The sequence below is a fragment of the Arthrobacter sp. Y3225116 genome (assembly GCF_059091245.1).
Genome location: NZ_JBNHGL010000008.1, coordinates 1 through 41,545, shown reverse-complemented (window position 1 = coordinate 41,545; position 41,545 = coordinate 1). Strand labels below are relative to the sequence as shown.

General features: G+C 65.2%; 36 protein-coding genes. 13 read left to right on the top strand and 23 right to left on the bottom strand.

Translation table 11 applies throughout. The features are described from left to right. Window positions 1-104 precede the first annotated feature (104 nt). On the top strand, window positions 105-1,388 hold the full coding sequence (locus AC5RV2_RS02100) for a M20 family metallo-hydrolase (RefSeq protein WP_494090955.1): 1,284 nt from the start codon (window positions 105-107) through the stop codon (window positions 1,386-1,388). A gap of 59 nt (window positions 1,389-1,447) precedes the next feature. Here the strand turns inward: AC5RV2_RS02100 and AC5RV2_RS02095 are convergent, their stop codons facing one another. The 4 genes from AC5RV2_RS02095 to AC5RV2_RS02080 form a co-directional block, all read right to left on the bottom strand. After that, on the bottom strand, window positions 1,448-2,359 hold the full coding sequence (locus tag AC5RV2_RS02095) for a cation diffusion facilitator family transporter (protein WP_494090954.1): 912 nt from the start codon (window positions 2,357-2,359) through the stop codon (window positions 1,448-1,450). Beyond that, complete coding sequence (locus AC5RV2_RS02090) at window positions 2,356-2,778, bottom strand: ArsR/SmtB family transcription factor (protein WP_494090953.1); 423 nt, start codon at window positions 2,776-2,778, stop codon at window positions 2,356-2,358. Before AC5RV2_RS02090 ends, AC5RV2_RS02095 begins: the two co-directional genes overlap by 4 nt. Before the next feature lie 161 nt (window positions 2,779-2,939). Further along, window positions 2,940-4,475 (bottom strand): APC family permease, encoded by a 1,536-nt coding sequence (locus AC5RV2_RS02085; protein WP_494090952.1) that lies wholly within the window; start codon window positions 4,473-4,475, stop codon window positions 2,940-2,942. 90 nt (window positions 4,476-4,565) lie between these two features. Then, entirely contained in the window at window positions 4,566-5,678 is a 1,113-nt protein-coding gene (locus AC5RV2_RS02080) for an aminomethyl transferase family protein (protein ID WP_494090951.1), read from the bottom strand. A 333-nt stretch (window positions 5,679-6,011) separates the two neighbouring features. Here AC5RV2_RS02080 and AC5RV2_RS02075 point away from each other — a divergent pair, with 333 nt between their 5' ends. Next, window positions 6,012-7,049 carry a hypothetical protein gene (locus AC5RV2_RS02075; protein ID WP_494090950.1) on the top strand — a complete coding sequence of 346 codons (1,038 nt, stop codon included), beginning with the start codon at window positions 6,012-6,014 and terminating at the stop codon, window positions 7,047-7,049. Between the two features lie 70 nt (window positions 7,050-7,119). Here AC5RV2_RS02075 and AC5RV2_RS02070 read toward each other — a convergent pair whose 3' ends face one another. Next, on the bottom strand, window positions 7,120-7,680 hold the full coding sequence (locus AC5RV2_RS02070; protein WP_494090949.1) for a TetR/AcrR family transcriptional regulator: 561 nt from the start codon (window positions 7,678-7,680) through the stop codon (window positions 7,120-7,122). Window positions 7,681-7,887: 207 nt separating this feature from the next. Here AC5RV2_RS02070 and AC5RV2_RS02065 point away from each other — a divergent pair, with 207 nt between their 5' ends. From AC5RV2_RS02065 to AC5RV2_RS02055, 3 genes are all read left to right on the top strand, one after another. Then, window positions 7,888-8,400 carry a flavin reductase family protein gene (locus AC5RV2_RS02065; protein WP_494090948.1) on the top strand — a complete coding sequence of 171 codons (513 nt, stop codon included), beginning with the start codon at window positions 7,888-7,890 and terminating at the stop codon, window positions 8,398-8,400. Then, a complete protein-coding gene (locus AC5RV2_RS02060) occupies window positions 8,397-9,968 on the top strand; it encodes a 4-hydroxyphenylacetate 3-hydroxylase N-terminal domain-containing protein (protein WP_493978755.1) in 1,572 nt (523 codons plus the stop codon). Before AC5RV2_RS02065 ends, AC5RV2_RS02060 begins: the two co-directional genes overlap by 4 nt. A gap of 130 nt (window positions 9,969-10,098) precedes the next feature. Beyond that, on the top strand, window positions 10,099-11,376 hold the full coding sequence (locus AC5RV2_RS02055) for a multidrug effflux MFS transporter (protein WP_494090957.1): 1,278 nt from the start codon (window positions 10,099-10,101) through the stop codon (window positions 11,374-11,376). Window positions 11,377-11,487: 111 nt separating this feature from the next. Here the strand turns inward: AC5RV2_RS02055 and AC5RV2_RS02050 are convergent, their stop codons facing one another. From AC5RV2_RS02050 to AC5RV2_RS02035, 4 genes are all read right to left on the bottom strand, one after another. Then, window positions 11,488-12,510: a Gfo/Idh/MocA family oxidoreductase gene (locus tag AC5RV2_RS02050; RefSeq protein WP_494090947.1), complete on the bottom strand. Its 1,023-nt coding sequence runs from the start codon at window positions 12,508-12,510 to the stop codon at window positions 11,488-11,490. A gap of 141 nt (window positions 12,511-12,651) precedes the next feature. Then, window positions 12,652-13,683 carry a sugar ABC transporter substrate-binding protein gene (locus AC5RV2_RS02045; protein WP_494090946.1) on the bottom strand — a complete coding sequence of 344 codons (1,032 nt, stop codon included), beginning with the start codon at window positions 13,681-13,683 and terminating at the stop codon, window positions 12,652-12,654. A gap of 76 nt (window positions 13,684-13,759) precedes the next feature. Next, a complete protein-coding gene (locus AC5RV2_RS02040; RefSeq protein ID WP_494090945.1) occupies window positions 13,760-14,797 on the bottom strand; it encodes an ABC transporter permease in 1,038 nt (345 codons plus the stop codon). Further along, the gene (locus AC5RV2_RS02035) at window positions 14,794-16,317 is read right to left on the bottom strand and encodes a sugar ABC transporter ATP-binding protein (protein WP_494090944.1); all 1,524 of its coding nucleotides are present in this window, start codon (window positions 16,315-16,317) and stop codon (window positions 14,794-14,796) included. Before AC5RV2_RS02035 ends, AC5RV2_RS02040 begins: the two co-directional genes overlap by 4 nt. A 379-nt stretch (window positions 16,318-16,696) precedes the next feature. Between AC5RV2_RS02035 and AC5RV2_RS02030 the strand changes: the two genes are divergently transcribed. Further along, window positions 16,697-17,512 carry a VOC family protein gene (locus AC5RV2_RS02030; RefSeq protein WP_494090943.1) on the top strand — a complete coding sequence of 272 codons (816 nt, stop codon included), beginning with the start codon at window positions 16,697-16,699 and terminating at the stop codon, window positions 17,510-17,512. Window positions 17,513-17,515: 3 nt separating this feature from the next. Here AC5RV2_RS02030 and AC5RV2_RS02025 read toward each other — a convergent pair whose 3' ends face one another. Then, window positions 17,516-18,706, bottom strand: coding sequence for a PucR family transcriptional regulator (locus tag AC5RV2_RS02025; RefSeq protein ID WP_494090942.1), 1,191 nt, complete (start codon window positions 18,704-18,706; stop codon window positions 17,516-17,518). A 144-nt stretch (window positions 18,707-18,850) separates the two neighbouring features. On the opposite strand from AC5RV2_RS02025, the gene AC5RV2_RS02020 reads away from it, so the two are divergent. Beyond that, the gene (locus AC5RV2_RS02020; RefSeq protein ID WP_494090956.1) at window positions 18,851-20,200 is read left to right on the top strand and encodes an acyl-CoA dehydrogenase family protein; all 1,350 of its coding nucleotides are present in this window, start codon (window positions 18,851-18,853) and stop codon (window positions 20,198-20,200) included. A gap of 1,038 nt (window positions 20,201-21,238) precedes the next feature. Then, the gene (locus AC5RV2_RS02015; RefSeq protein WP_494090941.1) at window positions 21,239-21,754 is read left to right on the top strand and encodes a flavin reductase family protein; all 516 of its coding nucleotides are present in this window, start codon (window positions 21,239-21,241) and stop codon (window positions 21,752-21,754) included. A gap of 247 nt (window positions 21,755-22,001) precedes the next feature. Here AC5RV2_RS02015 and AC5RV2_RS02010 read toward each other — a convergent pair whose 3' ends face one another. The 5 genes from AC5RV2_RS02010 to AC5RV2_RS01990 form a co-directional block, all read right to left on the bottom strand. After that, window positions 22,002-22,160: a helix-turn-helix domain-containing protein gene (locus AC5RV2_RS02010; RefSeq protein ID WP_494090940.1), complete on the bottom strand. Its 159-nt coding sequence runs from the start codon at window positions 22,158-22,160 to the stop codon at window positions 22,002-22,004. A gap of 231 nt (window positions 22,161-22,391) precedes the next feature. Next, entirely contained in the window at window positions 22,392-23,786 is a 1,395-nt protein-coding gene (locus AC5RV2_RS02005; RefSeq protein ID WP_494090939.1) for an NAD-dependent succinate-semialdehyde dehydrogenase, read from the bottom strand. Window positions 23,787-23,853: 67 nt separating this feature from the next. Further along, complete coding sequence (locus tag AC5RV2_RS02000; RefSeq protein ID WP_494090938.1) at window positions 23,854-24,621, bottom strand: gamma-glutamyl-gamma-aminobutyrate hydrolase family protein; 768 nt, start codon at window positions 24,619-24,621, stop codon at window positions 23,854-23,856. Further along, the gene (locus tag AC5RV2_RS01995) at window positions 24,618-25,004 is read right to left on the bottom strand and encodes a cupin domain-containing protein (protein WP_494069316.1); all 387 of its coding nucleotides are present in this window, start codon (window positions 25,002-25,004) and stop codon (window positions 24,618-24,620) included. Before AC5RV2_RS01995 ends, AC5RV2_RS02000 begins: the two co-directional genes overlap by 4 nt. A 4-nt stretch (window positions 25,005-25,008) precedes the next feature. Then, window positions 25,009-25,842 (bottom strand): fumarylacetoacetate hydrolase family protein, encoded by an 834-nt coding sequence (locus AC5RV2_RS01990; RefSeq protein WP_494090937.1) that lies wholly within the window; start codon window positions 25,840-25,842, stop codon window positions 25,009-25,011. A 291-nt stretch (window positions 25,843-26,133) separates the two neighbouring features. Between AC5RV2_RS01990 and AC5RV2_RS01985 the strand changes: the two genes are divergently transcribed. Then, window positions 26,134-26,709, top strand: coding sequence for a helix-turn-helix domain-containing protein (locus AC5RV2_RS01985; RefSeq protein ID WP_494014514.1), 576 nt, complete (start codon window positions 26,134-26,136; stop codon window positions 26,707-26,709). Between the two features lie 110 nt (window positions 26,710-26,819). Here the strand turns inward: AC5RV2_RS01985 and purU are convergent, their stop codons facing one another. Beyond that, on the bottom strand, window positions 26,820-27,686 hold the full coding sequence (gene purU, locus AC5RV2_RS01980; RefSeq protein WP_494090936.1) for a formyltetrahydrofolate deformylase: 867 nt from the start codon (window positions 27,684-27,686) through the stop codon (window positions 26,820-26,822). A 140-nt stretch (window positions 27,687-27,826) separates the two neighbouring features. Beyond that, the gene (locus AC5RV2_RS01975; RefSeq protein WP_494090935.1) at window positions 27,827-29,149 is read right to left on the bottom strand and encodes a glutamine synthetase family protein; all 1,323 of its coding nucleotides are present in this window, start codon (window positions 29,147-29,149) and stop codon (window positions 27,827-27,829) included. A 162-nt stretch (window positions 29,150-29,311) separates the two neighbouring features. Here AC5RV2_RS01975 and AC5RV2_RS01970 point away from each other — a divergent pair, with 162 nt between their 5' ends. Continuing rightward, window positions 29,312-30,247: a VOC family protein gene (locus tag AC5RV2_RS01970; protein WP_494014511.1), complete on the top strand. Its 936-nt coding sequence runs from the start codon at window positions 29,312-29,314 to the stop codon at window positions 30,245-30,247. Window positions 30,248-30,278: 31 nt separating this feature from the next. After that, window positions 30,279-31,046, top strand: coding sequence for a VOC family protein (locus tag AC5RV2_RS01965; RefSeq protein WP_494090934.1), 768 nt, complete (start codon window positions 30,279-30,281; stop codon window positions 31,044-31,046). Window positions 31,047-31,180: 134 nt separating this feature from the next. Here the strand turns inward: AC5RV2_RS01965 and AC5RV2_RS01960 are convergent, their stop codons facing one another. From AC5RV2_RS01960 to AC5RV2_RS01945, 4 genes are all read right to left on the bottom strand, one after another. Continuing rightward, the gene (locus AC5RV2_RS01960) at window positions 31,181-32,050 is read right to left on the bottom strand and encodes a 3-hydroxyacyl-CoA dehydrogenase family protein (protein ID WP_494090933.1); all 870 of its coding nucleotides are present in this window, start codon (window positions 32,048-32,050) and stop codon (window positions 31,181-31,183) included. A 7-nt stretch (window positions 32,051-32,057) separates the two neighbouring features. Next, window positions 32,058-33,527 carry an aldehyde dehydrogenase family protein gene (locus tag AC5RV2_RS01955; protein WP_494090932.1) on the bottom strand — a complete coding sequence of 490 codons (1,470 nt, stop codon included), beginning with the start codon at window positions 33,525-33,527 and terminating at the stop codon, window positions 32,058-32,060. 27 nt (window positions 33,528-33,554) lie between these two features. After that, on the bottom strand, window positions 33,555-34,715 hold the full coding sequence (locus AC5RV2_RS01950; protein WP_494090931.1) for an acyl-CoA dehydrogenase family protein: 1,161 nt from the start codon (window positions 34,713-34,715) through the stop codon (window positions 33,555-33,557). Window positions 34,716-34,790: 75 nt separating this feature from the next. After that, complete coding sequence (locus tag AC5RV2_RS01945) at window positions 34,791-36,221, bottom strand: aminotransferase class III-fold pyridoxal phosphate-dependent enzyme (RefSeq protein WP_494090930.1); 1,431 nt, start codon at window positions 36,219-36,221, stop codon at window positions 34,791-34,793. Window positions 36,222-36,302: 81 nt separating this feature from the next. Between AC5RV2_RS01945 and AC5RV2_RS01940 the strand changes: the two genes are divergently transcribed. Further along, entirely contained in the window at window positions 36,303-37,889 is a 1,587-nt protein-coding gene (locus AC5RV2_RS01940; RefSeq protein ID WP_494090929.1) for a PucR family transcriptional regulator ligand-binding domain-containing protein, read from the top strand. Between the two features lie 22 nt (window positions 37,890-37,911). Here the strand turns inward: AC5RV2_RS01940 and AC5RV2_RS01935 are convergent, their stop codons facing one another. Continuing rightward, a complete protein-coding gene (locus tag AC5RV2_RS01935) occupies window positions 37,912-39,099 on the bottom strand; it encodes a CaiB/BaiF CoA transferase family protein (RefSeq protein ID WP_494090928.1) in 1,188 nt (395 codons plus the stop codon). 254 nt (window positions 39,100-39,353) lie between these two features. Here AC5RV2_RS01935 and idi point away from each other — a divergent pair, with 254 nt between their 5' ends. After that, window positions 39,354-39,884 carry an isopentenyl-diphosphate Delta-isomerase gene (idi, locus tag AC5RV2_RS01930; RefSeq protein ID WP_494090927.1) on the top strand — a complete coding sequence of 177 codons (531 nt, stop codon included), beginning with the start codon at window positions 39,354-39,356 and terminating at the stop codon, window positions 39,882-39,884. A gap of 24 nt (window positions 39,885-39,908) precedes the next feature. On the opposite strand, the gene AC5RV2_RS01925 is transcribed toward idi, so the two are convergent. Beyond that, window positions 39,909-41,545: putative bifunctional diguanylate cyclase/phosphodiesterase (locus tag AC5RV2_RS01925; RefSeq protein ID WP_494090926.1), on the bottom strand; the 1,637-nt coding region annotated here is incomplete at its 5' end.

Genomic DNA, 41,545 nt, shown 5'->3' with positions numbered 1-41,545 from the left:
GCCTCGCTTCCGGCCCCGAACCGCGCCGCCGTCCGTGCCCCGAGCCCCGCGCCGGCGTCGTCCGCGGAGCACCTTTTGAACAATCAGACCCTAGGAGTGCCATCATGACCATCACTGCCTCGCAGCAGGCCGGCAAGTCCAGCGACGACGCCGGGTCCTTCCTGCACGACTTCCGCTCCATGAGTTCGTACGGTGCCACGGCCGGCGGGGGAGTGGACCGTCAGGCCGGGACCGTTGCGGACGGGCAGACCCGGAACTGGTTCCGCGGGTTGGTCGAGGGCCACGGTTTCGAGGTCCGCTACGACGCGGTGGGGAACCAGTTCGCGCTGCTCGAGCTGGTGCCGGGTGCCCCGTATATCGGAGTCGGCTCGCACCTGGACTCGCAGCCACTCGGCGGGCGCTTCGACGGCGCCTACGGCGTGCTGGCGGGCGCTCACGCGGCGATCCGGCTCAAGCAGCGGCTGGTGGCCGGGGGCACCACACCGGCATTCAACATCGCCGTCATCAACTGGTTCAACGAGGAAGGGTGCCGGTTCAAGCCTTCCATGATGGGCAGCTCCGTGTTCACCGGCAAGCTGCCCGCCGAGAAGGTCCTTGCCACCACCGATCCGCACGGCACCACCGTCCGCGAGGCGCTGGAAACAATCGGCACCATCGGCGACTTTTCCCTGGACATCTCAGCCTACGTGGAAATCCATATTGAGCAGGGCCGGTCGCTGGAGGACGCCGGGCTGACCATCGGCTTGGTCGAATCCACCTGGGGCGCGAACAAATACGAGTTCGTCGTGCACGGCGAGCAGGCGCACACCGGCGCCACGGTGATTGCCGACCGGCACGACGCGCTGCTCGGAGCCTCCTCGCTGGTGGTCGCCGCGCGGGACATTGCAGACGAATTCAGCACCGACGAGCATTCCGTCATCACCTCCTGCGGGGAGTTCACGGTCTACCCGAACTCGCCCGTGGTGGTGGCCAGCCGGGTGGAGCTGCTCGTGGACGTGCGCAGCACGGACCCCGATGTGCTGGCCGCCGCCGATGCCGAACTGCACCGGCGGGTCGCTGAAATCGAGCGAAGGGCAAGCGTGCGGATCGAGCGCGGCGCCGAACATGTCTGGGCAGCGAAGTCCTACGACGAGGCGGGCATGCGTCTGGCCGCCAAGAGCGCGGAGGCGCTGGGCCTGACGTACGGAACGGTCCGCACGCTCGCGGGGCACGATTCGACCAACCTGAAGGACGTCGTCCCCACCATCATGCTGTTTGTGCCCAGCGTGGACGGCATCTCCCACAATGAGAAGGAGCTAACCCACGACGACGATCTGCTCGCCGGCGTGGATCTCCTCACGGAGCTGATGGGCCGCGTGGTGGCAGGGGAGTTCGTCCCGGCGCAGTAGCTCGCCCCGTCCGCAAGGCACGGCCGGCGCGAGGGGCGAGGCCGCGCCGGCCGTTCCGCTCAGTCGTGGCCCGGGTGCTCGTGCTCCACGTGGCCCGCGGGCTCCAGTTGAAAGGTGGAGTGCTCCACGCTCAGCTCGAAGTGTTCGGCCACGCACTGCTGGAGCTGGTCCAGGACCTGCGGCGCATGACCGTCCACAAAGCAGGAATCCTCGATGACCACGTGCGCGCTGAGTACCGGGATGTTGGAGGAGATCCGCGAGGCGTGCAGGTCGTGGACCGAGAGCACGTGCGGCACTTCCAGGATGTGTTGGCGGACGTCCTCGAGATCCAGGCCCTTCGGCACGGTTTCCAGCAGGATGCTGCCCGCCTCGCGGAGGATCTTGATGGTGCGCGGGACGATCAGGATGGCGATCAGCATCGCGGCCAGCGCGTCCGCCTGGGTCCACCCGGTGGTGGCGATGACGACGGCGCTGGCGATGACGGCGACGGAGCCGAGGGCGTCATTGACCACCTCGAGGAAAGCCGCCCGCAGGTTGAGGTTCGCATTCCGGCCGGCGCTGAGCACCAGCATGGCGGCGATGTTCCCCAGCAGGCCGATGACGCCGAACACCAGCAGGCCACCCGAACTGACTTCGGGCGGGTGGAACAGCCGCTGGACACCTTCGACCAGCGCGTAGATTCCGACCGCGAGCAGGACCGCGGCCTGGGCTCCGGCAGCCAGAACTTCCATCCGGAGGTATCCCCAGGTGCGGCGCGGGGTGTGCGGGCGGGCCATGAGCGAAGCGGCGACCAGGGCGATCAGCAGGCCGCCGGCGTCGGTGAGCATGTGCCCGGCGTCCACCAGCAGTGCAAGGCTCCCGGTCACGAAGGCGCCGACCACCATGGCGACCAGGATGGCGGCGGTGATGGCGAAGGCGATGGCCAGCCGGCCGCGGTGCGTCGGCCCCGCGTGGTGGTGGTGCCCGCTCACGCCGATGCCTCCGCTGAGGGCGCCGCGCCTGTCATTGGCTTCGCGGGCAGCGCCTCCGCGGCAGCCCGGCCGCCGGCAACCGTCGGACACAGCTCGACCGCGTAGCCGGTAGCCTTCAAGAGTTGCTCCGCCGACGCCAGGGCGGCAAGCAGCTCGGGCTCGGTGGTCAGCGAATACATCGACGCCCGCCCCACCGGGCGTGAGGTAACCAGGCCGCAGTCGCTCAGGCACGACAGGTGGGCGCTGACCGTGGACTGGGCAAGGCCGAGGTGCTCCGTCAGCTCCCGGACCTTGTGCTCGCCCGTGGTCAGGTGCTGCAGGATGGTCAACCGGGTGGGATCCGAAAGACTGTGGAACAAAGCGGCCGCCGGCGCCAGGTCGCCTGTGCGGCCCGCGGCCCGTTCCCGTTGTATCGTCATACGGCGATGATATCGGTGAAGTGCGAGTTTGTCGCAGCAGGTACGAAGGGCCGCACGCCCGACGGTTCCGCGAGACTCAAGTCTTAACAGGAGGAGCGGCCGATTGTCGCGCTGAACTCGACGATCGGCCGCTCCTCCGTACCAGCAGGAAAATTCCGGTGCTACTTCTCCCCGGCAATCTCCATCGACGCGGATCTCGCGCTCAGGGACTGCTCATGGTCACGCAGTTCCTGCAGTTCTTCTGCTTCTTCCGCAGTGTCTCCGGCTGCGAGGCTGCGGTAGTGGAGCGGCCGGTTCTTGCGAAGCCAGAAGCCGAAGGCCAATCCAGCCGCTCCCGCCACGGGGATGATCCAAGGCACGGCGAGCATCTCCGGTGAGTCCTTACCGGTGATGTAGCTGAATGCGCTCAGCTCGATGATCAGGGCGGCCACCAGCAAGACGGTGGCGAGGATCGGCGCGACGGTCGTTTTCCACCAATGGCGCTCGGAGGCCGGCTGCCGGAGGAAGAAACCTACGGCCGAACCGGACGCCAGGGCTTGCAAGGTAGTTGCTCCGACCGCTCCCAACCCAAACCCAATGGGGGCAATCTCCGTGTATGGGTCGATTCCCACGACGGAGAAGCCAAGGATGATCACAACGGCAAGGGCCGCGAGGATGAGGATGGCCGAACCGGGCGAGTTGTGGCGGTTCTTTCGGCCAAGAATAGCTGGCAGCAGTTCCTCGCGGGCCAGGCTGTTGAGATAACGGGCCACAAAGTTCGTGGTCGCCAGGGCGCAGGCCAGTTGTGCCAGCAGGGCCAGCAGGCTCAGCGCCCACACGCCCGCCTCGCCCAAGTACGCAGCCGTCGTGGCGAAAACGAAGCCGGCCAGGTCGGCCCCCACCGCCTCCTGCAATCCGTCGACGCCGGTAACGCCGGTCAGTGCCCAGGCTACGAGCGCGAATGAGGCGACCAGGATGATCAGCGCCCCGTAGAGAGCGCGGGGAACGGTGCGTTCCGGATTCTTCGCTTCGGGGGCATAGAGGGCCCCGGCTTCGAAGGCCTGGAAGCAGAGCATGGCGAATACGAACGCGATCGTCCACTGCCCAACGCTCAGGACATTCGGGGAGAATGCTTCCGCCGGGAACGCCCCGGGCAAGCCCTCCTTGGCGACGATGGCAATCACCAGGGCGGCCAGAATCAGCAGTTCGAGGCCGACAATCACAAAAGTAACCCGTGCGCTCAGGTCGATCTTCCGGTATGCCAACACGGTGACAATCAAAAGTTGGGCAACGAACCAAACCTGCCACGGGGCATTGATGCCGAAGCCAGCCAGGATCTCCTGGTTCACAACGGAGGTCACCGCGTAGATGCCGATGAGCAAGGTCGAATACGTGACGACGGCAATCATCGCGGATCCCACGCCTGTAGGCCGGCCGAGCCCCCGGGCGATGTAGTTATAGAACGCCCCGGGACGCGTGATCCTTCGGACCATTTGGACGTAGCCCACACAGAACAGTCCGATGATCAGTCCGGCGACAACGTACAAAAGCGCCGTTGAGGGCCCTCCGAAGGCCAAACCCAGCGGGAGCGTTCCGACGACGACGGACAACGGTGTGAGGGCTGCGACGATAAGGACGATGATCTTCGTGGACGTTAATGTCCGCTTTGCGGAGTGCGTTGTCTGCGGCACTTCGCCCGGGTGAGTGGGAATGGACATCGTTGTCCTCCTTTGAACGGGTTGTAAACAAATTAAGGATGTGACTTAGCGGGAGCGCAATTTATCCAGAGCGAAGGCCTTTACCTCCGCTTAGCTTCTGACTCGCACACGTTCCGGGTCGTGCACGGGGGTGGGGCGGACTTCCACGGCAACCTTGCGCTCACCGACACGGATGGTGAGGCGGGTGCCGACCTTGGCGAAGTCCTTTGGCAGTCGGGCTAGGCCGAGCGTGGTTCCGCCCAAGGCAGGAGAAGAGACCGCCATGTTGACGCGGCCGATGGGTTGTTCCTCGGCGTACAGGGCTGCGCCGTCCAATTCTTCCGGCGCGGCATCGGACACCACGCTCACCACGCGCAGGGGTGCAGTCTTCTTCCGCTCCCGCAATGCTTCCTGGCCGCGGAAAGGCGACTTATCGAGGTCGACCGTCCATCCCAGGCGGCACTCGAACGGCGTGATGTCCGGATTGTAGTCGACGCCGGCCAGCATCAGGCCGGCCTCGATTCGGGCCACCATGAGCGTCCCGCCGGCAAAAGGCACAACCCCCAAGTCTGTCTGGGAAAACACAGCCTCATACAGCGTTTCCGCGTTGTCCGCCAAGACCATCACTTCATAGCCGAGTTCGGCGGTGAAACCTAAGCGGAAGATGTCGACCGAGACGCCCGCCACCTTGGCGTCCGACAACAGGGAGTAGTAAGGGAGCGCCTCGTTGCTCAGGTCAGAGTCGGTAAGCCGCTGGAGCAGCGCACGACTGTTGGGCCCCTGGATCGAGAGGACGGCGAAGTCCTCCCTGCGTTCCCGCACCGTGGTCCCCGCCGGTGCCGCAGCCCGGAGTGCGTCTGTGACGTCCGGGTTGCCGCCCATGACCACGACTCTGTCAGCGTCGAGCACGCTCACAGTGACGTCATCCACCATGCCGCCGTCATCCGCCACGATGACGCCGTAGGCAATCCGGCCCACGCCGATGGCGTGAGCATCGCGGGAAAAGAGCGAGTCGACCACGGTACGCGCCTCGGGACCCTCGACGAACCACTTGTAAAGCATGGAGTAGTCCTGCGCGACGACGGTGTTCCGGAGCGCACGGTACTCGGTGTCCAGGCCTGCGACCGCCGTTGGCATCCTGTAGCCCATGACCTCTTCCCACTCGGTCACGTCCTCTTCGTACAGCCGGCTGAATGCCGTGCGGCGGAGGTTGTCGGTCATCATGGCTTACGTTCCTTTTCAGAAGGTTGCTGCGACTGCTTTCGATCAACCCAATCCAATGACCGGGCATCGTCCTTCGTTTTAATATGACACAGGTGCTCGTAAAGTGCATAGGGGTAAGCCGCACGCTTTAGTCTGCTCCTCGCCGGGGCCTGAAGTACTAGTGCACCGAGCACAGAAGAATCAGCGATCTCTGGCTCCGATGGACATATGGCGTGCCGCACCGATTGCCTAAAGTGCTTGCAACCCTCAGCACGGTTGTGCTCCACAACTAATGAGATGTGAGACGTCCTTGTCCCGGCGCTGAGCATGACCGACTGAACATCGACTGATTGGATGGACGCAGTGCACAATCCTCGCTATCTCGTTTTCGGCCTCGGGGCCGTCGGCACAGAAGCAGTGAGCTCACTTCTTCGGGATGGGGCCGAAATTGTTGGTGCCTTCACGCGCGCCAGCCATGTGGGGGAGGATGTGGCCGAAGTCCTTGGAATGCCGCCCTGCGGCGTGCGGGTGCAAGCGGCGGGGGACTTCCGGGCAGTGCCCGGCATGGCTGACATCGCGTTGTTCTTTACGACGACGGCGCTCACCGACCTGCTCGGCCCGGCGAAAGAGTGCTTGGCCAGCGGCATCAATGTGCTGACCATCGCTGAAGATGCAATGTACCCGTGGGACTTTGACGCAGGCACGGCCGCCGAGCTCGACGCCGCAGCCATCGCTGGGAACGCCACCCTGGTCGGCACTGGTGTCAATGAAGTCGCGATGGCTCAGATACCGGCGATGTTGGCGGGCATCGTTCCGGGCGTAAACCGGATAGAAGTCGAGTGCGTAGGCGACTTTGGAGCTTTCGGAGCTGAACTGCTGTCCTTCCTGCAAATCGGAGTCGAGCCGGCTGATTTCAAGCCGGGGACCGGTGGTGGCCAGGACGTCATTTCCCGACAGTGTGCCCACATGATTGCCGGCGTCATCGGTACGGAGGTGGTTACCGAGAGTATCTCCGTGGAACCTACAGTTGCGGCTTCGCCGATGAGAGTAGCGGCGCTGGGGGGCCACTTCCCGGCCGGGGTGGTCAGTGGATCACTGGAAAGGACAGTCGTTGCCACTGTTGCCGGTGTTGACATCGAAGTCCGCTTGATCGGGAAGGTTTTCGAAGCGGGAGACGAGGAGTATGCGCTGGCCACCGTACACGCTCCCTTGCTGCCCGAGCCCATCGCGCTCCGAATCAGCCCGCTGCCCGGAGTGGCATGCACTGCAGGCATTGCGCTAAGCCGGGTCCCCGACGTCCTTTCCGCTCCGGCTGGATATCTGCGCGCGGAGAAGTTGCCGAACCTGAGGTTTCGGGCCCCGCTGGCCTTCCAGTCGGTCACCGGTCAGTAGAGCGGCCCGCCCTAAGCGGCGGCAGGCACCGCCGGAGCGCGTCCATGCGGCTCCCGGGGTGTCTTGCCGCCTAAGCCGGGGCGATGATCCGGCGCAGAAGTGGCTCCACGTCAGAGGCAAAGAACATCGCGTCCTCCATGACCGACCGCAGCAGGATGCCTTCCAGCGTGTAACCCAGGAGGGCCGCCGTCTGCTGGTCGCAATAGGGTGCAACCACTTGGTCCATCCGCCACTCCCGAATCTCGGATCGCAATGCCGTACGGTGCAGCGTGCTCAGATACAGCCCGTACTCCAGCACCAACTGCTGATGCTGGCGGACGGTGACTTCTTCAATGAGGCTGGCCAGCCCGCCAGCAAGGCCCTGCGCCTCGACCAAGGGCTTGAGGATCTCGCCGAATGATCGCTGGTTGCGCTCGCGGATCATCCGGATGGTGGAGACTAGCAGGTCGTCTTTGTCGGCAAAGTAATACGTCGTGGACCCCAGCGGGACCTTGGCGGCATCGGCCACGGCGCGGAAGGTCAACGAGTCCACCCCATGCTCGGCTACAACGCGGGCTGCTGCCTCAATAATGCGCTGTCGCCGGGCGGGGTCGTTGGGCCTACGGCGGCCGGTTGTCGGAGAAAGAGTCACGAGATAACTGTACATACTCGGGAGTAGCTGCCCTATGACACGCGCAGCTATGCAAGAAGTACGTACGGCCAACTGGTAGCTACCCCCAAAGTTATCCGTCTCCGCTTCCGGAAGTTCTAGGGGCTGCTTCCGGCAGCTATGTCCGTTTTTTAAAATAAATCGCAAACCTCTTGTATTAACTCTGTGAGGTGCCTAACATCTTCAAGTATGTACAAAGGTACGCAAACGCTGATCAGGGAAAAAGCCTTGGACCCGATGGAATTCCGCCGCACGCTGGGGAGCTTCGCCAGTGGTGTCGTCGTCGTCACCACGGTCACTGAGGACGGTGAAGTCCACGGTATGACCGCCAATGGCTTCGTGTCGGTTTCACTCGACCCACCGCTGGTGCTGGTGTCAGTGGGAGAAAGAGCCAAGATGCATGGACACCTTAACCACCGCCCGCGCTACGGCATCAGCGTGCTGGCGGAAGACCAACTGGATATTGCCTCCCACTTCGCCGGCAAACCCGGGAAGACGCTGCCGCAGTTCACATGGGAAAACGGCATGGCCCTGGTGGACGGAGCCGTTGGCTACCTATCCTGCAGCATCGTGGACCGCCACCGAGCCGGCGACCACACCCTGTTCATCGGGCACGTCCATCAACACAGCCACACCGGCGGCGCCCCCCTCACCTTCCATGCCGGCCAGTTCGGCGCCCTCGCGAAAGGACCCACTTCATGACTATCGTCAACGAATCCACCGAAACCGCCCCTGTCGCTCCGGCCTCGACAGGACGGATGCAGACGGGCGACGAGTTCCTCGAAAGCCTCCGCGACGGACGCGAGGTCTGGATCTACGGCGAGCGTGTCGACGACGTCACCACTCACCCGGCCTTTCGGAACTCGGCACGGTCGCTGGCTTCACTGTTCGATGCGCTGCATGACCCCGAGACCCGCGACCGCACCACCGCGCCGACAGACACCGGAAGCGGGGGACTAACGCATCCCTTCTTTAAGTACGCCCGCACCAAGGATGACCTGCGCGCCAGCCGCGAGGCCATCAGGACTTGGCAGGAACTGGTGTTTGGCTGGATGGGCCGCACCCCGGACTACAAGGCCTCGCTGATCACCGGGCTGGGCGCCAACCCTGAGTACTTCGGCGAGTTCGCCGACAACGCCCGCTACTGGTACAAGGAAACCCAGGAACGCGTGCTGCACATCGGCCACGCCATTGTGAATCCGCCGGTGGACCGCTCCCGCCCCGCCGAGGAAGTCAAGGACGTTTACGTCCACGTGGAACGGGAAACCGACCAAGGCATTATTGTCAGCGGGGCCAAGGTCGTGGCTACCGGATCCCCGACCACGCAGTATGTCTACGTCTCCCACGCCGGTGCCCCGCTGAAGGACAAATCCCTCGCCATCACCTTCCTCGCACCGACAAACGGCAAGGGGATCAAAATGTTCTCCCGCGCCTCCTACGAATCTACGGCAGCCCGGGCCGCGAGCCCCTTCGACTACCCGCTGTCCTCCCGGCTGGATGAGAACGACGCCGTACTCATCTTTGACCAGGCGCTGATCCCCTGGGAGAACGTGTTGATCTACGACACGCAGCGGATGGCCGAGTTCGACACCGTCTCCGGGTGGGAAGGCCGGGCCGTCCTTCAGGCCTCCACCCGCTTCGGCGTCAAACTCGACTTCTTCGTGGGCGCGCTGAGCAAGGCGCTGGAAATCACGGGTGCCGGGCAGTTCCGGGGCGTGCAGGCTGCCTTGGGCGAAGTGATCGGTTACCGCCACGCCGTCAACGCCCTGCGCGATGGCATGATCGAGAACGCCACCCAGGGCTGGGGCGATGACCTGGTTCCCAACCGGGCATACGGGTGGGCCTACGCCTCCATGGCGTCCTCCATGAACCGGCGCATCCGCGAAATCATCGAGACGGTGGTTGCCTCGGGGCTGATTTACCTGAACTCAAACGCCGTGGACTTCCAGACCCCCGAGATGCGCCCGTACCTGGACCGCTACCTGCGCGGCTCCAACGGGAAGACCGCCTTGGATCGTTCCAAGACCATGAAGCTGCTGTGGGACTCGATCGGCTCGGAGTTTGGCGCCCGGCACGAACTGTATGAGCACAACTACTGGGGCCAGCCCGAGCTCTGCCACCTGACGCTCAACGAGTCGGCGCAGCAGGACGGCACGCTCGATCATGCGCGGTCGCTCGTGGAAAAGTGCATGGACCAGTACGACCTCAATGGTTGGACCAGCGACAAGCTCTTCTCGCCCGATGATGTGAACTTCATCAGCAAGCGCTGAGCGGTCTGCCTCTTCCGGCCAGACCGCGCGAGGCACAGCGAATGCGACGACGGCGGTGCCGCCCGGGGAATCCCACCCCGGCCGCGGCACCGCCGTCGGCGTCTGTACAACCCTGAAAGGACGGCTAGTCATGGCCAAAGACCCACAGCTTCCTGCGATCAGCGGGCCCGCGGGCGAGATGACGCCCCGTCTTCCGGAAGCTGGAGGAAACGTCGCCGGGGTCCATGCGGTTCCGCCGACCCCGTTCCTCGTGGTCGTGTTGGCCGCAGTCTCCGCCGTGCCCCAGTTGGCGATCGACATGTACCTTCCCGGGTTTCCCGAGCTGGCCCGGGAGCTGGACGCGGCGCCGTTTGCCGTGCAGCTGACCCTGACGGCCTTCCTGATCGGGCTTGCCGGTGGGCAGTTGGTCATTGGACCGTTGTCGGACCAGTTTGGTCGCCGTAAGTTGCTGCTGGCCGGCTCAGCGCTCTGCGCTCTTGCCACGGCGCTGTGCGCCATGGCCCCGATGGTGGAGGCGCTGATCGCCGCCCGCTTCCTGCAAGGGGCCTCCGGAGCCGCCGGGGTCGTTTTGGCCCGGGCCGTGCTGGCCGATCGTGCGTCGGGACGCCAAGCCGCGCGCCTGTTTTCGCTGATGATGGCTATCCAGGGCCTCGCCCCGATCCTTGCTCCTTTGGCTGGGGGCGCGGTAGTCCCGGTCCTTGGCTGGCGTGGAGTGTTCTGGGTGCTGACCATCCTCAGCGTGGTGCTGTGGCTGCTGGCGTTGCTGTTCATCCGGGAGAGCCTGCCGCTCGATCAGCGGCGGGCCGGTGGTGTGGCCGAATTGGTGTCGCTGATCAAAACAGTCCTGCGGAACCGCGCCTACATGGGATATTGCCTTGCCGTGGGCTGTGGCCTGGGCGCCTTGTTCTGCTATATCGCGGCGTCGCCGTTCATACTCCAGGAGACGTTCGGGCTGAGCCCGGGCTGGTTCTCCATCATTTTCGCGGTGAATTCCGGTGGTCTTGCCTTGGCTAGCCTCATAAGTGCCAAACTTGTCAACCGGTTCAGCCCTGTCACGGTTATGCTGCTGGGGCTGGCGCTCATGCTGGGAGGGTCGATGGTCTATGCCCTCCTGACGCTCACCGGCAGCTCGGGTCTTTGGGCCACGGTGCTGCTGTTTTTCCTCGTCGTGAGCAGCCTGGGACTTGTACTGGGCAACGCAACGGCGCTCGCGGTCGAACAGATCCCGCACGCTGCGGGCACGGCGATGGCGGTCATCGGAGCAGCGGAATACTCAATTGGCGCGGCTGCCGCTCCGCTCGTGGGCCTCGGCGGAGACGACTTGCAGATTTCGCTGGGTGTTGGCCTGCTCACCTGCACGCTCGTCGCTGCTGCTGGAGGCTGGGCCGCCGGTCGGCAGCGTAATTGAGAAGGTTGAGCATCGCTAATTGTGAACCTGTCGGCAGGTGGCTAACCAACGAGGGCGGGAACAGATGTACTGTCCCCGCCCTCGTGGCTTTCGCTCAACGACCGCTATCAACTATGTACGCGGCATTCCCTGATAACTGATCGCGGGCATGTCGGAGTGCTTGACCCAACCGGGGGCGGCCGCGACTAGATCGTGGAGACGATTCACTACCTGGCCAGTGACCTGGGCGGTGCCCTCCGAAAATGAGGTGCGCATATTCAGTGACGGCACGCCCTCAATTTCCCAGCTTTCGCCACTATTATGAACACCCGGCGCGAGGAAGCCCGTTACGGCAAACTCCAGCACCGGCTCACCGGCATTCACGGGGTCGCGGCGGACAGTGTCACGGAGACCGATGATTTCCCCAACCTCGATCTTGCGGTCGAGTGCCCAGGACCATGTCGCGGTCTCGGCAAGAATATATTCGGTTGACACCCGACGGGGTGCATCGGAAAGTCCGAGGTGGTCGGCCACGGCGTCGAGCGCGGGAAGGGCGAACGGGGGATGCGGCATGTTCTCCTCCCATTCGAGATTCACCGTGCCCGCGTTGGGCTGACTGCCAATACCCATCGAAGCGAGGATTTCCGGGCCGCACGTGTCAGGGTTCCAGGTGGATTCCCAACGAATTGCATCGACACGGTGTGCAACCCCGGCCAACTGCATGCCGAGGCCAATCCAGAAGGCGTCCTCGTGCCCGCCGCCGTAGATAGAAACCCCGTGCTCTTTCGCGAGGGCGTCGAGCCGCTTCGTCTCGTCGGGGCTGGTCCGCCAAGGGTGGGAGGCCTCTTCGGCGATGGTGATGACATTGGCTCCGGCGCGCACCGCGCGCTCAACGAAGGGTGCATGATCGGTGATAAAGCTGTTTACGGTGAGCACGACCACGTGAGGGCGCGTCCCTAGCAGCGCGGCGTCCGCATCGTCAGTCACGATAACCCCCAGCTCACGATCGATGCCGATCACTTCTCCAAGGTCCTTACCGACCTTCCCAGAGTTACGCGCGATGGCCGCGACGATCGGAACGTTGCGCTCGACGAGCATCCTCGCAATTTCCGCGCCCATAGTGCCCACGCCATACACTGCAACCTTGAACGTCACATCTGCTCCTCAATTGTGCTTTTGCCGCCTAATGCATGGGAGCGCTAAGGTTGGGCGCTCCCGGGTGCGAGGGGCAGCCCAAGAGCGCAACAACGGCTGGCTCTTGGGCGGCCCCTCATCGGTTCAGACCCGCCCCGGTCCTCACCACTCCGGAGTGAATAGGTCCGCGTTCTCCTGGGTGATGATGCGGGGCAGCTCCGGGAAGATGTCATTCACGTTGAGCCCAGGCTGCTCGATCTCCTTGCCTTCGGCGGCATCGATGGCCCTGAGGGCAGCTTGGTAGCCGAGCTCGTTCGGGAAGAGCGGCACCGTGCCGTACATGTCACCGGCCTCGACGGCGGCGAGGCCGCGCTTACTGGCACCGTCACCGATGAGCTTCACCTTGTCGACGAGCCCGAGTTCCTCGAGCACCGGGATCATAGCCACGGTCGTCGTGTCGCCAGACCCCGTGTACACAGCGGTATCCTTGTTTGCCCGCAGGAGGTCTCCGCCGGTGACCACAGCTGTCGCAGCATCATACGAGTCCTCGCCCCACGCTACGAATTGGATGTTCGGGTGGTCCTTAACCCGCTCCTGCCAAGACTCCACTCGGATGTTCTCGGGAGTGTAGCCCTTGAAACCGATGACGGAGACAACCTTGCAGGGATCGATGCCTTCGCACGCCTCGACGACGATATCGAACATCTGCCCGTAATATTCCTCGGGGTTGAGCACGACGGCCCCGGCTTGGCCCTCGATCTGGATCTCTGTGCTCTTGGGGTCAGGTCCGAGCGCCGTCCAGGCCGAAACCACTTCAATGCCGGCCGCAATGGCGTCCTCGGCGCAGACCGTGAGGGTCTGTCCGTTGGAGGCATCAATGACAAGCGAGTCGTAGCGACCGGCAGCTATGATGTCCTGGCAAAGCTTGTCCTGCGTCTCAGCAGAAGAGTCCTCGGCGTTGAAGATCGTTACGTTTGCACCGCGCTCCTCGGCTGCCCGCTCGATGCCGGCGAGCTGGGCTTGGGTGAAGTCTGAGATGTGGCCGACGAGATACGCCAGCTCGACCCCTTCGTTCGCGGGCTGCTCGGTTCCTGTATCTCCAGCAGACGAGGCCGAGCAGCCCGCGGCCGCCAGTCCGACCGCCAGGGCACCAGCTGCTAGGGTCGTCGTGCGCATTGCTACCCTGATTTTCATGTGGTTCCTATCTGATTGTTGGTGTGGGAGGCCGCGGCACTGCGGATCCCGTTGATCGAGGTCAAGCGGGGAAGGTTCAGTCACGCCGGTTACGCCGGCCCCATACATCGAGCATCACGGCGAGGATGATGACCGCGCCGGTGAAGATCTTCGAGTACAGCGGATCGAATCCGAGCAGGTTGAAGCCGTTGTTGATCAGGGCGAAGAGCATCACTCCAACGACCGTGCGCCAGATAGCGCCGGAACCGCCCATGAGGGACGTGCCGCCGACAAGAACGGCGGCGATCGCGTCGAACTCAAGACCGACTCCGGATTGGGCGTCGACACTCAGCGTGCGGCTCATGGTGATGAGTCCTGCGAGAGCGGCTGCACCGCCACCTATTACATAGGTGATGGTGCGCACCCGGTTTACCGCGACGCCGGAGAGCCTGGCCGCCTGGTCGTTGCTTCCGACCGCGTAGATGTGGCGCCCGAACACGGTGAAGTTGAGCAGGAACCCGCAGATGAGCGCGAATGCGATGAAGATCAGGATCGGGGCACGCACGTCGAAAAGGATCGGGGTCCGGGCAAGGCCGCTAAACGCCTGTGTAGTAACAACGACGATGAAGCCGCCGGTGATCACGTAGGCGAAACCGCGGTAGACGAGCGACATCGCCAGCGTGGCGACAAAGAAGTTGATGCGACCCGCATTGACGATAAAGCCGTTGACGAGGCCGAATAGGAGTCCGACACCGAGTCCGGCGGCCACGCCGAGCGTGACGGACTCCGTCGTATTCATCACCAGGCCCGCCGTGATGGCGGCAAAGCCGTAGATGGCGCCGAGTGAGAGGTCGAAACCGCCGGCGATCAAGGTTAGGGTCATAGCGCAGGCCATGATGCCGACAGCTGCGTTCTGGTTCAGAATGTTCAAGAGGTTCCCCGTGGTGAGGAATGCATCAGACGATGCCGCCATCCCGATGAAGAGCACTACCGTAGCGAAGACAATGCCGTATTCGCGCAGTATCTCCGGTACCCGGCGGCCTAGGTGTTGCTTCGTCTCCTTGCCATTCGACTTCAATGTGCGGGCCGTCGCTTCCGAGGCGAGCGACGGCGGGGTGGTGGATGTAGGGGTCACACTCTCTCCTCTATGAATGCGTCTGCATTTGTTGCCGTGCTCGCCTGTGGAGCGACTTTGTCGAAGGCTGCTGCGAGCACAGCCTCCTCTTGTGCCGGCAAGTCTCCGGTGAATTCCCGCACGATTCGTCCTCGGCTCATCACGTAGGTGCGGTCCGCGAGGCCTAAAATTTCCTCAAGTTCGCTGGAGATCACCAAAATCGCCATGCCGTTGGTGGCCAGATTGCGGAGAACTTGATAGATGGACGATTTCGCGCCGATGTCGACGCCCCTCGTGGGCTCGTCGACAATAAGCAGCCGTGGGGAGCGTGCCAGCCATTTAGCCAGCGCCACCTTCTGCTGGTTGCCACCTGAAAGGGTTGAGACGGCTTCTGCGGGGGAGCCGGCTTTGATGCCGAGCTCCTTCATGAGCGTCTTGACTTTCACGCTCTCTTGCCTCCGACTGATGAGCCCGGCGATGGAAAGCCGTGAGAGCGCTGAGATGGAGATGTTCTCCCGCACTGAGCGGCCCATGAGCAGCCCCTGCGTCTTACGGCTTTCCGGGACCAACGCAACACCTTGGCGGATGGCATCACGGGGTGAATGGGCGAGCATCTTCCTTCCATCGAGAAGGATGGTGCCGCTGTCGATCGGGTCTGCGCCGAACAAAGCCCGTGCAGTCTCCGTTCGCCCACTACCGACAAGCCCTGCGATTCCGACGATTTCTCCGGCCCGGACCTCTAGCGACACGTCGTCGATGACACCGTGGCGCGTTAGCCCGGAGACGCTGAGGACCGTTTCCTTGGGGACATCTGCAGTCTTCTTTTCTGGGAATACCGACTCGATCGATCGACCGAGCATGCCGAGTACGAGAGAGTCCTTGGTCTCCGCGCTGGCCGGCGCCGTGCGTATCCAGAGTCCATCCTTGAGGATCGTTGTCGTGTCGGCGAGACTGAGCACCTCATCGAGAAAGTGGGAGACGAACACGACCGTTGTTCCCTGGTCCCGCAGATCCCGGACAATCGCATGCAAGTTCTCCGCCTCGACCCGGGACAATGGAGCCGTGGGCTCGTCCATGACGACAAGCTCGGCGTTACGTGCCAGAGCCCGCATCACTTCGATGCGTTGCTGATCGGCGACGCGCAGCTCCCCGGCGCGGGCGTGCGGGTTGAGGTCTTGAAAGCCATAGCGGTCCGCCAACGCGGCGTAGCGAACGAGCGCCTCGCGACGGCTCGTCGTTCCTAGCCTCGAGCGTTCGGTACCGAGAAAAACGTTGTCGAGCACGGAGCGGTGCGGGAGAATGGCGAGTTCTTGGTCGATCATGGCGATGCCATCCCTGATCGCCTCGCTCGGACGCCGGTATCTTACTACCCGTCCGTCCACGGTGACGCTCCCGCCGTCCGGGAGGATCGATCCCGCGATGACCTTCCCCAAGGTCGACTTCCCGGCGCCGTTCTCGCCAACGAGGGCATGGATCTCGCCCCGCTTAATGACGACGTCGACACCCCCCAGCGCCACCACGCCCCCATAGCGCTTCTGCACTCCTTTAATGACGACGTGATCGGCCCTGGACTGGACCGCACTCGTATCCTGACGTTCCACGAAATGCCTCTCTGCGCGTCTGAAACCCGATGTGTGTGGGCGTCCGAGCCTGAAATGCGACCCACGTCACATCAAGTGCGTTTATTATGGCATGCACCACGTCCACTTTAGTAGTACGAGATAGAACTGTGACCTTAGCGGTGAAGCGCCCAAAGCTGCCCGCCGACAGGCGGCCGGATGCGGAACACAAGCCGCCTCCGTCGCTGAGCGAACGAGTGTCCGCGTCTCACACGAGCCGCAACGGCAGGCTTCGCCTGTCAAGGGACCCTTTGCCAGGGAAGGTCTGCGCAGCCGGATCAAGATGCGGCATACTCGAACTGTGCACACAAAGATCGCAACCTGCCGATTGGCGGGGATGGAGTTGGTCAGCTCCGACCCCGCCGCCAGTTCGGATTTCTATGCCTGGCTGATCGGTTCAACAGACGTCGATGCCGGTGCGTGGGACGCGGCCGCAATGCTGCGGGCGCGTGGCATCTTCGCTGTGACGGAGCAGCATGCGGACGGACCGAACTCCGGTTGGATCCCGTTCTTTCACCTGGCTGACGCCGCAGCGGCAGGAAGCCGTTCCGCCGCAGCCGGGGGAGCGGTGCGAAGCATTGTTCTTCCCGGCGGCGATGAACGTACCTACGTAGTGGACGGCCAGCACGTGTGGACGGGCATTGCAGACACAGGTTCCGTCAGCGGAGCGGGCGTCGGGCAAACGAACGTGGATTATTCGACGAAAGACACGCGGTCAGCCGCCGACTACTACCAGTCGGTTCTGGGTGTAAATCGGTTGGACGTGGTCGACGATCCTTACGACTTCCGGCTGCTTTACGATGACCGTCGGATCGTGGCAGGTCTCGTACAGTTCGGCGGCTACTTCATGGAGGCGGGAGAATCGGGGTGGCTCGTCTACTTCGATGTTGCCGACGTGGACCTCGCCGTCGCAAGGGCGGTTGAGGCAGGTGCCCGGATCATTGTGCCCGCCAACAACAGCACGATGAACCGCTATGCGGTGCTCCGCGATCCCTTTGGCCAGACGTTCGGGCTCAGCCGCTACTACGAGGCCGATGACAGGATTGCGGTGACGGTGGAAGCCGGGGGTATCAGGGGCTTGCTTGACGACTTCGTCGACTTGGGCGGGCTTGGCTAGGGACTACAGTTCCTGCAGGCCGGTCAGGGCCTGAAGCGCAAGCCACAGGTTGGTGATGTGGCGGGTCGACGTGACGTCGTAACCCAGCAGTTCGTGGATCTGCCGTAAGCGGTACCGAAGTGTGTTGCGGTGAATAAATAACGCCTCAGCAGTCTCCGCAAAGGAACGGTTCGACGACAGGAAAGCCTGCAGCGTGGCCACCAGTTGCGTTCCATGACCGCTGTCGTAGTCGATCAATGGTTTTAGCGAGGCCGTGGCTAAATCCGACAACGGCAGCGTGGTGTTGGTCAGCACGAGCAGTTGGCCAAGGTCCACGATCTCGGGCCGCCGGACTCCCGGGCCACCGGAGGCTGCCGACAAAGCCTCGAAGTAGCCTGCCCGGATGCCTGCCGCACCGGTGTGGACAGAACTGACACCCACGGACCCGTCGGTGCCCACCTCCTGCATATGGCTCAGTAATGACGCGGCAATCCGGTCCACCATTGGGTCTTCGGGCACGAGCATGAGGATGCGACCGTCGACGACGACCCGTACAAAAGGCTCATGCTGGTTGCTCAGCAGAGTATGTATGTTCCAGGGCACGGAGAGCAGTCGTTCGCGGCGCATGTTCGCTTGGCCGAGCAGCACGCGGTAACGGGACTCGGGATCAAAGCCAATGCTGCGGAGCCGGCTCCGCGCTTCCGCTTCCAAGACGCGGTGATGGATCAGGTCGTCCATGACATGCTGCGTGAGCTCGCGTTTCCCGTCCTGGCGGGCACGCAACCGGCCAATCTCCAGGGTGACCAGGTCGACGGCCGCTGCCAGGAGTCGTCTCGGGGGTGTCGGCTCGTGGACGGCAAGAATCGCGACGGCCTCATTGTCCACGAAGACCCGCGCCGCTGCGACCGGCAGGGCGGAATCGCCACCGAGGCTCGCCTCCAACACCAGAGGGTAATTCCAGATGGTACGGGACGGTGAAGCAGCCAGGGTGTTGCCGTTGATATCGAACAGCGCACTGTCGGCACCCAGGGCCTGCCGCAGCGCCGCGACGATGCTTTGCAGTCCGCCCTGACGCGCGGCACGGATCAGAGTCCAGACGCCGGATTCGCCCGCGCCCTGGTCCAAAGGTGTACCGGCCTGCTGGGCAGGACGCACGGCATGTTGGCCTAGGTCAGCAGGAGGGTCTTCAGTTTTTCCAGACACCGACGCATCCATCTTCTGTGTTCCACGCACTGCCATGGCAGCGCCTCGTCGAACAAATTGTGCTTCAGGCACCATCCCGGAGTCAATGATTGTCTTCGCCGGACATTGTTTGTGACGTCGGGCACTCCCAGACTTGAGGGAAAGTCACATCCCGTGATGCGCAAGGAGATCCCTATGACACGAGCATTTGTCGCCACAGCACCCGCCCAGTCGGCATCGGAGAAAACCGCCGCCAAACCAGCAGTGGCCACCGGAGCATCGGTCGAGCCGGGCTTGGCCGGACCGTTCAGCCTTCAAGTTCCAACAGAGAAAGACCCGCGGATTCGGTACGAGCTCGAACGGCTCCTTGAACGCGCCCGTGAGATTCGCGCAAAGCTGCGGGAAGCGCAGGCCCAGACGGAAGTCGATGGACAATACTCACAGGAAGTGCATGAGTACTTCCTGGAGCATGGTTTCTATCGGATGCTCCAGCCACAAATGTTTGGGGGCTTGGAGTTGGGGGTTTCGGCCTTCTACCAGGTGATCGCCGAGGTAGCGCGTGGCTGCCCTTCAACTGCTTGGTGCCTCTCGTTGTCCTCGGGCCATGCTCTGACTCTGGGATCATTCTTCGAAGAGCGGGCTCAGCGCGAGGTGTTCGGCGCCCACGGACACATCATCTGTCCGGCCAGCGGCAACAGTCAGAACACAACAGTGGAGCGCGTGGATGGCGGCTGGGAAGTCACCGGGTTCTGGCGGTACTGCTCCGGGGCGCCGTACTCCACCCACTTCATGGCCACGGCCTTCCTTCCCGGCTTGCAGCCTGACGACCCCGAACGACGGGTTTGGATGATCCTGCGGAGAGAGGACTACGAAGTCCAGGACGACTGGGGCCGTGTCATCGGAATGCGCGGTTCGGGATCGAACAGCATCAAGGCGGAGAAAGCCTTCGTCCCCGATTACTGCATCTCGGAGGAAAAGTGGACCGCCTCCAACCTGGGCGAAACCGTCGGGTCGAAGCTGCACAACAACCCGGTCTATGCCGGGACGTTCTTCGGGTTTGCCGAGGGTGAGGTCGCCTCCACGTCCGTCGGGCTGGGCTACGCGGCGGTCGACGAGTTCGAAAAAATTATCATGAAGACCCGGCATCCGTGGATCAAGGATGGGTCCATACGTGGAGATTATGAGGAATGGCAGCGGGTCCTGGGTATGGCCATCTCGTACGTCGACGGGGCGCAGTCCATTCTGGTCAACAGCTCCCGGCTATACGAGGAATATGCTGCACGGTCGGCCGCCGGCATCGAAGCATTTGATGAATCACGTTCGATGAGGCTGAACGGCGTGTACTTCGTGGTTGAGGAGTTAGTCTGGAAGGCCGTTGAACTGATGTTGCGCAACGCCGGCAGTCAGAACAGCGCGGACGGTGCCCCGTTGCAGCGCTACTTCCGGGACATACTGACCACCCGGACCCGCACGGACACCTTCGAGTTGTTCTCCGTCAACACGGGCACCTCCCACCTCCGCGCCTGACCAGCCCAGCCGGCTTTTGTCTTGTCCCGCCCATGCTCCTTGGGCGGGACAAGACGCGTTTAACGGGCTGACTGACGGTCATCCCAAGTTTGGGTTATAGGCCAAAAAGTGTGTCTGGCTCAGGTGTGTCATGTTCTGATGGCTCATCCTGAGCATGCCCGGTGGCCTTCTTCCGCAATGGCCGCGGCATCGAATAGGGCCGGTCCGAGCGGTTGCTCTTCGATTTCTCCCATTGTGGTTGTCACCGGTCCTTAGTGTTCCGGCCGGATCAGTTTCCAGGGCGGTCCAGGGTTCGCGCTGCGCTGGTAGAGGTACCACTCGACGGCGCGTTGGCGGTGCGCTGCCGGCAGGCCGCGGTGGTTGCGCAGCAGGTGGCGGATTCCGGCATTGATACCGCCCTCGATGCGGTTGGTGGTGGAAGCATCTGCAGAGTGGCCAGGTCGGCTGCAGGTAGGTGAAGAGCACTTCCTGACGGACGCAGCGGGCCATCAGCTGGTAGGCGCGGCGGAGTCGGTAGTGGGTGCACCACCAGGTTTGGTTCGTTGAGGCTTGCTCGCGATCGCCGGCGGTCATGTGATCGGCTGGCAGTGGTGTGACACCGAGAAAGCCGCAGCCTGGACTGCACCTTTGGAAAAGTTCCAGCACCGAACCGGGACGAGGCCTTGGCCTAGCTGAAAGCACTGAACGCCTGGCACGCGACCCACAAAGACCTTCTCGCTGAACGCACTTACCGCGGAACCGGTCCCGCACCCAGGCATGCCAGCACCAGCCGCCGGAGAGGTAGATCCCGTCGAGCTGGACTGGACCGTGGCCCGGACCCGGGGTACGCCAAACCGGATTTAGCCGCACCAGCACGGGGAAGCAGGCGCTACCGGCCACACATTAATGGGCTATAACCCCAGGGTTTCTGAGCTTGTGCACGGGGCACAACGATCGGGGGTTTATCTGTCGAAGGCTACATCGCTTGGCATAGCCGCCAAGTACAAACTTGAGATAACAATCAAGCACGTCCCTCAGTCAGAGGAGCAGGAGTAAACCATGACAGCTAGCATGACCGATCAGAGCATTAACTTTCGACAGGATGCCTTGAGGGCGGACGCGAAGCAGGTCTTTGCCCAGTTCCCCAGCGGCGTAGTGGCCGTCTGCGCGGTCCTCGAGGGGGGCAACGCCGGCTTCGCCGCTTCGTCCTTCCAGGCGGTGTCCTGGGACCCAGCCTTGGTTTCCATTTGCGTCCAGAACGACAACAACACCTGGAATGCTTTGCGGTCCAGTGAACGGATCGGGATTTCCATCCTGTCAGAAGACCAGGGTCCGCTGGCCTGGCAGTTGTCTTCCCGGAGCCGGGACCGCTTCGACGGAGTGCAGACCCGGGCTTCCTCGGGCAGGGCCCTGTTTATCGATGGCGCAGCCGCCTGGATGGAGTGTTCCATCCATCAAGAGATTCCGGCTGGAGACCACACCCTCGTCTTGTTTTCGGTGCACCACCTGGGCACCGCAGACCAGCCGCCCATGGTCTATCACCGGCAGTCCATCGGACGCATCGTGGCCGCCTGACTGCCACAGGAGGGACTCCCACGGGCCGGAACTGCCTGCTCGCGCTCTCGCTTCCCTGCTGTGGTTCAAGGGCGATCGGAAACGGCTTGGTCCCGTCAGCACATGATCTGTCGGGACCAGACCGTTTAAATCGCGCTTGAGTCGAGCTGGACGGTGGAGGGCTGTTGTTTGGAGTGGTCCCTGAGGTCGTATCCGGTGGGCGGGCCCGATGGCGAACACCGGTTTCGTGTATGACAGCGTGGCGCCGTCATCGAGGGGCGGCGGTCCTGGCGGCCCCGCCAGCAAGCAGCCTGTCCACATCGGTGTACAAAGCCGCGGCCAGATTCCGGAGCGTGCTCAGGGTCGGGTTGCCGAAGCCTGACTCTATCTGCGACAGCGTGGCCTTCCCGATGCCCGAACGCTCCACAGTTGATTCAGCATCAGCGTGCGCCGCTCGCGCCTTGGCACGTTGCGGGCGAGGTTGGCGCTCAGATCGGGTTTCATGGCTCCTTGTTGTCCCAGGCAGGAGATGTATCGGAATGAAGTATTCCACCAACGACGGCGCCGGCTGCCATTCTTATCGAATAGCAGCCGGCGCGATCAATGGTGCGGAGCCCCGGGGCATATTGCGCGTTTTCCCGCTGGCCTAGGGAAAGCGTCAGAGGCGAACCAGTTTCAGGTTGGCAAATTCGTCCATGCCCCACGGACCCAACTCGCGGCCGAAACCAGACTTCTTTACCCCGCCGAAGGGCAGGTCGGGTTCGGAGTCCGGGGCCTGGTTGATGAACACCATGCCGCACTCCAAGCGCTCCGCTAGGTCCAGCGCCCGCTGTTCATCGGTGGTGAAGATAGAGGCCCCCAATCCGTAGGGGGAGTCGTTGGCGAGGGCGACGGCTTCGTCTTCGTCCCGCACCGGATAGACCACGATGGCCGGGCCGAAGAGTTCCTCACGGAAAGCGCGCATCCCTTCCACGACGCCGGTCAGCACGGCGGGCGCCACGAAGGCCCCCGGACCTTCCAGGCGCCGGCCGCCGGTGTGCAGGGTGGCTCCTTGCGTCACCGCATCTGCAATCTGTTCGGCCAGCTCGTCTGCCGCTGCCGCCGAGGACATCGGGGCGATCGTCGTTGCCGGGTCGGAGGGGTCACCGGGCACCAGGCCGCGGGCCAGGGCCGAGATCTCGCGCACGAAATCGTCGAAGATCCCCTCCGCGACGATCATTCGTTTGGGGGAGTTGCAGGCCTGGCCCGCGTTGCTGAGTCTGGCGCGGAATGCTTTGCGGGCGGTGGCCGCCACGTCGTCGCTGTCCAGCACAATCAGTGGATCCGATCCGCCGAGTTCCAGCACCACCTTCTTCAGGTGGCGCCCGGCGATCTCGGCGACGGCGGCGCCGGCGCGTTCGCTGCCGGTCAGCGAGACGCCTTGGATCCTGTCGTCGGCGACGATCAGTTCGGTTTGGGTCGTGGCGGCGTAGAGATTGGTGTACACGCCGGCCGGAAGCCCCGCATCCAGCAGGACTTCTTCAATCGCTTGGGCGGAGGCGGGGCAGCTGGACGCGTGTTTAACCAGCAGGGTGTTGCCCAGCACCAGGTTCGGCGCCGCGAAGCGCGCCACCTGGTACAGCGGGTAGTTCCACGGCATGATGCCCAGCAAGGCACCTACCGGCCGCTTCTTAATCAGCGCCCGGCCCCCGCTGCGGGGTGCGAACTCCTGGTCAGCCAGCAGCGCCGGGCCTTCGGTTCCGTAGTAGTCGAAGATGCTGGCGACAATGGACAGCTCGCCTTTCGCCTCCGCCAGGCGCTTGCCCATCTCTTGGGTGATGATGGCCGCCAGCTCGTCGGTGCGCTCCGTAAAGAGTTCGCCCGCGCGCTTCACCCTGCGTGCCCTTTCGGCAACCGGTACGTCCCGCCACTGCAGGTATGCCTCATGGGCCGCCGCAATTGCCGCCACGACTTCCGCGTCCGATGCGGTAGGCACGCTCTGCAATACCTCTCCCGTGGCCGGGTTGGTTACTGCGAAACTGTTCTTCGTGGCAGCGGTAGGTGTGGGGGTCATGGGATCCTTTTCGATGTGAGATCGGTTTGGCGGATGGGCATCGCCGGATGCCTCCCCCGCGGACCTGTCAGTGTTGAAGTGCGGTCGCTGGTTCCTGGCGGTGCTGCCGGAAGCGGTTGGCCGCTCTGGCAAGAGCTCTGAGCAGCTTGAGGCCTTCCGGGTCGAGACGTTCCTCGGGGTGCCATTGCACCCCCAGCGTGAAGGCATCGCCGGGAGCCTCGATGGCTTCGATGACGCCGTCGTCGAAATGCGCCGAGGCGACGAGTCCGTCTCCGAGAGTTTCCACCGCCTGGTGGTGGTGCGACGCAATGTCGAAGGTAGTCGAATCCAAGACATTCTCCAGCAGGGTGCCGGGGACCACGGACACCGAGTGGGAAGTAAACTCGCCTACCACGTTGCGGTGCGGGGTCATGTCCAGCCGGTCGGCAAGATGCTGTTCCAGGGTGCCGCCGCAGGCAACATTCAACACCTGCATGCCGCGGCAGGCGCCAAGCACCGGCATGCCTCGCCGGCGTGCTCCGCGGACCAACGCGATTTCGAGTTCGTCACGGACCCGCAGCGGCTTGTCGTTGAGCGGGTGGTTGGAGCGACCGTACAGGCCGGCGTCGAGATCCCGGCCGCCGGCGAGGAAGACGCCGTCGGCCAAATCCAGCAGCCGTTCGGCGTTATCCCGCAGCACCTCGGTGGGTGGCAGCAGCAGCGGCATGCCGCCCGACTGCTCCACAGCATGGATATACGTGTGCGGCAGGGCATCGTTCGGGATGTCCGACCAGGCCCCGGACGTGACGGACTTGCGGTCCGCCACGACCAGGATCACCGGAGGGGTGCCGTTCACGACGCCCCCAGCGTGGAATGCTCCAGCGGGGAGAGGTCATGCCAGCAAGTGACTCCCCAGGTGGTTGCCAGCCAGACGGCGTCGGCGCCTTCGTCCGCCCCGTGCCAGTGGTTTTCATCGACCGGGGTTTCAACCAGGGTTCCCGGGGCGATGCCGGTGTGTTCGCCGTCGTTGTTTCCCACCCTGCCGGTGCCGCTGACCAGGTAGAGCAGCTGCCCGCCGGGGTGGGAATGCCAGTTTGTCACCGCGCCGTCGTTGAAATGCACGCGGGCAATGTCGGGATCACCGTCTTGGGCGGCTTCGAGGATCATCTCCAGCTGCACCGGCCCCGTGAACTTCCCGCCGTAGACGTAGTCCTTGTTTCCTGAGGCGATGAGTTTCATGGCATTATGCCTCGGCGCGTACAGGGTTGCTGATCGTGCCGACACCGGCGACGGTCACCTCGACGACGTCGCCGTCGCGCAGGTAACGCGGAGGCTTGCGCTCGTCGCCGACTCCGCCGGGAGTCCCGGTAGCAATGACGTCGCCCGGCTCCAGGGTCATTCCGCGGGACAGGTACTCGATCAGCGTCGGGATGTCGAAGATGAGGTCCCGGGAGTTGCCCTTTTGCATGGTCTCGCCGTTGATGACGGTCTGCACGTCCAGCGCGTCCTTGTCCACGGAATCCACGCTCGCCACAACCGGACCGAGGGGAGTGAACGTGTCAAAGCTCTTACCCAAGGTGAACTGCTTCATGGGGGTCTCAAGCTGGGCACGGCGGCCGGACACATCGTTCAGGGCGGTGAAGCCGCCGACGTAGTCCCAGGCATCCTCCTTCGCCACGCGATAGCCGCGCTTGGAAATGACGATGCCGACTTCGCCTTCAAAGTCAGGGCGGGTTTCCTCGCGGGGAATCACGATGGTGTCGTTGGGGCCGGTGATGGAAGAAGGGAACTTGGCGAAAACCACGGGTGCATCCGGGTGCTTGAGGTTGGTTTCCTCAACGTGCGACTGGTAGTTCAAGCCAATGGCGATGAGCTTGCCGGGGTTGGTCGGCGCGAGAACCTTGACGTCCTGCAGCGGGTACTTCGCCCCGGACGCATTGTTGATGGTGTTCCAGGCTTCGGCCGAGCCGTCGAAGCCGACAGCCGGTGCCGCGCCTGCGTCAACAATGGTTTCGCCGTCCAGGCGCCCAAACCGGACTTCGCCGGCGCTTGTTGCAAAACGGATTGCCTGAGTCATGAGAGACCTCCGGTAGATGTGAAGCGGTTGGTTACTTTAAGAGTATATAGAGCCTTGTAAAAAAGACAAGGGACGGTCCCATAGCCCCAGGCTCTCGGGGCTGTAGGGCAGCGCGGGCACGTGCTTACGTCGGCTGAGCGTGCTCAGGGCACCATCGCCGGGCCAAGCGCGGAGGAAGCGCCTCGTTTCTGCTCAAAAGTCCGAAATCCCGGCGGCTTTAGGAGGATAAAGTTACTCTCATCAGAGCTTGATATTGCGGCAACGAAACCCAGCGGGATCGAGGATGGACAGATGAACGACCATATAGAGGCGCTTTCGGCCAACGTGCGGCGCCTGCGGGAAACCCATGGTCTTTCGCTGACCGAGCTGGGGGAACGCTCCGGAGTGGCCAAGGCAACCCTCTTCAAGGTCGAGCGGGGACAGACCAACCCGACGCTGGAAACCATGCTGGCTATCGCCCGCACCTTCGACGTGCCGCTGCCCGACCTGATCGCGCTGCCCGAGCGCGCTCCGGTCGAGGTGGTTCACGATGGCGAGGGCGAAGATATCTCGGACTCCGCTTCGCTGGGGCACATTCTGCGAAGCCAAGTTATTGGAGCCGGCACGTTGGAAATCCACGCCCAATCCTTCAAGCAGGGTGCCGATGAGGTGTCCCCTTCGCACGGCGCCGGTGCCCGCGAGCATGTCTTCGTGCGCTCCGGCAAAATCCGGTTGGGGCCAGTCGGCCATGAGGTCCTCCTGGGCGAAGGGGACTACGCGACCTACGCCGCGGACAGAACGCACCGGTGGCAAGCGGAGGGCGGCGACGCTTCTGTATGGATCGTCCATACCTTCCCCCGGGCCGCAGCCTTCAACGAACGCCAATAGGCACAAGGGCAGAGCAGCCCCGGCCGAATCAGCCGGGGCCGCTCTGCCCTTCTCCTGGACCGGGGGACGCCATCCCGGGCAGCCAACGCCCTACTGCGGGCCCTTGCGCATCAAAAGACGACCGTGGTGTTGCCGTCGCGCATCACGCGGTCTTCGCAGTGCCACGTGACCGCACGCGAGAGCACGCTCCGTTCGACGTCGGCCCCAAAGCGCATGAGCTCCGCGGTGCTGTCCCGGTGGGAAACCCGGATGACGTCCTGTTCAATGATGGGGCCTTCGTCCAGGTCCTTGGTCACGTAGTGCGCCGTCGCCCCAATCAGCTTCACGCCCCGGTCCTTGGCCTTTTGATAGGGGCCGGCGCCGATGAAGGCAGGGAGGAATGAATGGTGGATGTTGATGACGGGAACGCCGACCTCGTCGAGAAATTCGGCGGAGATGATCTGCATGTAGCGGGCGAGTACCACCAAGTCCACGTTCCCCCGCAGCAACTCCAGGTGCCGTTGCTCGGCATCCTTCTTGTCACCTGCAACGGGAACGTGGAAGTACGGTATGTCGAAGGGGCGGACCTGGTGGGCGAGATCGGCGTGGTTCGAGACGACCATGACGATCTCCATGGGGATTTCGCCCCGGCGGTGACGCCACAACAGGTCCAGCAGACAATGATCGGTCTTGGAGGCAAAGATGGCTACCCGCTTGCGTTTTTCGGCAGCGGTCAACTGCCACTCCATTCCCCACGGAACGGCCAGTTCAGCCTCGATTTCCGCGCCAAGCCGATCCCGCTTGGCTTCGAAGCCCGGCAGGTGAAAAACCGTTCGCTGATACAGAGTGCCGTCCTCGACGCCCGTCGTGAATTGGTCCAGGGACACGATGTTGGCGCCGTGCCTCCTGAGCAGATCGGCGACCTTGGCGACGATCCCTGGTTGGTCCGGGCACTTGATAGTGAGCCGCCCGACGTCCGCGGTATCGGTCGGGGACATCGGTCTGGCGGGCAGGGTGGAAGCAGGCGTTGGCAAAGCGATCACCTCTCGAATCAGGGGCAGGGCGGGCCAGGAGCTCGTGAGGCTCCCGGGAGTATGCTCGCGCCGGGACAAGAGGCTCCGGCGCGTGTGGGTACGGGTTAGACGTGATGGCGGTAGAGATTCCATTCCCAGTCGGTCACGTGCGACTCGAACGCCTGCACTTCGCGGCGCTTGAGGGCGGCGTAGATGGAAGTAAACTCGTCGCCGAATCCAGCGCGCATGACCTCGTTCTTCTCCAGGGCATCGATGGACTCGGCGAGGCTGCGCGGCAGCGGCTGGCCGATGGGATCCGGGGTCAGCTCGCGCCGGATGCCGTCGGAGGCAGCGTGGAGCATGGCCGCCATCAGCAGATGCGGGGAGGCGCTAGCGTCGCCGGCGCGCAGTTCCAGCCGCGTGGCGCCTGCCCGTTCGGCCGGAACGCGAACGAAGGTGAAGCGGTTGTCTTCGCCCCAGTTGCTGGTGCGCGGGCTCAGGCCTTCCCCGGTCAACCGCTTGTAGGAGTTCACGGTGGGGGCCGCGAACGCCATGATCGCGGGGGCGTGGAGTTGGATGCCGGCAATGGCGGCCAGCGCCGTCGGGCTGAGGGTGCCCTCGGGGGCGGCAAACACGTTGTCTGCATCCCGCCAGAGGGACAGGTGCACGTGCAGGCTGCTGCCTTCCTCGCCGCTGACAGGCTTGGCCATGAAGTTGGCTTCCAGGCCCTCTGCGATGGCCAGTTCCTTGACTCCGGTCTTCAGCAGGAAGGCGGCGTCGGCTGCGACGAGTACATCGTCGTGCTGGAGGTTTACTTCGAACTGACCGGGGGAGAATTCGCGGTTCACCACTGTCACGCCGATATTCATGCCGATCAGCTGCCGATGCATGCGGCCCACGGCTCCGTCGGGGTCGGTAATCCGGTCCATGGTGTAGGAGACGCCGTTCAGCGCATAGGGAGTCCGGCCGTCATGGTCGTTCCGGAAAAGATAGAACTCGGGTTCGCCGGCGGCAATGGCGGAGAGGCCGAGGTCCTCCTGCAACCGTTCGGCGGCTACAGCCAGTTGGCTGCGCGGGCACAGCGCTGACGGCTGGCCGTGCTCGCTCAGACGCGTGAGGACCCACAGGGAGTCCGGCTCCCACGGGGGGACGAACGCCGTCGACAGGTCCAGGAACGCGTGCTGGTCGGGATGATTGGCCAGGGCGGGGAATTCCTTGTCGTCCACCGGTACCCCGAGCAGGTCTTCGGCGTTGGCCATCTTAGAATACGCAACCCCCGAGGCCAGGTTGAGGAGGGAAGCCACGGGATATTGCTTACCTCGCTGGCGCCCGAACAGATCGGAATGGATGACCCGGATGACCTGTATGCCGCGGGCCAGCAACTGGTCCAGATAATCCGGGTCAAAGGCCGGAAGGACCGGTTCTCGGTCCAGCATGGGGCTTGTCATGGTTGCCTTCCTCAGGTTGGTACTGCTCTGCAGCTCAAAGTCTTGCCGTTCGGCGTCGTGGTTATTATAGTAATGTACGTGTTCAGCAAAAGAAACACTCCGGTCTGAAAAAGGGCCCGGCGGGCTGCCGGCCATCACCGGAACCGTTAATAAGGAGCGACAATGATCAAGCTGCATGACATCGACCATGTGGTCATGGGCGTCGAGGACCTGGATGCTTCCACGCAGCAATGGCAGGACGAGTTCGGCCTGACCGAGGTTGGCCGCGAGGGCAAGCAGACTTTCCTCGCGTGCAACTACGAGAAGCCGTCGCTGATCCTGCAGAAGGCCCCCGAGGCCGGCATCGTTCACGCCGCCTACCAGTTGGCGCCGGAACTGACATTGGACGACGCCGAGAAGCACTTGAAGGAGCACCGGGTCGAATACACGCGCTCGGACGAGGGAGTCTCCTTTGCCGACCTGGAAGGTAACGGCATCCAGTTCGTCGAATACCGGCCGAAGCAGGGGCAGGACCGCTACCCGCGCGAGTGGCGGCAGACGACCCGCAATCACCGCATCGGCGCCCCGCGCAAGCTCGGTCACGTGAACTACCTGACCGCGAACATCGGCGAGCAGGTGGATTTCTACCTCAACGTGGTGGGCATGAAGCTGGCCGACAAGCTGGGGCCAGACGCCGGTGCCTTCCTGCATATCGGCGCCGACCACCATGTGATGGCCTTCGTGAACACCGGCCAGGCACACTTCCACCACATCGCCTTCGACATGCTGGACTGGGGGCAGATCCGCCAGTCCTTCGACCACCTCGCCCAGTACGGCCGGGTCATGCCGTGGGGCCCGGTCCGCCATGGGATTGGCGGCAACCTGGCCGGCTACGTCCGGCTTCCGGAGGCTGACTGCTTTATCGAGTTGTACTGCGACATCGAGCAGCTGGACGAAACCCATGTTCCGCGTGAGTATCCGGACGACCGCCACTCCTCCAATGTGTGGGGCATGCTGCCGCCGCGCTCCTACTTCCGCTTCGACAAGGAATCGATCGAAGCCGAGCGCGAGTCCCTGCAGTCCATCTGGGAAAAAGAGCCGGCGCTGCTGGGCGAATAGGCCCAATCCTCTAAGTTTTAAGGAGCTGTTCGTGACTATTACCACCACTACCTACTCACCGGGCGCCAGTGTCTGGCAAGAGCTGACTGCGGGGAGCGCCGCAGGATTGGCTGATTTCTATCGCGAGCTGCTGGGCTGGGAACTCGACCTGGACGGCGACGCAGGCCTCTTCACCCTTCACGGCGTGCCGATCGCCGGGCTGCGCGTCGACTCTGCCGCCGGTCCGGCTGAGCTCGGCTGGAAAGTCTTCCTCGGAAGCGATGACGTAGCCGCGGCCGTCGACCGGGCAGTTGCAGCCGGCGCCTCGGTTGTCGAGGACGAGGTGAACCTGTTGGCGGGGGGAGGGAACGGCGTCGTGCTCCGCGATCCCGAAGGGCCTTTGTTCGGCATCGCCGCCATGGACGGCGGAGCAGTATCCGGGCCGTCCTCCGAGCTCGGCCGATTGGCACTTGTCGATGTGATGAGCCATGATCTCGCAGCGGCCAAGTCTTTCCAGAGCGCGCTCTTCCCGGAGAACGTGCTGGAACATGTTGAGGACGAACTGAGCGTCTACCGCGACGCCGAGGGGCGAGCACTGCGCGCCATTAACGCCATCCCCGCGGAAGCAAAAGGCTTCCTGCCCCCGCACTGGCTGGCCTGGTTCGTGGTGGCTGACCAAGCTGCGGCAGCGGCTGCCGCCGCGGCGGCCGATGGCGGCGTGAACGTGCAGGACCAGCCGATCGCTTTCGGCCGGTGGGCGGTGGTGACCGACCCATCGGGTGCCGCGTTCAAGGCGTTGCAGCTGGACCGCGATATCTGACGGACACGTCCCGCCGGCCGCCGGAGCACCGAAGGGCCCGCTTCATCCCGTACATGGGGATGGAGCGGGCCCTTTCGCGCGCGGTACGGGTAGCCGGGCAGCGCCTGCTCAGCTGGAAACCGTGGCGCGATTCGTCAGTAGCTGTACCAGCCCCGGCCGGTCTTGCGTCCGAGCCGGTTTTGCTCGACAAGCTCCGTGATGGCCGGATGCGGCAGGTCCGCCTCGTCGCCGGTTTCGGCGTAGGTGGCACGGGCGATGAAGTCGATGACGTCCAGGCCGACCAGGTCCATGAGTTCGAAGGGGCCCATCGGGTGGCCGAGGGCGGTCTTGGCGGTGGTGTTGATGTCTTCGAGGCTGGCAACGCCGGCGGCGTGGAGGGCCAGCGCTTCCTTCTGGAGGGCGCCCATCAGCCGGTTGGCGACGAAGCCCGGGACCTCCCGGTTGATCAGGACGGGCTCCTTGCCGAAACGGCGCGCCAGTTCCATCGTGGTGTCCACGGTGGCCTGCGACGTCGACTCGTGCCGCACCACCTCCACGCACTTCATCACCAGGGCGGGGTTGAAGAAGTGCATGTTGCAGACCTGCTCCGGTCGGCCGGTCACCGCGGCGACCTGGGATGAGCCGAGGGTGGAGGAGTTGGTGGCCAGGATGGCGTGCGGTGGTGTGACCTCGCCGAGCCGGGCGAAGATCTGCTGCTTGATCTCGAGCCGCTCGGTGGCGGCCTCGATGACGAAGTCGGCGTTCGCCGCTGCGGCCGCGAGGTCGGTGGCGAAGGCCAGCCGGCCCAACGCGCTGTCGGCGTCCGCGTGGCTGATCCGCCCCTTGGCCGCACTGGCCTGCATGCGCGCGGCCAGCTGCTCCTTGGCCTGGGCGAGCATCTCTTCGGCGAGGTCCTGGACGGTGACCCGGTAGCCGGCGAGGGCGGCGACCATGCCGATTTGTGAGCCCATGGCACCGGAGCCCACGACCAGGATGTGTTTGATGTTTTCGATGGAGGCAGTCATGTGTTCCTCAGAGCCCGGCGGTGCCGCCGCGGAGATAAACGGTGGTGGTATGGCTGAAGAACTCCTTGGCCGCGGCGCCCTGTTCCTTGGGGCCGTAGCCGGATTTCTTGGCGCCGCCGAAGGGAACGTGCGGGTCGGCGCCGGCGGATTCGGAGTTGACGTGCAGGATGCCGACGTCGAGGTCGTCGATGGCGTCGAGGGCACGGGTAACGTCCTGGGTGAACAGGGCGGCGGAGAGCCCGAATTCGCTGTCGTTTGCCAGCTCGAAGGCCTGCTCCACGGTGGCCGCCCGGCGGACGGCCAGCACGGGTCCGAAAAGTTCCTCGCGCCACAGGTCAAGCTCCCGGTCGTCGGGCAGTTCCAGGATGGTCGGCGGAACGAAGTAGCCGCCGGCGAGGAAGCCATCCTCGTACCGCTGGCCTCCGACGATCCGCCGCGCGCCCTGCGCGAGGGCGGCGTCGATGCCGTCGTGTATGGACTTCCGGGCGGCGTCGTTGACAACGGGTCCCATCTGCACCGCGGGGTCGGCCGGATCGCCGACGGCCAGGGCATGGGCGCGTTCGGTGAGCACGGCGAGGAACTCGTCGGCGACGGCCTCGGCCACGATGAGCCGTGACGTGGCGGTGCATTTTTGCCCGCTGGAGCGGAAGGCACCGAGCATGACTTGTTCGGCGGCAAGCTGCAGGTCGGCGTCGGCGAGGACGACCGCGGCGTTCTTGCCGCCCATCTCGGCCTGCACGGGAACCCCGCGTCCGGCCGCCTCGGCGGCGAGGCGGCGGCCCACGCCGGTGGAGCCGGTGAAGGTCAAGCCGTCCAGCGCCGGGTGCTCCACGATGGCGTTGCCCATGGCGCCCGGGCCGATCAGCAGGTTCAGCACGCCGGCGGGCAGTCCGGCGGCGGCCAGCGCCTGGGCCAGCCTCAGTGCAAGCAGCGGCACGGTGCTCGCCGGCTTCCAGACCACGGTGTTGCCGTACGCCAGGGCCGGAGCGATCTTCCACGCCGGGATGGCGATGGGGAAGTTGAACGGGGTGATCACGCCGACCACGCCGAGCGGCTTGCGGGTCACGAGGATCTTCTCGCCCCGCCGTGGGGAGGAGAAGATCTCCCCGGCCGTGCGGTCGCCGTCGTTCCCGTAGTAACGGAAAACTTGCGCCGCCCGCAGCACCTCGCCGTGGCCTTCCGCCCGGGTCTTGCCCTCTTCCCGGGCCAGCTCCAGCCCCCAGGCTTCGGCGTTCTGTTCAAGCACGACGGCGGCGCGCAGCAGCACGGCGCCGCGCTCGTGCGCCGGGGTACGGGCCCACTCACGCTGGGCGGCGACGGCCGCGGCCATGGCCTGTTGCACCTCGGCAGGTCCGGCCTGCAGGCCCTGGGCGACAACTTCGTCGGGGCGCGCCGGGTTGTGGCTGGCGATGGGGGAGCCGGAACCGGGAACCCAGGCGCCGTCGATGTAGTGCTGCAGCTGTACCGGAGAGGTCATGCGTGCTCCTTGGCGTTCGGAGAGGGGTCAGCGGAAGGCGGGGACGCCGGTGATCTTCTGGCCGAGGATCAGGGTGTGGACCTCGTCGGTGCCCTCGTAGGTGCGCACGGATTCGAGGTTGTTGGCGTGGCGCAGCGGCGAGTAGTCCAGGGTGATGCCGTTGCCGCCGAGGATGGTGCGGCATTCGCGGGCGATTTCGATGGCCTCGCGGCAGTTGTTGAGCTTGCCGACGGAGATCTGGTGGGGCTGCAACTGTCCGGCGTCCTTGAGCCGGCCCAGGTGCAGGGCGAGCAGGAAGCCCTTGTTGATCTCCAGCGCCATGTTGACCAGTTTTTCCTGGGTGAGCTGGTAGCCGGCCAGCGGCTTGTCGAACTGCATCCGCTCCTTGGAATAGTCGACAGCGGTCTGCCAGGCGTCGCGGGCGGCTCCCATGGCGCCCCAGATGATGCCGTAGCGGGCTTCGTTCAGGCATTCGAACGGACCGCGCAAGCCCTTGGCTTTCGGCAGCAGAGCCCCGGCGGGCAGGCGTACGTCGGTGAGTTCGATGTCGCACTGGATGGAGGCGCGCATGGAGAGCTTCGCTTCGATCGGGGTGGCCTTGAAACCGGCGGTGTCGGTCGGCACCACGAAGCCGCGGACGCCGTCGTCGGTCTGCGCCCAGATCACGGCGACCTGGGCGACCGAGGCGAGGCCGATCCAGCGCTTGGAGCCGTTGAGCACCCAGTCGTCCCCGTCGCGGCGGGCGAAGGTCTTCATGCTGGCCGGGTCGGAGCCGGCGCTGGGTTCGGTCAGGCCGAAGCAGCCGATGGCCTCGCCGGCGGCCATCTGCGGCAGCCACTCGTTCTTCTGCTCCTCGGAGCCGTGCTTGTGGATCGCGCTCATGGCCAGCGAGCCCTGCACGGAGACGAAGGTGCGCAGGCCGGAATCGCCGGCCTCCAGTTCGGCGCCGGCGAGCCCGTATTCGACGGCGGAGCGGCCGGCGCAGCCGTAGCCGTCCAGGTGCATGCCGAGCAGGCCGAGCTTGGCCAGCTCGGGCACGATCTCCAGCGGGAACACCGCGTTTTCGTACCAGCCGGCGATGTTCGGTTTGATCGCGCTGTCCACGAAGGAACGGACGTTCTTCTGCAGTTGCCGTTCCTCCTCGGTGAGCAGGGATTCGAACGAAATCAGGTCATGGTCCAAAGACATGGGGCGTTCCTTCTGGGGAGTTCGGGGGATGGGGTTGAGGTGTGGGGCTGCCGGAGGATGGTTCGCAGCAGGCGGTCAGGCCGATGCCGGAGCGGCCGACGTTGGCATCCCGTCCGCCGCAACGTCGAGGACTGCCTGCCGCAGCACCTGCAGGCCATCGGCGAGCAGGTCCTCGCCGATGACCAGCGGGGGCAACAAACGGATGACGTTGCCATGGGTACCGCAGGTCAGGGTCAGCACGCCCTGCGCGTGGCACCGGGCAGAAACTTCCTTGGCCAGGTCGGCCCGCGGGGCCAGGGTGTCCCGGTCGGCGAACTCCAAGGCCAGCATGGCGCCCCGGCCGCGGAATTCGGCCACGACGTCGGTCTCCGCAACCAGCGGCTCCAGCACCCGGCGCGCCGCGGCTTCGATGGCGCGGGCGTTGGCCAGCAGGCTGCCGTCCTCAAACGCTTCGAAGACGGCCAGCGCGGCCTCGCAGGCCAGCGGATTGCCGGCGTAGGTGCCGCCCAGGCCGCCGGCGTGCACGGCGTTCATCAGGTCGGCGCGGCCGGTGACGGCGCTGAGCGGCAGCCCGTCGGCCAGCGCCTTGGCCGTGAGCGTGATGTCGCCGGCCACTGACTCGTGTTCGCTGGCGAAGAGCGTCCCGGTGCGTCCCATGCCGGCCTGGATCTCGTCGATCACCAGCACGATGCCGTGCCGGTCGGCGATCCGCCGCAGCCCGGCGAGGAACCCGGGGGCCGGAACAACAAAGCCGCCCTCGCCCTGGATGGGTTCGATGACCATGGCCGCGAAGCTGTCCGCGCCGTGCTCGACGAGGGTGGCCTCGACCGAGGCAAGCGCCGCCGCGGTGACGTCCGCGGTTAAGGCGGGGACCCCGCCGTCGTGCTGTGCCGCCGGGCGCAGGGGATTGGCCGAGGCGGCCCGGACAATTTCTGCCGGGAAGGGGCCGAAGTTCAGCCGGTACGGGTTCTCCTTGGCGGTCATCGCCATGGTCAGCAGGGAGCGGCCGTGGTACGCCTCGTCAAAGACCAACACCCTGCTGCGGCCGGTGGCCGAACGGGCGATCTTCACCGCGTTCTCCACCGCCTCGGCGCCGGTGGAGAACAGGGCGGTGCGCTTCTCGAAGTCGCCCGGCGTGTGCTCGTTGAGCCACCTGGCCACCTCGGTGAAGGACTGGTACTCGGTGACCATGAAGCAGGTGTGGGTGAACCTCTCCAGCTGCGCGGCCACCCGCTCGCGGACCCGGCGATGGCTGGCGCCGATGCTGGTCACGGCGATGCCGGAGGCGAAGTCGATCAGGCGGTTTCCGTCCACATCCTGCAGGATGCCGCCGTCCGCCTTCTCGATGAAGACCGGCAGGACGATGCCGAAGCCGTCGCTGACGTGGGCGAGCCGGTCCCGGTGCAACGCCTGGGAACGCGGGCCGGGGATGGCCGTCGCCAGGTGGCGGGACTGGGGGAGCATGGCGGCGGCCGCGCCGGTCGCGGAGATGAGCACATCGGTCATAGGGCAACGCTAAGCGCGCGGCGGGCACGGGGTCATCGGATGTTCTGCCCAAAAGCGCCGGTGGTGTTGGATAATCAGTCCATGGTTTCCCTTGCCCAGCTCAGCCATGAACTCGGAGACTCGCTCAGGCCGGCGGTTCCCGGACCGGTGCCGGGGATCCAGCTCTCCGGTGTCCATGTGTCCGAGCTGGCAGACCCGGGCGCCTACCTGGAGGGCGGCGAGCTGCTGCTGACCACCGGCATCCCGCTCAGCGGAAGTGCCGCCGCCGTGGGCGGGTACGTGCGCCGGCTGGCGGCCAAAGGCGTCGCCGCCCTTGGCCTGGGGCTGGGGGAAGGGCTGGACAGCGTGCCGCCGGAGCTGGTCCGGGCCTGCTCCGCCGAGGGCGTGGAGTTGCTGGTGGTCCCCGACGGCGTTCCCTTCCTGGACGTCTCGCGGATGTTCTGGGAATTGGCCTCGCGGAGTGACCAGGCCGACCTGATAGCGAACCTGGGAACGCAGACAGCTCTGGCCCGGGCGACGATGCGCCCGGATGCCCTGCCGTCGGTCGTCCAGGGGCTGGCACAGGCGCTGGGTGGCTGGGCGGCCTACCTGCCCGCGGACGGCGGGGCGGAGGCCACCGTCTGGCCGGCCAGCGCGTTGCCGTTGCTGCCGCACCTCAGGCTGGAAACCACGCGGCTTAACGTCGCCGGCACCCATTCCGCCGCTACCTTCTGGCTGCACGGCGCTCCCGTCGTCGAGTATCCGATCCTCGTCGGACGGCGGATCGACGGCTTCCTGGCCATCGGCCCCGGCCGGACCCTGACCAAGGCCGACCGGCAGATCATCACCACGGTCTGCGTCCTGCTGGCGCTGAAGGCCCAGCAGCGCGAGGAGCTGCAGGGGACGACGACGGTGCTCGGCTCCGTCGTCGCCAAGCTGGTTGCCCGCGGCCAGGTGGAGGCAGCCCGCTTAGTGGCCGCCGACGGAAACCTCGGGCAGCTGCCGGAACGGGTCCGCGTGCTGGCCGCGCGGATGGGCACGGCGGATTCCCTCGCCGCGCTCGCCGGATCGGTGTCCCGGCTCCGGCCGGCCGACGGCGGCGGCTCGCCCGCCGCGGCGCTGGCCGGCTGTACCCTGCGCTTCGCCGACGACGGCGTGGCCTACTTCCTGCTGGATGCCGGGCTCGCGGAACGGGCAGCGGCAGACCCGCAGTCGGACGGGGAAACCGACGCGGAACTTCTGGCCTGGTCGGGAGGCGGCGCGGGCGCCGAGGCAGCCCAGGTCGCGTCAACGTCCACGTCAACAGCTGCCTCGGTTGGCACGGAGACCGGTGCCGCCTGGACGGAATCCCTCGCCTTGGCGGACGTTGCGGCGGCGATGTCAGCGGTGCACCGTGCGGCGGTCGCGGCGCCTGCGGGCAAGCTGGTGGAACTGGCGTCCGACGATGAGGCCCGCGCCGATGCGTGGGTCGAGGCGCTGGCGGGGTACCGCCGCGCCGAGCTGCTGGAGACCGTGGCCGCCTACCTCCGCCACCGGGGCCACTGGGAGGACACGGCCCGCCAACTCAGCGTGCACCGGAATTCGCTGCGCCACCGGATGGCGGTTGCCGAACGTCTGCTCGGCGTCAGCCTCGACGATCCGGACGTCGCGGCGCACCTGTGGCTGGCCCTCCGCCGGCGCGGGCTCTGACGTTCAGTCCAAGCTGCGACGTTCAGTCCAGGCTGTGCAGCCACTCCAGCACGGGCGCGGTGTGTTCGCCGAGCGCGGGCGGGGCAGCGGTGCGCGTCTCGAACGCCGGGCTCCAGGAGATCGGGTGGCGGACCTGGCGGCCGGCGGGCTCCCCGCTGGCATCGCGGACTTCGATGGTCGGGGCCAGCCCCAGTGATTCGGCATACCTGATGCCCTCGTCGATGCCGGCCACGGGGCCGGCGGGAACGCCGACGCCGGTGAGCTTGCCCTGCCACATCGCTGCGGAGGCGGCGGACAGGGCCTGCTCCAGCAGCGGGATGAGCTCCCGGCGGTGCTGCACCCGGGCGCTGTTGGTGGCGAAACGCTCGTCCTCCGCGAGCTGCGGCTCTCCCAAGACAGCGGCCAGCTGCCGGAACTGCCCGTCGTTGCCGCAGGCGACGGCCAGCGGGCCGTCGGAACATTCCAGCAGCTGATAGGGAACGATGGACGGGTGCTCATTGCCCATCCGCTGGGGGACCTTGCCTGCTCCCAGATAGGACTGGGCCTGGTTGGCCAGGGCGCCCTGCAGGCTGGACAGCAGGTTAACCTCGAGCCGGCTGCCCCGGCCGGTGGCAGCGCGGGCGTTGAGCGCGGCGAGGATCCCGATGGTCGCGTCCTTCGCGGTCAGCACGTCCACCAGGGCGACACCCGCCTTGTAGGGTGAGCCGTCCGCCTCGCCGGTGATGCTCATCAGGCCGCCGACCGCCTGCACGATGAAGTCGTAGCCGGGCAGGGACGCACCTTCGGCTGACCCAAAACCGGAAATCGAGGCGTAGACCAGGCCCGGATTCCCGGCCGCGAGGTCCGCATACCCAAGCCCGAGCCTGTCCATCCCGCCGGGTTTGAAATTCTCCACGACGACGTCGGCCGTCAGCGCCAGCTTGCGGGCTAAGCGCCGGTCGCCGGGATCCGCCAAATCCAGGCAGACCGATTCCTTGTTGCGGTTCACGCTCTCGAAATAGGTGGCCCCGGTCGGGGAATACGGCGGACCCCAGCTGCGGGTGTCGTCCCCCGTGCCCGGGCGCTCCACCTTGATGACGCGTGCACCCAGGTCGGCCAGCGTCATGGTGGCCAGCGGACCGGCGAGCACCCGGGAGAAGTCGGCCACCAGCAGGCCTTCCAAGGGTCTCGTTGCTGAAGCCGGGGCAGCGGCAGTGGGGGAGTCAGGCACAATCCGTCCTTCCGAACAAGCATGAAGTGGCGTTGAGTCTACGGCAGGGCAGCAGGCGCGGGATCGGATGTGTTGGCCACGGGCTGGTCGTTTCGTCCAAAGGGTGAGGCTAAATTATTGCTCGTTCACTCGTGCCGAAGCATGCCGCTCGCCCGGCCGGCGGTCCTCCCGCCCGCCCATACAATGGCTGGTATGAACACCACTGACCGCCGGGCGCTCTCCCGGCAACGGCAGCTGCCCGGGTCCGGGCCGACATGACGGCGGAAACAACCGAGCAGGTAGTGCTGCTGGACGAGAACCTGAAGCCCGCCGGCGTTGCCGACAAGGCCGAGATCCACACGGGCGAGACACCGCTGCATCTCGCCTTTTCCTGCCATATTTCCGACGCCGAGGGCCGTGTGCTGGTGACCAGGCGCGCCCTGAGCAAGCTGACCTGGCCGGGCGTCTGGACCAACTCCGCGTGCGGCCATCCGGCCCCGGGGGAGGAGATGGCCGACGCCGTGCGGCGACGGGTGCGCTACGAGCTCGGGCTCGGGCTGGAAGACCTGAAGCTTGTGCTGCCGGACTTCCGCTACCGCGCGGTGGACGCCTCCGGCATCGTGGAGAACGAGTTCTGCCCCGTCTACACGGCGCTGGCCTCGGGCGAACTGTCGCCGCGCGCTGACGAGGTGGCCGAGTACCGTTGGGTGCGCCCCTCCGACCTGCGGACCGCCGCGACCGCCGCCCCGTGGGCCTTCAGCCCGTGGATCGTGCTGCAGCTGCAGGCCCTGGACCGCCTGGCCTAGCGTCCGCAGGGACAGATCCGCGCCTCAGGGAGCAGGCGAATGTTCGATTTCCCGCCCGGCCATGGCAGGGCGGGAATCGCGGCGGGTCGGGGCCGGCAGGGCCGCCGTGCCGGAGGTCACCAGCCGGGCGATGACTTCGTCCGGCCACATGGGCCGGCCGAAGTAGAAGCCCTGCGCATTCAAACCCGGGCAGCCGGCCAGCCACTCCACGGCCTCGGCGGTCTCGATCCCCTCGATCACCACGTCCGCCTTCAGCGCGGTGAACATGGCGATCAGATGGCTGACCACGATGTTCCGTGCGGTTTCGTCGTCGTCCCGGGCGCTTCCGTCGTCGCCGCTGACCAGCGAGCGGTCCACCTTGACGATGTCGAAGGGGAACTCGGTCAGCGAGTTCATGGATGAGTAGCCGGAGCCGAAGTCGTCCACGGCGATCCTGAAGCCCTCGCCGCGCAACTGCACGAGGGCCGCCCGGGACTGCTCGGACATCTTGTCCAACGAGTTTTCGGTCAGCTCCACGATGATGTTCAGCTCCGGCCCCTCGGCGCGCATGCGCCTAAGCCTGTCCACGACGGGGGAACCGGCGGCGAGCTGGCCCAGTTCCACGTTGACGGAGATGGAGCGGACGCTGGTGACTTCGCTGATGCGGGCCATCGCCGCGGCCGCACCGTCGATCACCTGGATGGTCAGCTCGTTGAGCAGGCCCAGCCGGTTCGCTTCGGTGACCAGCCGGTCGGCCGGGATGTTGCCGAGTTCGTCGTCTTCGTAGCGGGCCAGGGCCTCGAACCCGACGATCGCATCCAGGTCCAGGGAAACGATGGGCTGCAGCGCCACGCGCAGCAGGTGCCGGCGGATGCCGCGTTCAACCGCCACTGCCAGGCAGGCTTCGGCATCGGAGCCGTCGCGCGTTGCGTCGCGCAGCCGCTGCTGCAGCCGCTTGGAGCCGTACATCCCGGAATCGGCGTTGCGCAGCAGCTCCTCGATGTTGGGCGCCGGGCGGTCCGAGTACGCCACGCCAATGCTGGCCCGCACCCGCAGCGTGTTGCCGCGGGCCGTGAGCGGGCGCGCGATCGCGGCGGCAATGCGTTCGGCAGCGGCGCGCGCGCCGGCTTCGCTGGTGACGTCGCGGAGCACCACGACGAATTCGTCGCCGCCGATGCGCGCGGCCACGTCGTCCTCGCGGATTTCCGAGCGTATCCGCTGCGCGGTGGCGGCCAGCAGCAGGTCGCCGACGTCGTGGCCGTGCCTGTCATTGACGGCCTTGAATTCGTCCAGATCCAGATAGACGACGGCGATGGCCTCGCCGGGGCGACGGCCGGCATTGATCTCGGCCAGCCGCTGCCAGAGCGCGCGCCGGTTGCCCAGCCCGGTCAGGGCATCGGTGTCCGCCTGTAGCCGCAGCTCGTGCACCAGCTCATCGTGCCGGACCATGATGCTGCCCACGTGCGCCAGCGCGTCGAGCACCTGCTCGTCTTCCTCCGTGAACTGTGCGCCGCCGTTCCGCGAGGCCACCAGGTAGTTGTCGCCGTGGTCCCAGCGGCGCATCCGGACACCGATTTCCCGTTCTTGCGGCGCCTCCGGCCGCAAGGAGACGCGGTCGGCGCGCACCGAGGCGCTGGCGGCGGCGAGGAGGGTCCTGTCGAGGCCGTCCGGGCTCCACGGCA

Excerpts from the sequence above, each read along its gene's own strand:
- AC5RV2_RS02100 (WP_494090955.1), top strand. The coding sequence starts at position 105 with ATGACCATCACTGCCTCGCAGCAGGCCGGCAAGTCCAGCGACGACGCC.
- AC5RV2_RS02090 (WP_494090953.1), bottom strand. The coding sequence starts at position 2,778 with ATGACGATACAACGGGAACGGGCCGCGGGCCGCACAGGCGACCTGGCG.
- AC5RV2_RS02085 (WP_494090952.1), bottom strand. The coding sequence starts at position 4,475 with ATGTCCATTCCCACTCACCCGGGCGAAGTGCCGCAGACAACGCACTCC.
- AC5RV2_RS02080 (WP_494090951.1), bottom strand. The coding sequence starts at position 5,678 with ATGATGACCGACAACCTCCGCCGCACGGCATTCAGCCGGCTGTACGAA.
- AC5RV2_RS02075 (WP_494090950.1), top strand. The coding sequence starts at position 6,012 with ATGGACGCAGTGCACAATCCTCGCTATCTCGTTTTCGGCCTCGGGGCC.
- AC5RV2_RS02065 (WP_494090948.1), top strand. The coding sequence starts at position 7,888 with ATGTACAAAGGTACGCAAACGCTGATCAGGGAAAAAGCCTTGGACCCG.
- AC5RV2_RS02060 (WP_493978755.1), top strand. The coding sequence starts at position 8,397 with ATGACTATCGTCAACGAATCCACCGAAACCGCCCCTGTCGCTCCGGCC.
- AC5RV2_RS02055 (WP_494090957.1), top strand. The coding sequence starts at position 10,099 with ATGGCCAAAGACCCACAGCTTCCTGCGATCAGCGGGCCCGCGGGCGAG.
- AC5RV2_RS02045 (WP_494090946.1), bottom strand. The coding sequence starts at position 13,683 with ATGAAAATCAGGGTAGCAATGCGCACGACGACCCTAGCAGCTGGTGCC.
- AC5RV2_RS02025 (WP_494090942.1), bottom strand. The coding sequence starts at position 18,706 with ATGGATGCGTCGGTGTCTGGAAAAACTGAAGACCCTCCTGCTGACCTA.
- AC5RV2_RS02020 (WP_494090956.1), top strand. The coding sequence starts at position 18,851 with ATGCGCAAGGAGATCCCTATGACACGAGCATTTGTCGCCACAGCACCC.
- AC5RV2_RS02015 (WP_494090941.1), top strand. The coding sequence starts at position 21,239 with ATGACAGCTAGCATGACCGATCAGAGCATTAACTTTCGACAGGATGCC.
- AC5RV2_RS02005 (WP_494090939.1), bottom strand. The coding sequence starts at position 23,786 with ATGACCCCCACACCTACCGCTGCCACGAAGAACAGTTTCGCAGTAACC.
- AC5RV2_RS01995 (WP_494069316.1), bottom strand. The coding sequence starts at position 25,004 with ATGAAACTCATCGCCTCAGGAAACAAGGACTACGTCTACGGCGGGAAG.
- AC5RV2_RS01990 (WP_494090937.1), bottom strand. The coding sequence starts at position 25,842 with ATGACTCAGGCAATCCGTTTTGCAACAAGCGCCGGCGAAGTCCGGTTT.
- AC5RV2_RS01985 (WP_494014514.1), top strand. The coding sequence starts at position 26,134 with ATGAACGACCATATAGAGGCGCTTTCGGCCAACGTGCGGCGCCTGCGG.
- purU (WP_494090936.1), bottom strand. The coding sequence starts at position 27,686 with ATGTCCCCGACCGATACCGCGGACGTCGGGCGGCTCACTATCAAGTGC.
- AC5RV2_RS01975 (WP_494090935.1), bottom strand. The coding sequence starts at position 29,149 with ATGACAAGCCCCATGCTGGACCGAGAACCGGTCCTTCCGGCCTTTGAC.
- AC5RV2_RS01970 (WP_494014511.1), top strand. The coding sequence starts at position 29,312 with ATGATCAAGCTGCATGACATCGACCATGTGGTCATGGGCGTCGAGGAC.
- AC5RV2_RS01960 (WP_494090933.1), bottom strand. The coding sequence starts at position 32,050 with ATGACTGCCTCCATCGAAAACATCAAACACATCCTGGTCGTGGGCTCC.
- AC5RV2_RS01955 (WP_494090932.1), bottom strand. The coding sequence starts at position 33,527 with ATGACCTCTCCGGTACAGCTGCAGCACTACATCGACGGCGCCTGGGTT.
- AC5RV2_RS01950 (WP_494090931.1), bottom strand. The coding sequence starts at position 34,715 with ATGTCTTTGGACCATGACCTGATTTCGTTCGAATCCCTGCTCACCGAG.
- AC5RV2_RS01945 (WP_494090930.1), bottom strand. The coding sequence starts at position 36,221 with ATGACCGATGTGCTCATCTCCGCGACCGGCGCGGCCGCCGCCATGCTC.
- AC5RV2_RS01940 (WP_494090929.1), top strand. The coding sequence starts at position 36,303 with ATGGTTTCCCTTGCCCAGCTCAGCCATGAACTCGGAGACTCGCTCAGG.
- idi (WP_494090927.1), top strand. The coding sequence starts at position 39,354 with ATGACGGCGGAAACAACCGAGCAGGTAGTGCTGCTGGACGAGAACCTG.